The sequence below is a fragment of the Nostoc sp. genome (genome assembly GCF_036916985.1).
Lineage (GTDB): Bacteria > Cyanobacteriota > Cyanobacteriia > Cyanobacteriales > Nostocaceae > Nostoc.
In genome coordinates this window covers 1-57,671 of the sequence record NZ_JBALFD010000003.1, presented here as the reverse complement: position 1 = coordinate 57,671, position 57,671 = coordinate 1, and the positions used below count along the sequence as shown (strand labels likewise).

33 protein-coding genes (1 of these 33 running past the window's edge) are annotated in these 57,671 nt (G+C 41.8%); 13 read left to right on the top strand and 20 right to left on the bottom strand.

Annotated features, from left to right (window positions below; genetic code table 11):
* Positions 1-204, top strand: the 3' end of a protein-coding gene (locus tag V7L07_RS00400; RefSeq protein WP_335054016.1) for a GNAT family N-acetyltransferase. The gene continues 324 nt to the left of window position 1, outside the view; the window shows 204 of its 528 coding nt (coding positions 325-528); its start codon lies beyond the left edge, outside the window; its stop codon occupies positions 202-204.
* A 173-nt stretch (positions 205-377) separates the two neighbouring features.
* Here the strand turns inward: V7L07_RS00400 and V7L07_RS00395 are convergent, their stop codons facing one another.
* Entirely contained in the window at positions 378-2,249 is a 1,872-nt protein-coding gene (locus V7L07_RS00395; protein WP_335054014.1) for a DUF1565 domain-containing protein, read from the bottom strand.
* A 422-nt stretch (positions 2,250-2,671) separates the two neighbouring features.
* On the opposite strand from V7L07_RS00395, the gene V7L07_RS00390 reads away from it, so the two are divergent.
* The gene (locus tag V7L07_RS00390) at positions 2,672-3,787 is read left to right on the top strand and encodes a thiamine phosphate synthase (protein WP_335054012.1); all 1,116 of its coding nucleotides are present in this window, start codon (positions 2,672-2,674) and stop codon (positions 3,785-3,787) included.
* A 96-nt stretch (positions 3,788-3,883) separates the two neighbouring features.
* Positions 3,884-4,096 carry a sulfur carrier protein ThiS gene (gene thiS / locus V7L07_RS00385; protein ID WP_335054022.1) on the top strand — a complete coding sequence of 71 codons (213 nt, stop codon included), beginning with the start codon at positions 3,884-3,886 and terminating at the stop codon, positions 4,094-4,096.
* Here thiS and blaOXA read toward each other — a convergent pair.
* Complete coding sequence (gene blaOXA, locus V7L07_RS00380; RefSeq protein WP_335054010.1) at positions 4,093-4,947, bottom strand: class D beta-lactamase; 855 nt, start codon at positions 4,945-4,947, stop codon at positions 4,093-4,095. The two genes, thiS and blaOXA, sit on opposite strands and share 4 nt — an antisense overlap.
* A 353-nt stretch (positions 4,948-5,300) precedes the next feature.
* Between blaOXA and V7L07_RS00375 the strand changes: the two genes are divergently transcribed.
* Entirely contained in the window at positions 5,301-5,732 is a 432-nt protein-coding gene (locus tag V7L07_RS00375) for a hypothetical protein (RefSeq protein ID WP_335054008.1), read from the top strand.
* A gap of 325 nt (positions 5,733-6,057) precedes the next feature.
* Here V7L07_RS00375 and V7L07_RS00370 read toward each other — a convergent pair whose 3' ends face one another.
* The 6 genes from V7L07_RS00370 to petB all read right to left on the bottom strand — a co-directional run bounded on the left by V7L07_RS00370 (position 6,058) and on the right by petB (position 11,283).
* Positions 6,058-6,429 (bottom strand): hypothetical protein, encoded by a 372-nt coding sequence (locus tag V7L07_RS00370; protein WP_335054006.1) that lies wholly within the window; start codon positions 6,427-6,429, stop codon positions 6,058-6,060.
* A 26-nt stretch (positions 6,430-6,455) separates the two neighbouring features.
* Positions 6,456-7,658: a glycosyltransferase family 4 protein gene (locus tag V7L07_RS00365; RefSeq protein ID WP_335054004.1), complete on the bottom strand. Its 1,203-nt coding sequence runs from the start codon at positions 7,656-7,658 to the stop codon at positions 6,456-6,458.
* Positions 7,659-7,668: 10 nt separating this feature from the next.
* Positions 7,669-8,658, bottom strand: a complete 990-nt coding sequence (locus tag V7L07_RS00360; RefSeq protein WP_335054002.1) for a GDP-mannose 4,6-dehydratase — start codon at positions 8,656-8,658, stop codon at positions 7,669-7,671.
* Between the two features lie 332 nt (positions 8,659-8,990).
* A complete protein-coding gene (locus V7L07_RS00355) occupies positions 8,991-9,434 on the bottom strand; it encodes an ATP-binding protein (RefSeq protein ID WP_335054000.1) in 444 nt (147 codons plus the stop codon).
* A gap of 460 nt (positions 9,435-9,894) precedes the next feature.
* The gene (gene petD / locus V7L07_RS00350; protein WP_334778892.1) at positions 9,895-10,377 is read right to left on the bottom strand and encodes a cytochrome b6-f complex subunit IV; all 483 of its coding nucleotides are present in this window, start codon (positions 10,375-10,377) and stop codon (positions 9,895-9,897) included.
* A 258-nt stretch (positions 10,378-10,635) separates the two neighbouring features.
* Positions 10,636-11,283: a cytochrome b6 gene (gene petB / locus V7L07_RS00345; RefSeq protein WP_179064867.1), complete on the bottom strand. Its 648-nt coding sequence runs from the start codon at positions 11,281-11,283 to the stop codon at positions 10,636-10,638.
* Between the two features lie 405 nt (positions 11,284-11,688).
* Between petB and ctpA the strand changes: the two genes are divergently transcribed.
* The 3 genes from ctpA to aroQ all read left to right on the top strand — a co-directional run bounded on the left by ctpA (position 11,689) and on the right by aroQ (position 14,232).
* Complete coding sequence (ctpA, locus tag V7L07_RS00340; RefSeq protein WP_335053998.1) at positions 11,689-12,933, top strand: carboxyl-terminal processing protease CtpA; 1,245 nt, start codon at positions 11,689-11,691, stop codon at positions 12,931-12,933.
* 393 nt (positions 12,934-13,326) lie between these two features.
* Positions 13,327-13,458: a hypothetical protein gene (locus V7L07_RS00335; protein WP_335053996.1), complete on the top strand. Its 132-nt coding sequence runs from the start codon at positions 13,327-13,329 to the stop codon at positions 13,456-13,458.
* A 93-nt stretch (positions 13,459-13,551) separates the two neighbouring features.
* Positions 13,552-14,232 carry a gamma subclass chorismate mutase AroQ gene (gene aroQ / locus V7L07_RS00330; protein WP_335053994.1) on the top strand — a complete coding sequence of 227 codons (681 nt, stop codon included), beginning with the start codon at positions 13,552-13,554 and terminating at the stop codon, positions 14,230-14,232.
* Positions 14,233-14,466: 234 nt separating this feature from the next.
* Here the strand turns inward: aroQ and V7L07_RS00325 are convergent, their stop codons facing one another.
* The 5 genes from V7L07_RS00325 to V7L07_RS00305 all read right to left on the bottom strand — a co-directional run bounded on the left by V7L07_RS00325 (position 14,467) and on the right by V7L07_RS00305 (position 39,345).
* Positions 14,467-20,001, bottom strand: coding sequence for an AAA family ATPase (locus tag V7L07_RS00325; protein WP_335053992.1), 5,535 nt, complete (start codon positions 19,999-20,001; stop codon positions 14,467-14,469).
* A gap of 74 nt (positions 20,002-20,075) precedes the next feature.
* On the bottom strand, positions 20,076-25,922 hold the full coding sequence (locus V7L07_RS00320) for a trifunctional serine/threonine-protein kinase/ATP-binding protein/sensor histidine kinase (protein ID WP_335053990.1): 5,847 nt from the start codon (positions 25,920-25,922) through the stop codon (positions 20,076-20,078).
* Positions 25,923-25,996: 74 nt separating this feature from the next.
* Positions 25,997-31,990 (bottom strand): trifunctional serine/threonine-protein kinase/ATP-binding protein/sensor histidine kinase, encoded by a 5,994-nt coding sequence (locus V7L07_RS00315; RefSeq protein ID WP_335053988.1) that lies wholly within the window; start codon positions 31,988-31,990, stop codon positions 25,997-25,999.
* A gap of 74 nt (positions 31,991-32,064) precedes the next feature.
* Positions 32,065-38,358 carry an ATP-binding sensor histidine kinase gene (locus V7L07_RS00310; RefSeq protein ID WP_335053986.1) on the bottom strand — a complete coding sequence of 2,098 codons (6,294 nt, stop codon included), beginning with the start codon at positions 38,356-38,358 and terminating at the stop codon, positions 32,065-32,067.
* 255 nt (positions 38,359-38,613) lie between these two features.
* Positions 38,614-39,345 carry an MBL fold metallo-hydrolase gene (locus V7L07_RS00305; RefSeq protein ID WP_335053984.1) on the bottom strand — a complete coding sequence of 244 codons (732 nt, stop codon included), beginning with the start codon at positions 39,343-39,345 and terminating at the stop codon, positions 38,614-38,616.
* Positions 39,346-39,663: 318 nt separating this feature from the next.
* On the opposite strand from V7L07_RS00305, the gene V7L07_RS00300 reads away from it, so the two are divergent.
* Complete coding sequence (locus tag V7L07_RS00300) at positions 39,664-41,184, top strand: site-2 protease family protein (protein WP_335054021.1); 1,521 nt, start codon at positions 39,664-39,666, stop codon at positions 41,182-41,184.
* A gap of 54 nt (positions 41,185-41,238) precedes the next feature.
* Here V7L07_RS00300 and V7L07_RS00295 read toward each other — a convergent pair whose 3' ends face one another.
* The 4 genes from V7L07_RS00295 to V7L07_RS00275 all read right to left on the bottom strand — a co-directional run bounded on the left by V7L07_RS00295 (position 41,239) and on the right by V7L07_RS00275 (position 48,690).
* Positions 41,239-43,113: an iron uptake porin gene (locus V7L07_RS00295; RefSeq protein ID WP_335053982.1), complete on the bottom strand. Its 1,875-nt coding sequence runs from the start codon at positions 43,111-43,113 to the stop codon at positions 41,239-41,241.
* A gap of 987 nt (positions 43,114-44,100) precedes the next feature.
* Complete coding sequence (locus V7L07_RS00285) at positions 44,101-46,275, bottom strand: DEAD/DEAH box helicase (protein ID WP_335053980.1); 2,175 nt, start codon at positions 46,273-46,275, stop codon at positions 44,101-44,103.
* A 263-nt stretch (positions 46,276-46,538) separates the two neighbouring features.
* On the bottom strand, positions 46,539-47,135 hold the full coding sequence (locus V7L07_RS00280; protein ID WP_335053978.1) for a hypothetical protein: 597 nt from the start codon (positions 47,133-47,135) through the stop codon (positions 46,539-46,541).
* Between the two features lie 202 nt (positions 47,136-47,337).
* Positions 47,338-48,690 (bottom strand): helix-hairpin-helix domain-containing protein, encoded by a 1,353-nt coding sequence (locus V7L07_RS00275; protein ID WP_335053976.1) that lies wholly within the window; start codon positions 48,688-48,690, stop codon positions 47,338-47,340.
* Positions 48,691-49,206: 516 nt separating this feature from the next.
* Here V7L07_RS00275 and gatA point away from each other — a divergent pair.
* The gene (gene gatA / locus V7L07_RS00270) at positions 49,207-50,676 is read left to right on the top strand and encodes an Asp-tRNA(Asn)/Glu-tRNA(Gln) amidotransferase subunit GatA (RefSeq protein ID WP_335053974.1); all 1,470 of its coding nucleotides are present in this window, start codon (positions 49,207-49,209) and stop codon (positions 50,674-50,676) included.
* Positions 50,677-50,775: 99 nt separating this feature from the next.
* On the opposite strand, the gene V7L07_RS00265 is transcribed toward gatA, so the two are convergent.
* On the bottom strand, positions 50,776-51,240 hold the full coding sequence (locus tag V7L07_RS00265; RefSeq protein WP_335053972.1) for a helix-turn-helix domain-containing protein: 465 nt from the start codon (positions 51,238-51,240) through the stop codon (positions 50,776-50,778).
* 193 nt (positions 51,241-51,433) lie between these two features.
* Here V7L07_RS00265 and V7L07_RS00260 point away from each other — a divergent pair, with 193 nt between their 5' ends.
* Both V7L07_RS00260 and V7L07_RS00255 read left to right on the top strand, forming a co-directional pair.
* Positions 51,434-52,342: an alpha/beta hydrolase gene (locus V7L07_RS00260; protein WP_335053970.1), complete on the top strand. Its 909-nt coding sequence runs from the start codon at positions 51,434-51,436 to the stop codon at positions 52,340-52,342.
* A 187-nt stretch (positions 52,343-52,529) separates the two neighbouring features.
* Positions 52,530-53,156 (top strand): PadR family transcriptional regulator, encoded by a 627-nt coding sequence (locus V7L07_RS00255; protein WP_335053968.1) that lies wholly within the window; start codon positions 52,530-52,532, stop codon positions 53,154-53,156.
* A gap of 361 nt (positions 53,157-53,517) precedes the next feature.
* On the opposite strand, the gene V7L07_RS00250 is transcribed toward V7L07_RS00255, so the two are convergent.
* Positions 53,518-54,516 (bottom strand): aldo/keto reductase, encoded by a 999-nt coding sequence (locus V7L07_RS00250; protein WP_335053966.1) that lies wholly within the window; start codon positions 54,514-54,516, stop codon positions 53,518-53,520.
* 154 nt (positions 54,517-54,670) lie between these two features.
* Positions 54,671-55,357, bottom strand: coding sequence for an HAD family hydrolase (locus V7L07_RS00245; RefSeq protein ID WP_335053964.1), 687 nt, complete (start codon positions 55,355-55,357; stop codon positions 54,671-54,673).
* A 198-nt stretch (positions 55,358-55,555) separates the two neighbouring features.
* Here V7L07_RS00245 and V7L07_RS00240 point away from each other — a divergent pair, with 198 nt between their 5' ends.
* Both V7L07_RS00240 and V7L07_RS00235 read left to right on the top strand, forming a co-directional pair.
* Entirely contained in the window at positions 55,556-56,329 is a 774-nt protein-coding gene (locus V7L07_RS00240; protein WP_335053962.1) for a glucosamine-6-phosphate deaminase, read from the top strand.
* A gap of 282 nt (positions 56,330-56,611) precedes the next feature.
* Positions 56,612-57,671, top strand: a 1,060-nt coding sequence (locus V7L07_RS00235) for a CBS domain-containing protein (protein ID WP_335053960.1), incomplete at its 3' end; no start/stop codon positions are given.

The window sequence follows — 57,671 nt, the reverse complement described above, 5'->3', positions numbered from 1 at the left end:
TTAGCACAGGCAGTTGCTCTAAGGCTCCATCTATTGGGCATCAATTCCATGCTGGTATGGGTTTTGGGCGATAATCCCGCGTGTCAATTTTATGCTGCACTTGGAGGCAGTCCAGTTTATGAAAAAGAGCTTGAAATTGGTGGAAAACCTTTAATTGAAGTGGCTTATGGTTGGATGGATACCAAAAGTCTCAGATGCACTTGAGCAACCCAACAATCGCGTTGCACACCGACCGTATCAAGTTACACGATTGGGCTATAAGGCAATACGGTTCAGTTAAGGCTAGCACTCTTTGTCAAAGTCGTTTTTATTTAACGTAGATGCTGAGGTAATGCTGAAATGCCTCCTCATCCTGGGGGTTTGATATCGTTGTCTAATTAATTCAATGGCTCCATAATGGCTCTTAAACCATTGCTAGAGAGTGTTTTGAGCATTTCTTTGGCGTTATATTCACTGCTAAATACTCCTGCCTGCATAACTTTTTGACCTTCCCAAACTGTGGGAAATGCACCAGGAACAAGCGATCGCACTAAATCTTTATCCCTATCAGTTGCTAGTGGCACTACTACGCGATAACGTACACCAACTTGTGTTGCAGAGTTACCACGATATGGAATACTTGCAGAACTTGTTTGCAGATTGCGAGTATTAGCAATGGGGATATTGTTGTTAGGAAGTGGTAAAAGTGCAGAAGCATCTGGGACAGCAGTTTCCAGTATTGGTGATGGCTGCTGTATTTGATTCCTCATACTTGGTACTGGTGACTGTGCAACTGAATTAGATGGATACTCAGGGGCAGTAAACTCAATCATATTAGGATCAATCCGCACATAATTTAACTGTGGTGTATTAGGTGGCTGTGCAACTTGAGTGTTAGTTGGCAGTCTACCTGACAAGCTGCTAGGAGTAGGAAATCCGGCGACTTTTGAGGTGGGTGGTTGTTGATTGGATCTAGGGGTGGAAAGTGATAGATTAGCTGGCACTAATGGCAGTAGTTGACTATTTAATTGTGTAGAAACAGGATTATTTGCCGAAATGTTGTTGCTGTTTTGCCTATTAGTAGTTTCAGAGATTTCGGGAGCCGAAAAGCTGATTTCATTGGTTGCTGGTATTTCTCGTAAGACATTATTGGCAGCAGGTTGAGAATTTTGGGTTGCTAGTGCTGTTGTACCGTTAATATCCACCTTGCCACTGATGCGATCGCTCACAAGGTTGTTACCAGCAGCAGAAATTACCTGTTTAGCAGCGCTGGCGTTAATGTCGTAGCGGCCGTTATTTTGAAATGTATTACCCCCTGGTTCCGATGCACTACCCAAATCTGGCATTGCTTGAGCGATCGCAACTAAACCATCTTCTTTATTATCTTGAATAGAATTATTCCGCAAAATCGGGCGGGCATTTGCCTGTACTACAATCCCCGATCTATTATTCTGAATTTGATTGCCAATAACTACAGGAGCAGAATTTTGGGCAATATTAATCCCAAAACCTGTTTGGTGAAAGACATTTTCTTTCACTTGGGGACTGGAGTTACCAGCAATTGTGATGCCATTGGCTCCATTGCGATCGAAGTAATTCTTACTAATGGTGGGTGTAGCATTACCACTGACAGAAATCCCATCTTGAGTACTGCCAGTAAATGTATTTTCTGCAACTACCGGATTGCTAGATTCAATCCATAAACCGTAACCCCGGCGATTGGGGTTCGTCACTGTCACCCCAGTGAGCAAGACTTGGTTTGCCCCGACAATTGTGACATTTTGACCGGCAAAGCTCCGACTCAGATAATCACCGCCTCCTTGAATAATAATGTCCTTACCTTGATTGCTAGGGTTGCCTTGAATTGAAACACCCGGTTTCAGAATTAAGGGAAATTCCTCTCCTGTCTCGGCGCTATAAGTACCCGTGGAAAGCATAATTACAGTATTGGCATTAGCTAATCGCAAGGCTTGGGTAATAGTTTTTACAGGAGCGGATTCGCTGCCATTGCCTGCCTTGTCATCTCCGATGCTAGGGTTGACAAACAGCACGTTATGGGAAAGTGTTTTGTCACCTAGAGGTGCTGAATCTGGTGTCAATGGAATTGCGAGCGCGCAACTCAGGAACGCCAAACTTGCTGCTCCCAGACTGACGGTAAATAATAATACTAAAAAACTAAAGAATAAAAGCCTTGCTGATTTCAGAAACCTCAGCTTTGCAATTAGAACATCTACTCTACGGTACTTATCAAACACATAAGGGAGAATCATATTTAACACGACTCCTTAGAAGTAATCATAAATTCTTATACTCTTATAGAGTATTATGTCGATAATATTACTCATATATTGACCAATTGGCGATATTTCATACATAGTAATAAATGCTCATCAGATATCTCCAAAAATTAATTAAGTATTACCCAAAATTTTTTGTAGGCACAATTCATGAATTGTGCCTACATTCTTTTTCACTCAATATATCTATTGTGGATTTTCTGGTGTATACCTCTTCCCGGTTCTTTGTAAGCTTGTCGGTAAAATACTTGACTAAACTTAGTGCAAAACTGTAGCCTCAAACTACCGTTATCACTGTCTATAGGAACATGGGATAATTTACCATAACCCTCACTACTACGTTGTTTTGCGTAGATTCAGCAAAAATCTAGTAAAAAAAAGCAAATTAATTAACTATGGTTACTAGGGCTTATGATAATTCACACTTTGATGAAAGCACTAATGGGGTTGTTGTAATGGTCGAGCCATACAGCCAAAAAGAGCAAATACAGCAAGTTGTTTACCGCATTTTAGATGCCAATTTAGACCGCGCTCGTGAGGGCTTGCGAATTATTGAGGAATGGTGTCGGTTTGGGTTGAATAATGCCCAGTTAGCTCTTGAATGCAAGCGCTTGCGACAAGAGGTAGCCAAGTGGCATACCTCCGAACTACGGGCAGCGCGAGATACACCAGGCGATCTGGGGACTGAGTTAACCCATCCTCAGGAAGAACAACGAGCTAGTATCAAATCGGTATTGCAAGCTAACTTTTGTCGGATAGAAGAAGCATTGAGGGTGTTGGAAGAATACAGCAAGCTTTATCAGCCAAATATGGCTAAAGCTTGTAAGCAGATGCGCTATCAAGTTTATACCCTAGAAAGTAGTTTAATGGGTCATCAGCGCCATCAATTGCTATGGCGATCGCATTTGTATCTTGTTACTTCCCCTAGTGAAAGTTTGTTGAACAATGTCGAGGCTGCACTCAAAGGCGGATTAACGCTTCTACAGTACCGCGACAAAACCGCCGATGATTCTTTGCGTCTGGAACAGGCGAGAAAATTACGGCAGTTATGCCACATCTACGGCGCTTTGTTCATTGTTAACGATCGCGTTGATCTAGCTTTAGCTGTCGATGCCGATGGAGTGCATCTGGGACAACAAGATATGCCTATTACCATTGCTCGGCAATTACTGGGTTCGCAACGTTTGATAGGTCGCTCTACCACAAACAAAGAAGAAATGCAAGCAGCAATTGCTGAAGGCGTAGATTATATTGGCGTGGGGCCAGTTTATGAAACTCCCACAAAAGTAGGTAAGGCAGCAACAGGGCTAGAATATGTCAGTTATGCCGCCAAAAATTGCTCAATTCCCTGGTTTGCGATTGGGGGAATAGATGCCAATAATATCAATGATGTGATCGATGCTGGAGCTGAACGTGTAGCGGTAGTGCGATCGCTCATGCAGGCTGAACAGCCTACCCTCGTGACACAATATTTACTCTCCCAACTCAATCGCATTAAACCAGAACTTTAAAAGAGTCATTGGTCATTTGTCATTTGTCATTTGCCCAAAGTGAGTAACCAATACCCAATTTTCAATGCCCAATGCCCAATGCCCCACACATACATTATGTCTAATGAGATTACGATTCAGATAAATGGGGAAACCCATACCTGTTCGTTTCAAACTTCTTTACCCGACTTACTCCAACAGTTGGGTTTTAATCCCCGTTTGGTGGCTGTGGAGTATAACGGCGAAATTTTACACCGCCAGTTTTGGACACAAACAAAAGTGCAACCAGGCGATCGCTTAGAAGTGGTAACTATTGTTGGGGGTGGTTAGTTGATTTGAGCCAGCAAACCCAAATCCTTAAGGCTACGTCGTGTAATCTCGATGCGGGCAGGTGCATCTTCTGATTTTTGCATATCAAGGGTTGTGGCGAAAAAGTAGACGTTTTTGTTTTGCTCTAAATAACCCACGAACCAACCAACATTTGGTTTAGTACTTGTTAACCATCCTGTCTTTCCTCGCAGTATGTAGTCTGGAGTTTGTTCGCGTATCATAATGTCTTTGACAAGATTTATTGTCCGTTGAGAGAAAGGCAAATCGCCTTGATACAACCGTTGCAAAAACTTAATTTGCTCTTTGGGTGTAATTTGCAATAGCTGCTGTTGTAGCCAAAAACGATCAATGTCTGCGGCGCTGCCAATTTGACGGTTCCCGTAACCTACTTTATTAATAAATTGCTGCATCCTTTCATATCCAGCTCTACGTGCCAGTACTTGGTAGAACCAAACAGTTGAATCTTTAAAGGCTTGACGTAAATTTGTATCATGATTCCAGGCATCAATTTCTCGGTGAATTCCATCCCAAGTGAGAACCGCTACATCATCAAGGACTACACCTGTTTCTAGCGCTACCAACGCGTTAAAAATTTTGAATGTCGAAGCTGGAGTGAGCGCAGTTGCATTACGTTGAGGATTGTGTTCATAGATGCGGTTGTTTTTTGAGTCGTAAATCAAGATTGAGCCTTCACGCCCGATTTCTTGAAAGTGTCGCCCGAAATTTGGCGCTTTAACAGCAGGACGTTCAGATGAGGTTGGAGCCGGTTGAGCCAGAACATACATTGCCCCAAAGGTAGTCACACTCAATACAGCAACACATCCAATGACCATAAACACAAGAGATTGCATTCGACACTTTGCATAATGCCAAAGGAATTACTTTATGTTGAACCAGATATTTTTCATTGCACATTTAATCACATTACAAGCGAGATTGTACAACTTAGACCATCAATCAAATACATCCCACATCTAGTCTGTTGATCGCAAACTCATCTTGTTATTTTCCAGACATTAATTAATTGTAGAAACTTTGCAATGCAACGTCTCTATAAAGACATACATCAAATCTTCATAAATAAATCTTAACTGAATGGTATTACTTTATACGGCAGCTTTTGGAACTAAGACATATTGCTATCGTCTACTAGATTAATATAACAATATTGATTGCTCTAAAAAAATCTAGAGCATTAATTAAAATGAAAACCCTTAGGCTACTTGCAATTATTCCTACAGCTTTGGCGATGAGTTTGGTTTTCACTGAGGCTAATTTGGCACAGACACCAACAATCCAAATTAATCGGAATCTCCAACCAGATCCACTGGTTTTGAATGGAAAGTCTGGGGGAACTGTCAAAAGTAATTGTGGCAATATTACCACTGAACCTAATCAAGTTATCCAAGTTACAGAGTCACTACCTTATTTGCGATTAACAGCGGAAAGTCAAGGAAAGGCAACGCTGCTGATCGACGGGCCAGGGGGACGCTTTTGTGTGCTGCCAGATAGTTACTCTGGAGGTAAGTCAGAACTTTCTGGTTACTGGCAGACAGGAAAATACTTGCTATATGTAGGTGAACTATCCCAACGAGAGTATAACTACACTCTCTCAATCTCGCAAAAAAAGAAATAGTCATTAGTCATTGGTCAATAGCATTATTGGCAGGTTAAACTCATATACAATTTTTTTGGTCGAAAACGGGGGTAGAAAACACAATTTTTGGTGAGGCGATGCTTACGGTGGACTACGCCTACGCTTTGTCTTGAAATGCATCCCTGACTATTCCCCGATTCCCAAAAAAAGTTACTAAAAAAGTTATTTTAATACTTTATTTCGAGTTTGTTATCAGCATAAATACTAATTGACAAAAGTCACTTTATCTTTATAAATAAGCAATTAGTCACTAGTAACTTGACTAATGACTAATAACTAATGACCAATGACTAATGACTAATAACTAATCTTCCAGTGATTTGGCTGGAACTTCAACAGCAGTGACATCAATCGTGCCTTCTGGTGTGAAGCGTTGAAAGTGACTATCTCGTACTAACAGTAACTCCCCACAGTTAGGACATTGCAACTGACTGTTATTTAAACCTGTAAATTCATATTCACAGATGGGACACTGATCGGCAACCAAGTTGCGTTGCAGCCACCAACGAAAGCCAAAAAAAGCCACAATAGGTGCCAACAATAGCAACCCGAAAATAATTAGCAATGAATTGACCAACCAACCCAAGCCCACTGATGCTAGCAACCAAACAATTGCCAGCAGGGTGAGCCAAGGGCGGAGATTTAAAAGATTCAATTGAAATGACTTAAAGCTCATTTTTTAAATTTCGTCCTGCTCTCCTTCTAGGATAGCGATTTTAGTCGTTTGTCATTAGTAATTACTGATAATAGAAGTATTTTTTGCAAGTGTTGTTGGAAAGCATCTATGCCAAACAGAGCGATCGCCTGTTCTCTTAGCCAATCTCCATCACATCGCTGGTCATTCCCTTGCAGCATTTCTATACAAGCTGTTGCTACGGCATTAGGACTGCGGTGTGGTACTCGCCATCCTAGTTTACCATCCTGTAAAGGATCAGCAGACCCATCGTCGTCACCGGATAATACAGGTACTCCACAAGCCATTGCTTCCAGATAAACAATGCCAAAGCCTTCTTGTGAAGGCATAATATAGGCATCAGCAAGGCGGTAATGTTCCATTAATTCTTCTGTGGCAACGAAACCAGCAAATATAACGCGATCGCTTACACCTAAGTCTTTTGCTAGCTGTGCTAGTCGTGGTTGGTCATCACCGCGACCAATTACTAAATATTTCACTTCTGGGAAAACTTGAGTGATTTGTGGTAATGCCCGAATCGTGACATCTACACCCTTGTAAATATCTCCTGACCATAACCGCGCTACTGTCATTAAGACTTTAGCACCAGTTAAACTATACTTTTGGATTAATTCTGGCTGCTTGGAACCAGGAGTAAATTTGTCCCCATCAATTGCACAAGGCATCATCTGTACCATTTTCGGGTTTAGACTATTAGCAGCACAAGCGCGATCGCGGCTGTAGCGACTAATTGTCCAAATTCCAACTGCTGATGTCAGGGCGCGACGTTCTTGATTTTTCAGTGGTTCCCAGACTTCTTTACCGTAAGTAAGTACGGTATAAGGAATCCCCAACGGCTGGCAAAGAGTTTGTACTAATACTGCTAAGTTGATATGACCGCAAAAAACTTGCTGTGGACGGCTTTGTAGTAGACACTTCAGTAAAGCTGCTGCCATTTGCAATCTCCCCAAATAGGGGGACTGGTTTTTAAAGTAATGAAATTTTAAGTTCTCGTCTTCAAACGGATTTAAGCTATCAGGACTATCTCGCAGCAAAAATACTTCTGCCTTGTAGGTTTGGCTCAATCCCAAATAGGCACGAAAAATATCTTTTATATATGATTGAATACCACCTTCGTGGGCAAAAATTTCTAAGAACACGAAGACATGGTTAGTTTTTTTGTTAATTTTATCGCCTAACTTGAGGTTTTCTGTCACTGTAGTGATCTGCATGTTAGGTTATTTACACTCGCGGTAAGGGCGCGATTGCACCACTTTGTAACCTTTCTAAATCTGTTTTAACCATTTTTTCTAAAAGTTCCTCAAAACTGACTTGGGGTTCCCAGCCGAGGTTTCTTTTAGCTTTACTGGGGTTAGCTACTAGTTGAAAATGCTCATCTTGTCGCAACAAACTAGTATTTAATACTATATGCTGTGTCCAATCCAATCCGACAGACTCAAAGGCTGTAGCAACTAAATCTCTAACACTGTGTAGTTTACCAGTGCCAATCACATATTCTTCTGGCTCGTCAACTTGCAACATTAGCCACATTGCTTCTGCGTAATCTCCCGCAAATCCCCAATCGCGTTTGGCATCCAGATTACCCATTTCTAAGGTGTCAGTTAAACCCAATTTAATTGATGCAGCCGCTAGAGAAACTTTGCGTGTAACAAACTGAGGTGCGCGTAGAGGAGACTCGTGATTATATAAAATTCCACTACAGGCAAATAGTCCATAGCGCTGTCTGTGATGCACCATCGTCCAGTGGGCGTGCATCTTAGCCGCAGCATAGGGATTTTTGGGACGAAAAGGAGTTTCTTCGTCTTGAGGCGAAATAAATACATCGCCAAACATTTCTGAACTACTAGCTTGATAAAATCTAGTAGACAAACCAACCTTTCGTACTGCTTCCAAGAGTCTGGTAGCTGTACCAGTGATCAAATCCAAGGTTCCCAATGGATCGTTCCAGGAGTCGGGTACAAAACTGGGAGCCGCCAAATTGTAAATTTCTTGGGGACGTAGTTGTTCAACTGCGGTCAACAGTGCCGCACCATCCCGCAAATCAACTGTAAAAATTTCTACCTGATTTGCCAGTGTTCCCAGTTTTGTCAAATTAGGTTGTCGATGCGGGGGTACTAATCCGACAACTCGATAACCACGATTAAGGAGCAAATGGCTGAGATAGTAGCCATCTTGACCAGTAATTCCTGTAATTAGGGCTGTCTTAGTCATATTTTGTCCCCTATTCTCATCTATCTCTTTAAGCACTAAATGGCATTTGTTGGAGAACAAAATTAAGACTCTCAACACTGCTGACAAATCCTAACAAAGAAGCTAGTGTAACTCGAATGCTGTCTTTACTGTCTTCACTAATTCTTTTTATACAAATATATCACTTGGAATTTTAAAAAGAATATAGCAACTAAGTGATTTTACGTAAAAAATATATTATTTATTCAAATTAAAAAAGGAGTATGATTTTGTCAATCAAATAACCATGTATTTGATCTAGAGACTAGAAGCCTACACTGATGTTTTCTGCGGAATGGTGCAGCGTAAGTAGTTTACTTTTGTGCTTCTACAGAGTATTTGACGATGAGCAGGCAATTTCTACCATCTAGACCACGTTCATATACAACACGGTCAGCCAAACGCCTCAGGAGAAACCATCCATACCCACCTACTTGTAGAGTACCTGGGGCTGGTTCTGCGATCGCATCAGGATCGAAAGGTTTTCCATAATCCCAAATTCTAATCTCTAATCGGTCAATCCACAGATAAACTTTAATCTCAATAGTTGTTTCTGGGGGTAAAGCATGATGAGCGTGACGAACAGCGTTGGTAAAGCCTTCTGCTAATGCTAAATTGAGGCGATCAAGTTGGGTTTTTGACCAGCCAAGTTGAGATAAGTGTTGCAGACAAAATTTCTCAAACCATTCTTGCACCTGGTTTAAGAGCCTGAGTTCGCTCTTAACCATCAGATGCTCTTGCTGCACTATGCTAAACATTAACTGTGACTTGAATGTAAGTAAACCCAAGCTGCTAGTTATTAAATTTTGCGCTATCCGCAAAATTTCTCTGACATAAAAAAATCTAAATTTATATATGATATTTACCAAAATACAAAACATGAAAGATTTTGGCATTCTGAGGGTTGTAACTAGAAACTTATTTTAAGTTAATTCTTTTTGAAAAAGGGATTGGGGATTAGGGACTGGGGACTGAGAAAATTGTTCGCGGATTCAGACCACTACCCAAGTTTTGTTCGCGGAGCGTTCGCACCAGAAGAAAACTCTTCCCAGTCCCCAGTCCCCAGTCCCGAAGCGCCATTCCTAAGAGACTTGCTGCGCCGAAGTCGAGGAATTCTGGCGCGACTTGTTAAAATTGACGCCTGTTGATTGTTTTCAAAAGCACATCTGCATCTGCTATTGAAACTCACAGGCGTCAAAGCACTTTGAGGTGACTAATTTAGAATAGTCCCAAAGTCAAAGATTTATCCAATGGCAAAGCAGCACCAATACCCAGCCAGAGGGTGACAAAGGTACCAACGAGGAATACTGTGGTTGCAACTGGACGGCGGAAGGGATTTTGGAACTTATTCACGTTCTCAATAAAGGGAACGAGGATTAGCCCTACTGGTACGGAACCCATTGCTAACACTCCTAAAAGCTTGTTAGGAAGCGATCGCAAAATCTGGAAGACTGGATACAAGTACCACTCTGGTAAAATTTCCAATGGTGTAGCGAAAGGATTTGCTGGTTCGCCTGTCATTGCAGGATCTAGCACAGCTAGAGCCACAATTGCAGCAAAGGAACCCATGATCACAATTGGAAAGACGTAAAGTAGGTCATTAGGCCAAGCGGGTTCACCATAGTAGTTGTGACCCATGCCTTTAGCGAGTTTGGCTCTTAACTGAGGATCGCTCAGGTCAGGTTTTTTTTGTGTTGCCATTTTGAAATTTGCTCTCCTGCTTAAGTTAAATTAAAGCATTTGTGAAAGCTATCAGCTACTAGGCAACCAGCAGGTGGCAAACAGTGTTTGTCTATCTACAGTCAGCCACCTGGAGGTTTTTACAGCTTTCGGCCCCAGATACAAGTATTTGTTTTTTAGAACTTATGTGCCATTAATTTCTTGTGTTTCATAAGTTTAAAACAAACAACTTCATCTGAAAACCGACTGACAAATGTTGCCTTTCGCTAATAACTGAGATTACAAAGGCCCGGAAATGCCTTGCTTGCGAATCATCAAGAAGTGAAACAGCATGAAGACTGCAATCAACCAAGGCAGTACAAAGGTGTGTGCGCTGTAGTAACGGGTTAGTGTTGCTTGACCAACACTAGAACCGCCGCGCAGCAAGTCGGAGATCAGAACACCAACCACGGGAATTGCTTCTGGTACACCGCTAACGATTTTCACAGCCCAATAGCCAACTTGATCCCAAGGTAGGGAATAGCCAGTGACTCCAAAGGAAACGGTAATCACAGCGAGGATCACACCACTTACCCAGGTCAATTCACGGGGCTTTTTAAAACCACCTGTGAGATAAACCCGGAAGACGTGCAAAATCATCATCAACACCATCATGCTGGCAGACCAGCGATGGATGGAGCGAATTAGCCAACCAAAGTTTACTTCAGTCATGATGTACTGTACTGAGGAGAAAGCTTCGGTGACTGTTGGTCTGTAGTAGAATGTCATGGCAAATCCAGTGGCAAACTGGATGAGAAAGCAAACCAGGGTAATTCCACCCAGACAGTAAAAGATATTGACGTGGGGAGGGACATACTTGCTAGTGACATCTTCGGCGAGTGCCTGAATCTCCAGGCGTTCCTCAAACCAGTCGTAAACGTTGGCCATACAATCTCAAGTTCCTAAAAGTCGGTTGCGGTTGATAAATCCCGAAGTTCTGAATCGGCAGAAGCCTTTGTTCAGACTTCTCTCCCAATTAGCAATTTTGGGATTTTCGTAAAGGGGAGTTTTTTGTTTGCTTTTCAGCTTTTGGCGTGCTAAGAGACTTCAGAAACTTTACATTCTGTAAAGATGGAATATATTGCGATCTCTTTACGCCCCTACACACAAAATGGTGGACACAAAGTAGATTTTATCCTTTGGTGAGTGGATACGATGCATCAGTTGACTGAACAACTTGATGAGAAAAATGCACCACTTCTATAAAAAAAGTAACATAATCGAGAGATAGATTTCATCAACAACAGGGGAAGTGGGCATTTCTAGGCAATTTGGGTTGAGGTGGAATTGATAATGGGGTTCATGAATAAACAAGTCTTTCGGGTTGGATTTTCATTGTTAATGGCGTTTTGCTTGGCGTTGGGTACGCTTACTCAGCCGGCAATGGCTTTGACGACGGAACAAAAGCTGGTTTCGGAAGTTTGGCGAATTGTTAATCGCACTTATCTAGATGAGACATTTAATCATCAAAACTGGGCGGCTGTGCGGCAAAAGGTTCTGGAGAAGCCACTGGCAGACTCAAATGCCAGTTATGAGGCGATTGGGAAGATGCTCAAGAGCCTTGACGATCCTTTTACCCGCTTTTTAGATCCAGAACAATACCGCAGCTTGCAGGTCAATACTTCTGGGGAACTGACTGGGGTGGGATTGCAAATTGCCTTGAATCCTGAGACTGGGAAGTTAGAAGTAGTGGCTCCCATTGCCGGTTCACCGGCAGATAAAGCGGGGATTCGACCACGCGATCGCATTCTCAAAATTGAGGGCGTTTCTACAAAAAATCTCACTCTTGATGAAGCTGCTACCAGAATGCGCGGGCCGAGTGGTAGCCTTGTCACTCTCCTGATCGAACGGGACGGAGAGGCAGAAACAGAAATTAGACTAACGCGCGATCGCATTGCTCTAAACCCTGTGGTTTCAGAATTGCGTGTTTCTGCTGAGGGTACACCCATTGGCTACCTACGTCTTACACAATTTAATGCCAACGCTTCAACGGAATTGGCACACGCTATTTCTAGTCTAGAAAAAAAAGGCGCTGCCGCCTACATTCTAGATTTACGAAATAATCCTGGGGGGTTATTGCAATCAGGAATTGAAATTGCCCGTCTATGGTTAGACTCTGGCACTATCGTTTACACTGTTAACCGACAAGGCATTCAGGGAAGTTTTGAAGCCCTTGGCCCAGCCCTGACGAAAGATCCTCTGGTGATTTTGGTGAATCAAGGAACTGCTAGTGCTAGTGAGATTCTCGCCGGCGCACTCCAAGATAACGATCGCGCCCAGTTGGTAGGCGAAACCACTTTTGGTAAGGGCTTAATTCAATCCTTATTTGAATTATCAGATGGTTCGGGCTTGGCAGTCACAATTGCCAAGTATGAAACTCCCCAACATCGAGATATTAACAAACTAGGTATTAAGCCAGATAAGGTTATTTCCCAACCAGCCATTAACCGCGAACAGATTGGTAGCGAAGCGGATCTGCAATATCAAGCAGCTGTGGAACTTTTGGTTAAAAACTCGGTGGTGGCCAGAAAGGCTTAAAGGAGAGACGCGATTAATCGTGTCTGTACAAGAGTTAGGAGTTTGTTTTGTTCCGAATCTCTGACTAGGAATGACCAAATAAATATTGTTATCCGATAGTATTTGAACGTGCAGATGCCTATAAGCGCCAGCAAATTTAGTAGGTGCTTTTAGGCAAGCTGTATGGGAACATCTCACTTTCGTAAAAATATATCTAGATATATCTAGCCCTGGCGAATAGAATTCGCGGCTATACAGACAAAACCCACCTCCGTGGGTTTCCAATTTCTTAAGTCCGCGCAGGGGGACTTGGTTTGTGTAGCCGCGATTTCTAATCGCCAGGTATATTTGCAAAGTTGAGATGCTCCCAGCTGTATTTTAGTGCGATACCTATGTGAGAAGGGGGTTTCCTTCATGAGTAACTGGCGCGCAAATTTCATTGCCAGGGCAGGTAAGCTGCTACTCAGTCTGATAAATCACCCTCAGAACCAGAATCTTCCAGCAAATGCAACAGCTTTTTGTGCTGAACTTGCTTTTTGTCAGTAACTATGAGATATTCTGTCTAAGATTCAAAATACTGTATTCCTATCATAATACTGTAAATTATTGATAGGTAACAGAGTTTATAAACTTTTTGATATGAATTTAAGTTTTTTCAGAAAGCATCCACTGTTATTTGTCATCATAATTTTCTTTGGGCTTTTTTTCAGTAGTACAGTAGTTGCAGCCAACTTAAAATTATATTTTGCTACTCATAACTCTCGGTTAGTAAAATCAGCAAACTATCAAAATATTGCGATCGCAGATCAGCAGCTACCTGTAGATAAATTACTAAAATTGATCCAGCAACGATTACTAATTGCACATGATGTAGCTCGGTGGAAATGGAATCACAAACGTCCTATTGAGGATCTCAAGCGCGAACAAGAGTTATTATTAAAGGTTAAACAACAAGCAAAAACTCATAACCTAGAACCCGATAGAGTTGCAGAATTTTTTCAAGCACAAATAGATGCAGGAAAACTCATCCAAACATCTGATTTTAAAAACTGGCAAAAGCAAGATATCAAATCTTTTCCTAACGTCCCAGACTTAAACCAAATATTACGACCATCGTTAGACAAATTAAACACAGAGTTTTTCTTGGCTTTAACAGAACTGACTCCTGTTTTAGGTTGTCCGCAGATAGGGGAATTAATTCAGTCACGTTCTCAGGTGATTATTCAGGGAGATGGTATTGATCAGCAAGTGCAAAGCCTAGCAATTTCACCTCTGCTGAAATTTAAAAGCGCTTCTTGCAAAGCAGTTTCTTTTCCTTAATTACCGTTCTTCAATGAAGCAATTATCAAATGCCAAAGCAAGGAATCAATACTCTCGATACCCTCGATAAAACAGGGTTATCGAACCATTGTAGAGTAAATCATAGATAGCGAGCGATATCCGGGAATATTGACAAGGGTGCTAACCATACAGCTAAATCTGTGAAACTTCCAGATTTAGTATTCACAAAAAAGATCCCGACTTCTTTAAGAAGTCGGGGATATAAACCCTAAACTAGACCGGAATTTCAATGAAAAATTCTGTTCCCTCTCCTAGTTTGGAAATGCAGTTTAACTGACCTCCATGTTTTTCTACTACAATTGAATAGCTAGTCGATAATCCCAAACCTGTAGCACTACCAATCGGCTTTGTAGTAAAAAATGGATTAAACATCTTATTTTGCACGGACTCGCTCATCCCTACACCGTTATCTGCAATGCGGATTAGTACTTTTTTGGATTCTGAAAATTCCGTCCGAATTATAATAGTAGGTGTGCGATTTACCTTTAATTCTTGTAAAGCATCAATGGCATTATTTATCAGATGTATAAATACCTGATTTAAAGCCGAAGCATAACAATTGACTAAAGGCAGATTTGCATATTCTCGAATAACTGTAATCTCGGAATGTTTGCTATTGTTTTTGAGTCGATGTTGCAAAATTAACAGCGTGCTATCAATACCAGAGTGAATATCTACTTGTTTGATTTCTGATTCATCCAAACGGGAAAAATTTCGCAGTGACAGCACAATTTGACGGATACGATCTGCTCCTACCCTCATCGACGAGAGTAGCTTTTGTAAATCATTCACCAGAAATTCTAATTCTATCTCGGTGATTTTTGCGGCAATCTCTGGCAATGGTTGGGGATAGTATTTCTGATATAAATTATTTAATTCAATTAAGGAAACAACATATTCACTGGCTGGTTCTAAATTGCCATAGATGAAATTAATCGGATTATTAATTTCATGAGCAATTCCGGCAACTAGCTGTCCCAAACCGGACATTTTTTCAGCTTGAATTAGTTTGGCTTGAGTCGAGTATAGTTTTTCTAATGTTGATTCTAGCTGAGTGTAAGAACGTGTGATTTCCTGGGTGCGTTCTTCGACTTTTTGCTCCAGAGTATGGGAATATTCCTCTAATTGGCGATAAAGTTGGGCATTTTCTAGAGATATCGCTGCTTGAGTCGTGAGGAGTTTGAGAACTTGTAGGCGATCGCTCGTAAACGCTCCCACCGTCAGGTTATTTTCTAGGTACAAAATGCCAATCAATTTGCCTTGGTTGAGAATTGGCGCACAGAGAATACTCTTAGGTGAATGGCGAATAATATAAGGGTCAGCCGCTAGGGTTGGCTCAACTACTGCATTCTCAATTACAGTCAAGGTGAGGGTATTTTTGACCCGATTGATTAGGGTAACGGGTACTATTTGACCATCATCAAAGGGCAGCCTTCGCAAGATAATGCTAGGCTGTTCCAATTGGGATAATGCCTCAATTATCCAGCGTTCGCCTGAAGGCATCAGCAACGCGCATTTATCCGCTCCCGCACTTTCCAGTATCACCTCAAGTAGGGTTGAGAGTAATTTATCCAACTCAATTTCACTCGACAGAGATTGAGAAGCTTTGAGAATGGTCGCCAGATCCAGGGCTTCAGAGAGGCTAGCATTATTGAAGCTGGAAGTCTGAATTGTGTGAGAAGAGATCGCAATCATCGTTTCCGTAGATGTAAAAGATGGTTGCTGTTTTTGCCAAATTGTGGCGAGTAGTTGAGGATAGCGGGTTTCTAAATCAACAACTTTAGCTTTTGCTCCCCAACGGGTGTAACAATAATAAGCTTCAGTCATGTAGGTTTGAGCGATTTTTTCTTTGCCCCAATCCAGATAGAATTTAGCGGCTAGTTCGTTGGCTAATGCTTCTTCGTTGGGGTATTGATTTTCTTTTGCAAGGGTAATGGCGCGATCGTACTGCTCCATTGCTTCCAATTTGTTACCGAAAACTCGACACTTTTCGGCCTCCACGAGATGCCATTTATGCTGATGATTCATCGGGGCATTGTGCGCCCACTGGTGCAGAATAGTTTGATAGGTTTTAAACTCGGCGAGAATTACAGAAAGCTCAATTTCTGACTTTCTGGGAACAAGTGCCAAGTACGTCAGGGCTGCATAGAAATGGAAAGTGGGAATATGCACCATTCCCGATGCTGCCATCAAATAGGACTTGCCTTGAGTGATATAGTCGAGGGCAACCTGATAATTGCCAAAGTAGTAGGCAAGCAGCAGTTTGTAAGTAGAAACAAAGGCGATCATTGTGAGATTCTTATCCTCGTGGTGCTTAGGAATCATCACTGTTTCATCGTAGGCAGTGCCTATTAAGCAATAGGGCTGGCTCACCGTTTCTCTAAACTGCTGCACTGTTTGCCGCACCATGCCCAAAATAATCCGCGCTGAATCTTGTTTCAATTGAGCTAGGGCAGCACTATAACCAGTCAATTCTGGTGCCAACGTGTCCAGGTCTACACCTGCAAAAAGCGCAACATAGGCGTAATTTGCTATGCCGTAGCCAGCAAAGAGAAAATCACCTGTTTCCATACCAATGATGTAACTATCTTTTATGGTTGGTAGGGTTGCCAAGAATGATTGCTGGTGATGCTGAATGAAATTCCCAAACAGGTTGAGAGTGCTGCATTTCATGGACTGAGCATTCAACCTCTCCAGCAAGGAGAGTGATAATTTACCAAACTCGTAGCCTGTTTCGACTTCGCCAAGAATTGAACATAGCACCATACCATGAATCACATAGCCGACCGTCGAGGCTTTGTCATTACCAAATTGGAGCGACAACCGCACCATCGTCGCGCTCAACAAGGGCAGTAAACCTGGCATTCCCTGGAACACAGGTGCAACCAACATTCTTAACAATTGCATCGCGGCGATCGCGGTGCGATCGCTCATCACGGGCAGATCAATCAACCCAGCAATCTCTCTGCCGCTTAGTTGCTGGTTAAGTTCTTGTAAGGCTTTGTCAATCAAAGCTTCGTCTACTTCCGTCGGGAAATTCACCCCAAATTGTGCTAAAGCCTCTGTTCCCACTGCCAGCGCCGTTAATATTTGGATCTGAGCCGTCTGTGCCACGATTTGAATTTCGTAGATTTTCACTTTGTCGAAAATGGTCTGTGCTTGTCGCAATACCACTGCGGCTAGCTGTTCCATACCCTCAAAGTCACCATTCAAATACGCAACTTCCGCAGCCGTCACATACAGATTCAGAGTTAGTTCATACTGATGTTGCCAACAATCGACCTCTAGTAAATCAATTCCAGTTTGTAGATACACTTTGGCGGCAGTGTATGCAGTTGAACTTCTGGCTTTACTGCCAGCTTTGAAGTTAAGTTGTGCTAAGGCTTCTCGTTCTTGTTGTTGATTAATTAATTCAATTCCTAAATTCAAATGAAAGGCAATATCAAACAGTTTTTCTTCTCGTTCTATTTCGGAAAAGTTTTGCTGAAGTAACTGTCCAATTTTGACATGAGTTGCTTTTTTTTGGTCATCAGGAATTAGGGAATAAGCTGCTTGTTGAACTCGGTCATGCAAAAACCGATAAGTCGGATTAGCTGCGGCATTAGAAACCGAGGTACTGTCAGATTGAATAAAGAACTTATAGATTTCCGTATTCGGAATAATCAGCCCTTCTTGCAACGCTTTCCATAAATCAGCCGCCGTTGTTTCTAGGGATTGTTCTGACACAATCGCCAGCGTATTCAAATCAAACTGCGCTCCAATACAAGCTGCTAGTTTGAGAACATTCTGAGTTTGATTCGGTAATTTCTGCAATTGCAGTGCCATAAACTCCACCACATCATTAGTAATTGCTAAGGCTCTTACTTGGGCAATATTACACTGCCACCCCCCTTGTCTTCCCCCCTTGCTAAGGGGGGATTGAGGGGGGTCAAAGGTAATTAGATGATCGTCATTTAATGCCTTGAGAAACTGGGTAGCAAAGAAAGGATTACCACGAGTTTTTTGATAGACTAATTTTGTCAAAGGTTGGGCTAGCAATAATTCGCAATTCAGGGTATCTGCTACCAACTGATTCATATCTGGTTCGCTTAACGGTTGCAGGACAATCGTATTGATAACTGCCCCAGTTTTGACGATTTCATCTACAGTAAGGATGAATGGATGAACCGGTGAAACTTCATTATCCCGATATGCACCCAAGATTAATAAATGTCCTGTTTCTGACATCAATAATTGCAGCAATTTCAGCGATGCGGAATCTGCCCATTGCAAATCATCTAAAAACATCACTAAAGGATGTTCAACACTTGTAAAGATTTGCACAAATTTCTGCATCAGCAGATTAAAGCGAGTTTCGGCAGCACTACCTGATAGTTCTATAGCTGGAGGTTGAGTACCAACAATGCGTTCTAGTTCTGGAATTACGTCAATCAAGACTTGTCCATTGTCGCCAACGGCTTCGATAATTTTGGTTTTCCAGGCTTGTAGTTGTGCATCTGATTCTGAAAGCAATTGCCCCATTAAGTCTCGGAATGCTTGCACAAATGCCGAAAAGGGAATATTGCGCTGGAATTGGTCATATTTCCCTTTAATAAAATAACCGCGTTGTCGGACAATAGGTTTATGAACTTCATTGACAACGGCCGTTTTCCCAATCCCAGAAAACCCAGCTACCAACATCATTTCTGTTGTCCCAAGGCTGACTTTTTCAAATGCTTGGAGGAGGGTTAATACTTCGGTTTCTCTGCCGTAGAGTTTTTCTCTGATGAGGAAGCGATCGCTAATATCTCGCTCTCCTAATGTAAAATATTCAATGTTTCCGGTGGCTTGTAATTGACTTAGACAAATTTCTAAATCATGCTTGATTCCCAAGGCACTCTGATAGCGGTCTTCGGCATTCTTCGCCATTAACTTGCTGATGATTTCAGATAAAAATAAGGGAATATTGGGATTGTGATGATGTACGGCAATAGGATTTTTGGCAAGATGACAATGCACCAACTCCATCGGATCGTCTGAGACAAATGGTAATTGTCCTGTGAGTAATTCATAAAATGTAATACCTAATGAGTAGAAGTCACTGCGGTAATCAATTCCCCGGTTCATCCTTCCAGTTTGCTCTGGCGAAAGATAAGCAAGTGTGCCTTCTAGAGCGTTGGCATTTTGAATTTCTTGGGTTTCTCTTGGTAGCAAAGATGCAATACTGAAGTCAATTAATTTAACTTGTTTGGTTTCGGGATTAATTAAAATATTACTGGGTTTAATATCTTTATGAATAATGCGATGACAAATGAGAATATCTAATGTGTTACACAGAGATATAGCAGAGAACAAAAATTCTTTTAGAGACGTTATATCTAACCTCTCTGACTTGAAAGAGTCATTTACTATTTGTCTACCTTGTCCCTCTTTGATGCAAGGCTTTGAAACTTGTTTCATCGGGACTACCTTGGCAAAATCTTTAAGGGATATGCCCCCAAAATCTTCCATCACCAACGCATAGCTATTTTGGTATGGTTCTAGGCTATAAGTTTGAATAATTCCCGGATGGTTAAGATTTTTGGCGATGTTGTATTGATTGCGAAACTGTAACAATTCGCTGAAACTCGGATAAGGATTTTTCAACAGTTTAATCACTACAGGTAACGAGTCAGTTTCTCGATACCCTCGATAAACCAGGGTTCTCGAACCATTGTAGAGTTCTTCAGTGATGCGATATCCGGGAATACTGACTAAAGTGCTAACCATGCTGCTAAATTCTGAATACTTCCAGATTTAGTATTCCCAGATATTTGAAGTTGTTTACCAAAAACCGCAAAAAATTATACCGGAATTTCAATGATAAATTCTGTACCTTCACCCAGAACAGAGTTAAAACTCAATTTACCGCCGTGGGTTTCTTCCACAATTTGACGAGCGATCGCCAACCCCAACCCTGTACCTTTCCCCACAGCTTTTGTAGTAAATAAGTGGTCAAAAATCTTTTGTTTTACTGATTCATTCATCCCTTTACCATTATCCGCGATCGCAATTTTAACTAAATGGTTTTCAACTGAGGTTGTAATGGTAATACGATTAGAATTGGCTTGAACTTCTTCAAAACTGCGCCCATGATTAGATTCATCTAAGGCATCAATTGCATTTGCAATCAGATTCATGAATACCTGATTTAATTGACCGGGGAAGCATTCCACTTGAGGTAAATTCCCGTAGTTGGTGACAACTTCAATTAATGGACGTTGTTCATTGGCTTTGAGACGATGTTTCAAAATTAAAATTGTGCTATCAATGCCATCATGAATGTTAAATGGCACTTTGTAGTCTTTATCAGCACGGGAAAAAGTTCTTAAACTAGTGCTGATATTTTTTAACCTGTCACACGCCATAGACATAGAATCAATCATCTTGGGCAAGTCTGATAAACTATAATCCAAGTCGATTTCTTCGGCGTGGTCTATAATTTCCTCAGTTTTGTTGGGTAAAGCTTCTTGATATAGTCCGAGATGTTCAACAATATCGGTTAAGGTGGGTTTAGCAAGTTTTAGACTGGCAGCAATAAAGCCCAAAGGATTATTCATTTCATGAGCGACACCAGCAACTAAGTTACCCAACGCAGACATTTTCTCACTTTGCACCATTTGTAATTGGGTGTTTTGCAGATTAGTTAGCGCTTGTTCTAAATCAACTGATTTTTGCTGTAAGGCAAGTTCAGCTTTTTTACGATCGCTAATATCCAAAAACAATCCATCCCAAACCATAGACCCATCAGCAAATCTTTGGATTTGAGATTCCCCATTAATCCACTTGATAATTCCTGATGGGGTGATAATTCGCCCTTCCCAGTGCCAGGAAGATTCGGTTTGAATGGTGTGAGTTTGGGACTGCCGATAACTCACGACATCATCTGGATGCACCATATTGATGAAAAACTGCCAATTGGACATAGCTTGTTCTGGGGTAATTTCCAGCAAGTTGTAACAATCGGCACTAATGTAGCTCAACGATATAACCCCATCGGCACTCATGGGATATTGAAAAACTACCCCAGGCACATTGTTTACCAAGCTATGGAAGCGAGAGTTACTCGCACTCAATGAGTTCAGTGATTCCTCTAGCTGTTGGGCATAGTTCTGCGATCGCTCATACAATTGAGCATTTTCCAAAGAAATCGCCGCTTGAGCGCAGAGTAAATTTAGCAGTTCGACGCGATCGCTTGTAAATGCCCCCGTTGCTAAATTGTTTTCTAGATATAAAATCCCCATCAACTTACCCTGATGTAAAATCGGGCTACACAAAATACTCTTGGGCTGCTGACGGATGATATAGGGGTCACAGGCTAAGGTCGGATCGGTTGTTGCATCAATCAACACAGCAGTCTGTCTTTCGTGCAAGACTTTATAAATCAGTTTCAGGGGAATATCTTGGCTCTCCTCAACCGGAATGCGCTGCAATACCACCGGCTCTGAACCTTCAATAATTGACCCTTTAATTAACAGGCGTTCGTCTCGCAACAGCATGAATACGCATTTATTAGCCCCGGCATTTTTGATGACGATTTCAAGCAACGACGAAAGTAGTTTTTCGAGTTCGATTTCGGCAGAAAGGCTTTGAGAGGCTTTGAGAACGGCAGCTAAGTCGAGAGAATGTGAGATGCTGCTACTGTTGGCAGTGAGGGAATTGTTGAATGTGACACTCTCCAAGGCGAAAATAGTTTCGCTAGTGCAAAGAGGAGAACGGGTTTGCTGGAGGATGTGAGCCAGGAGTTGGGGATAACGCTTTTCTAGATCGGTAAGTTTGGCTTTAGCGCCCCAACGGGCATAGCCATAGTAGGCTTCAATTATATAGTCCCCAGCTATCCGCTCTCTACCCCAGTCGAGGTAAAATTTAGCAGCGAGTTCATTGGCGAGGGCTTCTTCTTGGATGTAGCTGTTGGCTTTGGCAAGAGCGATCGCCTTGTCGTACAAATCTGCTGCTAAAATGCGATCGCCACTCAGACAAGCAAGTTCTGCCGAAATCAACTGATATTTGTGCAGAAAATTATCAGGACAGGTTTTAGCCCATTTTTCCAGCAATTGCTGGTGTTCTTGAATTTGTTGATAGTAAACAGCTTGGGTTGCCGCGTCTGCTTTGCCATAAGCAGCAGCCAAACTCAGGGGATAATAAATGTGATAGGCAATGATGGGGAAAAAACCCATGTTTGCAGGCAGCGTGTCTTGTAGCGTCGGAGATATCGCCAAAACCTGGGCGTAATCACCTCTAAAATAAGCACGTTGTAAAACTAAAAAGCCATACCAACTAATGGCAACATCGAAATGGCTTTGCTGCCAAAGTCGGAAAAATGGGTGTTCGAGATAGCCAGTTGCTGTTAACACCCCGCTCTCAATGGTGTTATCCATCAGTTCTTCGACAAACTGTTGCTGAAGTTGGAAAACACACAACATATTCTGGTCATTTACCTGCTGTACACAGCCAAGATATTTTTGAATTTCCTCTTGCACTAAAGGTAGAGGACTACCTTTAAGCAGATGAGACCAGATTAAAAATACAATTGCCCATACCCCAAAGACTAAATCGCCCAATTCCATGCACAGTTCAATCGATTGCTGGTATAAAGCCACATTCTCTGCTAGGGGACGCGAGAAGGGATTGATGATGTGAGCGAAGTGGTTATTATTTTTGGCGATGAACTGAGTGTTGTTGAAAGTGCGATCGAGATCCAAAGCAATCCTGCCAAACTGATAAGCATCTCGATATTCGCCCTCAAGTGCCAACATCATGCCATAGCAGCAATAGGCAAAGCTAGAACTTTCTGCACGTCCAGACTTTAGAGATATATTCACCATCCGCAGAGTTGTCAGCAGATTGAGTAGTTGGTTTCCTGCTATATAGGAAGCTGAATACAAGATTGCCAAGAGCTTCATGCAACTTTGCTGCACTGGTTCGGTCATTGCAGGCAAGTTTAGTAGAGCCTGAGCCGACATTTGAGCAACAGTTTCCTGTACTTGTCGCCGTTCCGCTTCTACCAAAGCTTGTAGCTCATCTCCATCTATTGGCAGCATCATTCCCAAAACAGCTAAACCTTTAATGCCAACTTCAACGCTAGACAGCATATTTGTTCCCTGAGTCATCCGTTGCGTCATGAGAATGCCGTAAATCTGGGCTGCATCCAGAGGATCTTTGACGTGCTTCAAGGTGTAATCAAGTAGGGATTCAGATGCTGCAAACTGACCAACAAGATAGCTACATTCTGCTTTTTCTCGGTGTAAATCAACCATGAGGCGATAGTGAGTTTCCCAAGTAGTTTCAGATAGTCGTTTGAGTCCGATAGTGAAGTAGTTAATGGCAGCTTGGTAAGCAACTGAGAGTTTGGCTTTCATGCCAGCTAAGAGTGCTAATTCTGCTAGCTGAATCGCTGGGACAGCAGATGGATTGGCATCAATACCCAGCGCCAGATGGTTCACAATATCAAAAATTTTGTTTTCTGAGGCGACGAATGATTGATGTGCTAGTAGCAATTGGCCGATTTGGAGGTGGACAGCCTGCTTTTGCTCATCTGCAATCAGGGAATAGGCGGCTTGTTGGACGCGATCGTGTAAAAATTTGTAGGTAACAGTTTCTTGATTTTCTAATGTACGCGCAAGATTTTCTTGACCGAGGTAAAATTTATACACATCACTAATCGGTAAAATTAACCCTTCTTGTAATGCTTTCCACAAAGCAGAAGCCGTATCAATTTGGGATTGTTGCGAAACAATTGCCAAAGTCGCTAAATCAAAAGAGTTGCCAATACAAGCTGCTAACTGCAACACCTGTTGAGTTGATAGCGGTAGTTTTCGTAATTGAAAACCCATAAAAGCCACAACATCGTCTGTAACAGCTTGAGTTGTCACTTGGGCAATGTCACATTGCCAACAGCCTAATTCCAAATCAAATTTAATGAGATTTTCTTGGTGTAATGCTTTGAGAAACTGCGTTACAAAAAACGGATTACCTTGGGTTTTTTGATAAATAAATTGAGAAATAGTCCATGCTAAACTTTCTGTACATTTCAGTGTGTCAGCAACTATTTGATTTACTGTAACTTGATTTAGTGGTGCTAAAGTAATTGTATTAATTGTTGCTTGGTTTTTTTGAATTTCACTCAAAGTCAACATTAATGGATGTCCCGGTTCTACTTCATTATCACGGTATGCACCAATTAATAAAAGATGATTTGTATCAGCCATCAATAGCTGGATTAATTTCAGCGATGCTGAATCTGCCCATTGCAAATCATCAAGGAACATTACTAAGGGATGTTCAAAACTTGTAAAAACTTGAGTGAATTTTTGAAACAATAAATTAAATCTATTTTGTGCCGCCGTTCCTGATAATTCTATGGCGGGTGCTTGTTCACCAATAATTTTTGATAATTCGGGAATGACTTCAATAATTACCTGTCCATTTTCGCCAACTGCTGATAATATTTTATTTTTCCATTGCTGAATTTGAACGTCACTTTCTGTTAGCAATTGCCCCATTAAATCCCGGAAGGCTTGCACAAAGGCAGAAAATGGAATATTCCGTTGAAATTGGTCATATTTACCTTTGATAAAATAGCCCCGTTGCCGCACAATCGGTTTATGAACTTCGTTGACAACAGCTGTTTTACCAATTCCTGAAAACCCAGCTACCAGCATCATTTCTGTTGCACTAAGGCTGACTCTTTCAAATGCTTGGAGTAGAGTTGATACTTCGGTTTCTCGTCCATAAAGTTTGTCGGGGATGATGAAGCGATCGCACAAATCCCGTTTCCCAATCTCAAAGCCTTTAATTATACCATCAACTTGTAGCTGATGTAAACAATTTTCTAAATCAAACTTCAGTCCCAAAGCACTCTGATATCTGTTTTCAGCATTTTTTGCCATCAATTTCATCACAATATCTGAAATCACCTGCGGAATTTCTTCCCTGTTCGGTAAAACTGGTGGAAGTTTAGCAATATGAGAATGTACCAACTCCATTGGATCGTTTGACGCAAATGGTAACTCTCCTGTAAGTAATTCGTAGAAAGTGACACCTAGAGAATAAAAATCAGTCCGGTAATCAATCCCCCGATTCATTCTGCCTGTTTGTTCTGGGGAAATATAAGCAAGTGTCCCTTCTAAGACATTGGGGTTGATGAGTGTCTGCGTTTCCCGTGGTAGTAAAGATGCAATACTAAAGTCAATTAATTTGACTTGTTTGGTTTCGGGATTAATCAGAATATTGGCGGGTTTGATGTCTTTATGAATAATCCGCTCTCTATACAGGATATCTAAGGTATTGCAGAGTGCGATCGCAATCCGTAAAAACTCTTCTAGAGATGCGATATATCGCGTCTGGTTAGAGGTAAAATAATTTTTGAGAGAAATCCCGCCAAAGTCTTCCATCACCAGCGCATAGCCATTTTGGTAGGGTTCTAGGCTATAGGTTTGGACAATCAGAGGTGAGTTGAGATTTTTAGCAATGGTGTACTGGTTGCGAAACGATAAGAGTTCAGAGAAGCTGGGATAAGGATTTTTCAGTAGTTTAATCACTACCGGTATTGAGTCAGTCTCTCGATACCCTCGATAAACTAGAGTTCTGGAACCATTGTAGAGTTCCTCGCTGATGCGATATCCGGGAATATTGACAAGAGTACTAACCATATAACTAAATTCTGAATACTTCCAGATTTAGTATTCCCAGATATCTGAAGTTGTTTACCAAAAATCGCCAAAAATCATACCGAAATTTCAATGATAAATTCTGTTCCTTCACCCAGAACAGAGTTAAAACTCAATTTTCCGCCGTGAGTTTCTTCCACAATTTGCCGAGCGATCGCTAACCCTAATCCTGTACCTTTACCGACAGCTTTCGTCGTAAACAAATGGTCAAATATTTTTAATTTCACCTCTTCACTCATTCCCTTACCATTATCCGCGATCGCAATTCTAACTAGACTATTTTCGACTGAGGTTGTAATTGTAATACAGTTAGGATTGAGTTGAATTTCTTCAAAACTACGTCCCTGATTAGATTCATCTAAAGCATCAATAGCATTTGCTAGAACATTCATAAACACCTGATTTAATTGACCAGGGAAGCATTCAACTTGAGGTAAGTTACCATAATGTGTGACAACTTCAATGGTGGGACGTTGTTCGTTTCCCTTCAGACGATGTTTGAGAATGAGAATGGTGCTATCAATGCCTTGGTGAATATTAAATGGCACTTTATAATCTTTATCAGCACGGGAGAAAGTTCTTAAACTGGTGCTGATGTTTTTTAATCTTTCGCACGCCATAGACATAGAATCAATCATCTTGGGCAAGTCTTCTAAGGTATAATCTAAATCTATTTCCTCTGCATGACCTTGAATTTCCTCACTCGGATTCTGGAAAGTTTCTTGATATAGTTTGAGGTGTTCGGTAATATCAGCGATAGTGGGTTTAGTTTGTTTGAGACTAGCCGCAATAAATCCCAAAGGATTATTCATTTCGTGGGCGACACCAGCAACTAAGTTACCCAGTGCAGACATTTTCTCACTTTGCACCATTTGTAATTGAGTATTTTGCAAATCAGTTAGCGCTTGTTCTAAATCAAATGATTTTTGCTGCAAGGCAAGTTCAGCTTTTTTGCGTTCGCGTAGCGCAGCTTGCTGTTCGCTAATATCCAAAAATAATCCATCCCACACCATAGACCCATCGGCAAATATTTGGATTCGAGATTCCCCATGAATCCACTTGATAATTCCAGAGGGTGTAATAATTCGTCCTGACCATTGCCAGGGAGATAGGGCTTGAATGGCTTGAGTTTGGGACTGTTGATAACTGACAGCATCATCTGGATGCACCATATTGTCGAAAAACTGCCAATTGGCTAAGGCTTGCTGTGGAGTAATTTCTAGCAAGCTGTAACAGTCGGCACTAATGTAGCTCAACGATATAACCCTATCGGCACTCATGCGGTATTGATAAACTACCCCAGGCACATTATTTACTAGATTGTGGAAGCGAGACTGTGCGGCGCTCAACTCATCAAGCGATCGCTCTAGCTGTTGGGCATTTTCTAGCGAAAGCGAGTAAAGTCGGGCATTTTCTAGGGAGATCGCGGCTTGAGTGCAGAGTAAATTCAGCAGTTCGACGCGATCGCTCGTGAACGCCCCCATTGTTAACTTGTTTTCTAAGTACAAAATACCCAGCAATTTCCCTTGATGTGAAATCGGGCTGCACAAGATACTTTTTGGCTGCTGACGAATGATATACGGGTCATTGGCTAAAGTCGGATCGGCCGTCGCATCCAGCAGCACAGCAGTTTGTCTGTTGTTCTTCACTTTGTAAATCAGCTTTCGGGGAATGTCTGGACTCTCCTCAACCAGAAGACGCTGCAACACTACTGGCTCTGAACCCTCAATAATTGACCCTTTAATTACCAGGTGTTCATCTCGTAACAGCATTAACACGCATTTATCAGCCCCCGCATTTTCGATGACGATCGCAAGCAACGATGAGAGCAGTTTTTCTAGTTCGATTTCACCTGAGATACTTTGGGAAGCCTTGAGAATAGCAGCTAAATCGAGAGAATCGGAGACGCTGGAGGAAGAACTAGAAGAACTAGTGGAGGCCACTGTTCCTAATGCGAAAACGGTTTCGTTAACCGAGAGAGCCGTGCGAGTTTTTTGGAGAATCGGAGCCAAGAGTTGGGGATAGCGTCTTTCCAAGTCAGCGACTTTGGCTTTTGCACCCCAACGAGCATAGCCATAGTAAGCCTTCGTCATGTATGACTGGGCAATCTCCTGTTTACCCCAGTCAAGGTAAAATTTTGCAGCTAGTTCATTAGCCAGCGCTTCTTCCTGAATATAATCATTTTCTTTGGCTCCAATGATGGCGCGATCGTAATGTTCAATTGCTTCGGCTTTATTGCCCAAAACCCGATGTTTTTCTGCTTCAACTAAATACCACTTATGGAGGTGATTCATCGGAGCATTTTGCGCCCACTGTTGCAAAGTGGTTTGATGGGTTTCCACCAAGACGAGAAGTTGGCCTTGCTCCGACTCTGGCTGTGTGGGTAAGATTGCCAAATACGTCAGGGCTGTATAGAAATGAAAAATGGGAATGAAAATCATCCCTGATACTGCCATTAAATACTGTTTGACTTGGGTGTTATGGTCTAGGGCAGCCGTGTAGTTACCAAAAAAGTAGGCAAGCATCAGTTTGTAAGTGTAAGCAATAGCGATCGCCGAGAGATCCTTGTCCTGATGGTGCTTAGGAATCATCACCGTTTCATCGTAGGCAGTGCCAATTAAGCAATCCGACAGAATACGGGCTTCCCTCAAGTTCTGCACAATCTGCTGCATCATATCCAAATAAGTCTGGGCAGAATGTTGTTTTACCTGCACTAAGACAGCCCTGTAACCTGCTATTTCGGGTTCCCAAATGTCCAGTTCTACCCCAGCAAAAAGTTTGGTAATGAGGTAATTGAGGGAGTTATAGCCAGCGTTGAGAAAATCACCAGTTTCTATACCAGTTGCATAGCCATCTTTCATCGTCAGCATCGTTGCCCTGAGAGGTTCCTGATGATGTTGAACCCAGGCCGCAAACAGAAGTAGAACTTTACACTTAAATTCCCCGACATTAAATTTATCAAGCAAGTTAATTGCTAATCGCCCAAAGCTATAGCCTGTTTTCACTTCTCCCAAAAAGGCACACAACACCATACTGTGAATCGCATACCCCACCGTTGATCCTGGTGCATTCCCAAACTGAATTGATAAACTCACCATCGTTGCGCTCAGTATGGGCAGTAATCCGGGCATTGCCTGTAGAATCGGTGAAAATAATATTCCTAATAATTGCATAGCTGCCTGAGTCTGGCGTTGCCTGCGGCGGGCGTTCGCACCGCGTCTCGAAGAGAAGCCATCGCTCATTACAGGTAGATTGACTAATTCCTCAATCCCTCTATCACCTTGAAGACTAGCTACAGTCTGTAGCGCTTTAGCAATTTTGGCTTCGTCAGGTGCAGTGGGGAGTTCAACCCCTAATTGCAAGAGTGCATCTCTTCCGACTGCGATCGCTTCTAATATCTTGCCCTGGGCTGTCTGGGCGACGATTTGAATTTGGTATATTTTGATTTTGTCTAAAATCGTCTCAGCTTTTTGTAACACCAGTGCTGCTATTTTTTCCATGCCATCAAAATCAGCATTCAAATAAGCAGCTTCGGTAGCAGCAACATGGAGATTCAGAGTCAATTCATATTGATCTTGCCAGCAGTTGGCTGTCAGTATGTCAATCCCTGTTTGCAAATAAACTCTTGCGGCAGTATAAGCTGTAGAATTTCTCGCCTTCACTCCAGCTTTGAAGTTAAGTTGGGCTAAATCTTCCCGTTCTTGTGGTTGGGTGATTAGCTCAATTCCTTGATTTAAATGCAGGGCAATATCAAACAGTTTTTCTTCCAGTTCTACTTCCGAGGAACTGTGCAGTAATAATTTTCCAATTTTGAGGTGAGTTGCTTGTTTTTGCTCGTCGGGAATCAGAGAATAGGCCGCTTGCTGTACTCGGTCATGTAAAAATCTATATTTGGCTAATTGTTTACTGGCATTCCGATCTGACAGCGCCAATTGTTCGCGTTCTTCTCCTTGATAAAACTTATAAACATCACTAATCGGTAAAATCAACCCTTCTTGCAATGCTTTCCACAAATCTGAAGCCGTTTCGATTTGGGATTGTTCAGAAACAATTGCCAAAGTTTCTAAATCAAACTGGTTGCCAATACTAGCAGCTAACTGTAATACCTGTTGAGTTGATTGTGGTAGTTTTCGCAATTGAAAACTCATAAAAGCCACAACATCATCTGTAACCGCTTGCTGATTTACTTGTACAATGTCACATTGCCACCCTCCTGCTTGGTGGGGGGGGATTGGGGGGCTAAATTCAATTAGCCTATCTTGATGCAATGCTTTGAGAAACTGGGTTGCAAAAAATGGATTACCTTGAGTTTTTTGATAGACTAATTGAGAAAGATTCCATGCCAAACTTTCCTGACATTTCAGTGTATCAGCAACTATTTGATTCACTATGACTTGATTCAGTGGTGCTAAATTAATCGTATTAATCGTTGCTTGATTTTCTTGAATTTCACTCAAAGTCAACATCAATGGATGTGCTGGGTTGACTTCGTTATCACGATACGCACCAATTAACAAAAGATGCTTTGTATCAGCCATCAATAGCTGCATTAACTTCAGTGATGCTGAATCTGCCCATTGCAAGTCATCTAAAAAGATCACTAAGGGATGTTCAGCACTGGTAAAAACTTGGATAAAATTTTGAAACAATAAATTAAATCTATTTTCCGCCGCCGTTCCTGATAATTCTATGGCGGCTGGTTGTTCGCCAATAATTCTTGATAATTCGGGGATAACTTCAATAATTACTTGTCCATTTTCTCCAACTGTCTCTAATATTTGGTTTCTCCATTGCTGGATTTGTGCATCACTTTCAGTTAATAATTGTCCAATTAAATCCCGGAATGCTTGCACAAAGGCACTGAAGGGAATATTTCGTTGAAATTGGTCATATTTACCTTTGATAAAATAACCGCGTTCCCGCACAATTGGTTTATGAACTTCGTTGACAACCGCAGTTTTCCCAATCCCTGAAAACCCAGCTACCAGCATCATTTCTGTTGCACCAAGGCTGACTCTATCAAATGCTTGGATTAGGGTTGATACTTCGGTTTCTCGTCCATAGAGTTTATCAGGGATGATGAAGCGATCGCACACATCCCTCTGTGCAATCTCAAAACCCACTAATTTACCATCAACTTGTAGCTGATGTAAACAGTTTTCTAAATCAAACTTCAAACCCAATGCACTTTGATATCTGTCTTCAGCATTTTTTGCCATCAATTTCATGACAATATCACAGAGTACTTGGGGAATCTCTTCCCTGTTCCCCTTCGGGTTCGCCAGTCCCCCAGACGCTCGTTCGCCCTTGGCGTCTCCCCTTGGGAGAAGACGGGGGCTGGTCTCACCTAATGCCATAGGCATTTTAGCAATATGAGAATGTACCAACTCCATTGGATCGTTTGACGCAAAAGGTAACTTGTCTGCAAGTAACTCGTAAAATGTTATACCTAAAGAATAAAAATCAGTCCGGTAGTCAATCCCCCGATTCATCCTGCCTGTTTGTTCTGGGGAAATGTAAGCTAGTGTGCCTTCTAATATATTGGGATTAATTAGTGTCTGTGTTTCCCGTGGTAGTAAAGATGCAATACTAAAATCGATTAATTTAACTTGTTTAGTTTCGGGATTAATTAAAATATTGGCGGGTTTGATATCTTTGTGAATAATCCGCTCCTGGTAGAGTATATCTAAGGTATTGCACAGTGCGATCGCTATTTCTAAAAACTCCATCAGAGATTCTATGCTTCCCCCTACTCTCCAATCTTTGAGAGAAATCCCCCCAAAGTCTTCCATCACCAACGCATAACCATTTTGGTATGGTTCCAGGCTATAAGTTTGAATGATGAGTGGTGAGTTAAGATTTTTAGCGATGGTGTACTGATTGCGAAACGACAAGAGTTCATTGAAGCTGGGATAAGGGTTTTTCAGCAGTTTAATCACTACAGGTAACGAGTCAGTCTCTCGATACCCTCGATAAACTAGGGTTCTGGAACCAGAGTAGAGTAAATCATAGATGCGATATCCCGGAATATTGACTAAAGTACTAACCATGCTGCTAAATTCTGAATATTTCCAGATTTAGTATTCCCAGATATTTGAAATTGTTTACCAAAAACCGCTAAAAATCATACTGGAATTTCAATGATAAATTCTGTACCCTCACCCAGAACAGAGTTAAAACTCAATTTTCCACCGTGGGTTTCTTCAACAATTTTACGAGCGATCGCTAATCCTAATCCTGTACCTTTACCAACAGGTTTTGTAGTAAATAAATGTCCAAATATTTTTGATTTTGTTTGTTCACTCATCCCATTACCATTATCAACAATTGCAACTTTAACGAGATTTTTTAATACTGAAGTAGTAATTTTAATTCGGTTGTGTTTTGCTTGATTATCTGCCAAACTCCGCCCAAGATTCGACTCATCTAAAGCATCAATTGCATTGGCAATAATATTCATAAATACCTGATTCAATTGTCCAGGGAAACACTCAACTTGAGGTAAATTGCCATACTCAGTGATTACTTCAATTGCTGGACGTTGCTCATTAGCTTTGAGACGATGTTTCAAAATTAAAATCGTGCTGTCGATGCCTTGGTGAATATTAAATGGCACTTTATAATCTCTATCAGCACGGGAAAAAGTGCGGAGACTAGTGCTAATATTTTTCAGGCGATCGCACGCCATAGTCATGGAATCAATTATCTTGGGCAAGTCTTCTAAACTATAATCCAAGTCAATTTCTTCGGCGTGGTTAAGAATTTTGTCATTTTTGTTAGGTAAACTTTCTTGATATAGTGCCAGATGTTCAACAATATCAGCGATGCTAGGTTTTACCTGTTTGAGACTAGCAGCAATAAAACCAAGAGGATTATTCATTTCATGAGCGACACCTGCAACTAAATTGCCCAGTGCAGACATTTTTTCACTCTGCACCATTTGTAATTGGGCGTTTTGCAAATCATTCAATGCTTGTTGTAAATCTTGTGATTTTTGCTGCAAGGCAAGTTCTGCTTTTTTGCGTAAGCGCAGTTCTTCATAGACATCGCTAATATCTCGCATCACAACTACCGCACCGAGTTTGTTACCCGAAGAATCGACGATCGCCTGTCCGCTGGCTAACAAAATTCTCTTAGAACCATGCTTTGGCGCAATTACCATTTCGGCATTTTCGACTATTTCCCCTTGCAAGGCGCGAAACAGAGGGATTTCTGTAGTTGATAGAGGTGTTTTTCCATCAAGTTGATAGAGATCGAAATATTCTGTCCATTGTTCTGGTGGTAATGATTCTACTGGTAAGCCATGAAATTCACGAGTTGCTTTGTTAAATAAAGTCAACTTGCCATTAGCATCACAAACAACAATCCCATCGGTAATATTGTGAATGATGGCATTTAAAAACTCTCGTTCTTTGGCTAGAGATGCTTCGGCTTGTTTGCGATCGCTAATATCAATCATCACCCCATCCCAGATGATTGCACCATCGGCTTGTCGCTCTGGCCGAGCAGTAGATCTAACCCATTTCACGGTTCCTGAAGGCACGATAATGCGACATTCTAGCTCAAACGGTGCGAGATTTTGGGCAGAGTAGGCGATCGCTTGGGCAATAGCTGCGCGATCGTCAGGATGATTCATCGCATAAAGGCTATGCGTCCCTACCATCACCTGCTCTGCTGCTAATCCATACAAGTCCCAACAGCCAGAGCTAACGTAGGGTGTTGAAGTTGAACCGTCGGCCGCCAGACGGAATTGGTACACCATACCAGGAATATTATTCGCCAAATTTTGGAAACTGGTTTGACTAACCTGCAATTTGTCTAGAGATTGGGTTAACTGTTGAGCATGGTTTTGGGAATTTCGATAAAGTCGGGCATTTTCTAGAGAAATCGCCGCTTGAGCGCAAAGAAAGTTGAGCAGTTCGACGCGATCGCTGGTAAAGGCTCCGGTTGCCAAATTGTTTTCTAAATACAATATGCCCAACAACTTACCCTGATGCAAAATCGGGCTGCATAAGATACTTTTGGGCTGTTGTTGCTGAATATACGAGTCATTGATTAATTGCGGATGCACCGTGGCATCAACAATTACCGCAGGTTGTAAGCTGCGTTTGACGGTATTAATTAAGCCAACTGGCACATCAGGTGAGTCTTCAACAGACTGTGGGTTGAACAACATTGGATAAAAATTAACTTTGGCAGTCTGGTTCTGTACACCGCTCAGGGAAAGCTGTGCTAACGCTTGAATTAACAACCGATCTGACTCTAAAAGCATGAATACACATTTATCAGCTCCCGCATTTTCAATGACGATATGCAGCAAAGTTGAAAGCAGTTTTTCGAGTTCAATTTCCCCAGACAGGGTTTGGGAAGCTTTAAGAATGGTGGCTAAATCTAAAGCAACAGAGATGCTGGTACTATTGGAAGTGGCGGAACTGGTGGAGGTGACATTCCCCAAAGTAAAGATAGTTTCGTTAGTTGAGAGGGGAGAACGGGTTTGCTCTAAGATGGGGGCGAGGAGTTGGGGATAGCGTCGTTCCAAGTCGGCGACTTTGGCTTTAGCGCCCCAACGAGCGTAGCCGTAGTAAGCTTCAATTATATATTCCCCAGCTATGTGTTGTTTGCCCCAGTCGAGGTAAAATTTGGCCGCTAGTTCCTTGGCCAATGCTTCTTCCTGGATATAGCCGTGTTCTTTGGCAAGAGCGATGGCGCGATCATAATGTTCAATTGCTTCTGCTTTATTGCCTAAAACCCGTTGCCGTTCTGCCTCAACTAAATACCATTTATGAAGATGATTCATCGGAGCATTTTGCGCCCACTGTTGCAAAGTGGTTTGATGAGTTGACACCAAGGCGAGAATTTCGGCTTGCTCCGGTTCTGGCTGTGTGGGGAAAAGTGCTAAGTGCGTTAGGGCTGCATAGAAATGAAAAATGGGAGTAGCAATCAAGCCTGATACTGCCATTAAATACTGTTTGGCTTGGCTACTATGGTCTATAGCAGCCGGGTAATTGCCAAAAAAGTAGGCCAGGAAAAGTTTGTAGATGTAAGCAAAAGCAATGGGAGTCAGGTCATTATCCTGATGATGTTTAGGAATCATCATCGTTTCATCGTAAGCACTACCAATTAAGCAATCCGAAAGAAAACCGACTTCCCTCAAGTTCTCCACTACCTGCTGCTTCATATCTAAATGAATCTGGGCAGAATATTGCTTTACCTCTGCCATAACATCCCTATAAGCTGTGATTTCGGCTTCCCAAGTAGCCAGTTCTACCCCAGCAAAAAAGTTAGCATCAAAGTAAGAACAAATGCTGTAGCCAGCGTTGAAAAAATCGCCAGCTTCCATACCAATCCCATAGCCATCTTTCAGCGTTGGTATTGTTGCTCTCAGAGATTCCTGACGATGTTGAATAAAGCAGCCAAACAGAAATAGAACTGTGCATTTGAATTCTCGGACAGGAAATCGGTCAAGCAAATCTAGTGCTAATCGCCCAAAACTATAGCCTGTTTCCACATCTTCCAAAAAGTTACAAAGCACTATACCATGAACCACATACCCCACCGTTGATGCGGGTGCATTCCCAAAATCGAGGGATAAACTCACCATCGTCGCACTCAGTATGGGCAGTAATCCCGGCATTCCCTGGAAAATAGTTACATATAATGTTCCTAACAGTTGCATAGCTGCCTGAGTCTGAGGATCGCTCATTACAGGTAGATCGACTAGTTCCTCAATCCTTCTATCACTTTGAAGGCTGGCTACGTTCTGTAGTGCTTTGCTAATTTTGGCTTCGTCAGGTGTAGTGGGGAGTTCAACCCCCAGTTGCCCTAGTGCGTCTCTTGCCACTGTAATGGCTTCTGCCATCTGGCTCTGGGCTGTCTGGGCGACGATTTGAATTTGGTAAATTTTGATTTTGTCTAAAATCGTCTCAGCTTGTTGTAACACAAGTGCTGCCAGAACTTTCATACTGTCAAGATCAGCATTCAAATAGGCAACTTCGGTAGCAGCAATATAGAGATTCCGGGTCAATTCATACTGATGTTGCCAACTGTTGGGTGTCAGTATGTTAATCCCAGTTTGCAAATAGACTCTTGCCGCAATATATGCTACAGAATTTCTGGCTTTCTGTCCAGCTTTGAAGTTAAGTTGGGCTAAGACTTCCCGTTCTTGTGGTTGGGTGATTAACTCAATTCCTTGGTTTAAATGCCTGACAATATAAAACAGTTTTTCTTCTTGTTCTACTTCTGAGGAACTGTGTAATAGTAATTGTCCAATTTTGAGGTGAGTTGCTTGTTTTTGGTGATCGGGAATGAGGAAATAGGCGGCTTGTTGGACACGATCGTGCAAAAACCGATAAGTCGGGTTAGCTGCTGTATGGGAAACCGATGCCGTATCTAATTGTGTAAAAAACTTATAGACTTCCGTTGTCGGAATAATCAAGCCTTCCTGCAAAGATTTCCATAACGCTGTGGCCACAACTTCTGTCGGCTTCTCACTCGCGATCGCCAATGTTGCCAAATCAAACTGATTGCCAATACAGGCTGCCAGTTTCAAAATATCTTGAGTGTCGGGTGGCAATTTCTGAAGCTGTTGTCCCATAAATTCCACCACATCATCTGTTAGGGCAAGCGAGCGCACTTGCGCTACATCACACTGCCAAAAACCTGCCTCCCAATCAAAGGTAATTAGCCCATCTTCATGTAGCGCTTTCAAAAACTGATTTGTGAAAAAGGGATTGCCCTTGGCTTTTTGATCAACTAACTTTGTTAACGGTAATGCCTGTTCTGTTGTAGAACTGAGGGAATCGGCAATTAAATGGTTCACATCCGCTTGACTCAAGGGAGCTAGAGTCAGAGTCTTGACGCAGGAAGATGCCTTTTCAATTTCATCTAGCGTTAACATCAGGGGATGAGCTGCAAACACCTCATTATCGCGGTATGCGCCAATAATCAATAGATAGCCCCGATTGCTCTCGGCCATCAATAGTTTCAGTAAATTGAGTGATGCCAAATCTGCCCACTGCAAATCATCGAGAAACATTACCAAGGGATGCTCAGGCGTAGTGAACACCTGAATAAATTTTTGAAACAGCAGATTGAAACGGTTCTGTGCTGCACTGCCCGATAGTTCAGCAAACGCAGGCTGTTTGCCGATCAGCTGCTCCAGTTCTGGAATCACCTCGATCAGGAGTTGCCCATTATCTCCAACTGCGGCTAAAATCTTAGTCTGCCATTGCTCTAGTTGGCGATCGCTTTCACTAAGCAACTGTCCCATCAAATCACGAAAGGCTTGCACAAAAGCAGACAGAGGAATGTTGCGGTTGAATTGGTCATATTTGCCCTTGATGAAGTAGCCGTTCCACCGGACAATTGGCTTATGCACTTCATTGACGACTGCGGTTTTGCCAATGCCAGAGAAACCTGCCACCAGCATCAGTTGGGAGCCACCATTGGCAACATGACCAAAGGACTCCAGTAACGTCTGTACTTCCGATTCGCGTCCGTAAAGTTTTTCGGGAATGAGAAAGCGATCGCTAATATCTCGCTGTCCCAACTCAAACCAAGTGTGCTTACCTGTTTCTCGCCACTGTTCTAAGCAGGTAACAAGGTCATGTCTAAGTCCCATAGTACTCTGATAGCGGTCTTCGGCGTTCTTCGCCATCAGTTTGCGGACAATCTCGCCCAGCATCAAGGGCAAATCGGGGTTGAAATCGCAGACAATGGGTGGAAGTTTCGCAATGTGACAATGCACTAACTCCATCGGTTCATGGGATTCAAAGGGCAATTTTCCGCTCAGTAGTTCAAAGAAAGTCACGCCTAATGAATAAAAGTCGCTGCGGTAGTCAATGCCCCTGTTCATCCGTCCAGTTTGTTCTGGCGACAGATACGCTAGCGTTCCCTCCAACCCGTTATGACTTTGGATCTCCTGGGTTTCTCGTGGTAAGAGTGAGGCAATACTGAAGTCAATCAGCTTGATTTGTTTCGTATGAGGGTGAATCAAGATGTTGGCTGGTTTAATATCTTTGTGAATGACGCGCTGTTGATGTAACTGGTGTAAGGTGTCTAGCAGTTGCAGAGCAATGGGTAAAAATTGCTCTAATGTCAGTGGTTTTCCTTGAGTAAATTGCCGCAAGGAAACGCCACCAAAGTCCTCCATCACTAGAGCATAGCCATTGTGATAGGCTTCCAGGCTGTAGGGTTTGATAATATTGGCAATATCTAGATTTTTCGCGATCGCATATTGGTTGCGAAACTGTACTAATTCGCTAAAAGTTGGGTATTCTCGTTTTAAGAGCTTGATGACAACTGGTAGGCGATCGCATTCTCGAATTGCCCGATACACTTGGGTACGAGAACCTGAATAAAGTTCTTCTATAGTTTGATACCCAGCGATCTTTAAAGTTCCATCAACTTTTGCGCTCATAAACTTTTATGAAAATTTCTATATGCTAACGTTATAATTCCCAGGACAATAACCTCCCAAACACTCCCGTTGAAGTAAGAAGTAAATCTCTAGACTTGTCTAGATTTATGAAGAAGGGGAAGGGGGAAAGGTAAAAACCTCGCCCGCAAGTGGCGTGAAATAATCCAAATTTTATGAGGAAGGTAAAAACCTCGCCCGCAAGTGGCGCGACCTGCTCATCCCTTTCCCCTTTCCCCTTTAACCTTTTCCCTTTTTTTATATAGCAGTCTGTCGCAGCAAAATTGATAAATCCAAAGAGGCGAGGCGTTGATAAGCTTGATCGATGACTCGCTTGCCTCTGAGAAAGCCTGTATTGGCTCCAGGACAAATGTACCGGAGAGTTTCTGGTGTAAAACTTTTTAACAATAATTGAAGACTTTGAATTTGTCTTGGCCAGTGAAAGGTCTTAGCTGTCCGTAATGGTACTGGTTCACCCTGCTGGTTAGGAACTAAGTGGCGACCAGAAAACAATATACCTCCGAGTTTACGATAGTAGAGACAAGATGAGCCGGGAGAGTGACCTGGTGTCCAAATCACTTGTGTTGCTGCATCAAGAGTAAATTCTTGCCTAAAGGTAGTTACGGTTAAGCCTGGTAATAAATAAGCTTCTTGTTCTTGAATCAGCACCTCGCAGCCAAAGGTTTGCTGAAATTCAGCAGTCTTGCCAATCGCGCCTCGATGGGTGAGAAATAACCAACGCACGCCTCCATGAGTTTGCAAAAAATCTTGATTTGTTTGCTCTAGGGCAGGGCAATCTATGAGGATATTGCCTTCATTTCTTACAATAAGATAAGAGGTTCCCCCTAATGTGTCCCGATTGGGTGGAAAAGCAAAAATGCTCTCTTGTGCGAAGTCCGATTGCAGAGAACTTCCGCTAGGAACTTCCTCAAGGAAGACAGCCCGTGGTGGCTTAGTTGTATGACTTGGTTGTTGAGGTAAAGGGCACATAATCAAAGTAGACAATCTGCTTACAGTGTGGCAATTCTCAAGATTGAACTGGGGATTGGGGACTAGGGATTGGGGATTAGGGACTGGGGACTAGGGACTAGGAATCGGGGAAGATTTGAATGGATATTGGTACGCCAACCAAATCTTAAAAGAATTTCTTTCCCAATACCCAATACCCAGTCCCCAATACCCAGTCCCCAATACCCAGTCCCCTGTTAACCTTTATGAAAAAAATTGGGATTTGAGGTCTACCTTGTAGTTAATGCTATGGTGCTGAAGCTACTGGTGGGGCGTTTTGTCAAAATTACTGAAGATAATATGGCATTTTGGTTTCTGTTTATCCTCCTGCTGGGGTTAGCTACCTATCTAATGGTGCAGCGCAGCGTCGCTCACATCACCCGAACACCAGTATGGTTGTTGTGGCTGGTTTTAATGACACCAGCATTTCTGTTGAGTGGATGGACACTGTTCTACGGTGCGAAACAACCGCCACCGCCAGGGCTGATCATCTGGTCAATATTTGTCTGCACAGTGTTGTACTGGATGTTGTTTCAATGGGGGCGTCAAGTACCAAGAGATACACAGACCGAAGCCCAACCCCAAGCCTCTGAATCGCAGCCAACTATCCAGCCTACCCCAGAACCAATAGTGCGTCCCATTGAACCAATAGAAGAAACCCTACTAAGAAATTGTTTTCCTTGGTCTGTATACTACGTTCAAAATATTGAGTATCGACCCCAATCTGTAATTTGCCGTGGTCAGTTGCGAACTAAAGCCAGCAATGCTTACCAGCAGATTAAGACTAATATTGAAGCACAATTTGGCGATCGCTTTTTGCTAATCTTTCAAGAAGGTCTAAATGATAAACCTTTCTTTGTGCTGGTTCCCAATGTTCAAGCTGCTAAAGAAAGAAATACATCACAACGCGACCAAGAACGCTTAACTCGACCAGGATTAGCACTTCTACTACTAGTAGCTACTTTACTAACTACTACCTTGGTCGGTGTGGAAATTGCTGGTGTTACTCTGCCGCCTATATGGAATATTGGCTCTCTGTTCACAGTTCTATCTAACCCAAATGTCCTATTCAAGGGATTACCTTATGCTTTAGGATTGATGACTATTTTGGGCATTCATGAACTTGGTCATTATTTGACAGCGAGATTTTACAAGATTCGCTCGACCTTGCCTTACTTTATTCCCGTGCCTTTCTTTTTGGGAACTTTTGGTGCATTTATTCAGATGCGTAGTCCCATTCCCAACCGCAAAGCTTTATTTGATATTAGTATCGCTGGGCCATTTGCAGGTTTTGCAGTTACCTTGCCATTACTAATATGGGGCTTGGCTCATTCTGATATAGTTTCCCTGACTGAAAAAACCCCACTTTTGAATCCTGATGCCCTCAATCCCAAGTATTCAATTTTATTGGCGCTACTCTCGAAGTTAGCTTTAGGAAGTCAGTTAACAGCAAAATCAGCCCTTGACTTGCATCCAGTTGCAGTAGCAGGTTTTCTGGGACTAATTGTCACAGCGTTAAATTTAATGCCTGTAGGACAACTAGATGGCGGTCATATTGTTCATGCGATGTTTGGACAAAGAACTGCTCTGGTAATTGGTCAAATTGCTCGGATGTTGTTGCTATTACTGGCTTTAGTACGAGAAGAATTTTTGGTGTGGGCGATTATCTTATTATTTATGCCGTTGATTGATGAACCGGCGCTGAATGATGTCACTGAATTGGATAACCAACGTGATGTTTGGGGATTACTGGCAATGGCTTTGTTGATTGTAATCATTCTGCCATTACCGCAAGCGATCGCTAACTTTTTGCAAATTTAAAAAGTATTAGAATACAGCCAAACAAGGTAAGTTTGTACTACTTTGCTGCTCATGTTAAAACGTAAAAGTAGTACGAAGTACACCTACAGTTGTGGTTTCGTTTCTGCTGTCACCTTCTGGGTTAAATAGAATAAAGGCACCAGGGGTGATGCTGATATTATCGCTGACTTTCACGCGATAATACCCTTCTAAATGGTAAGGAGTAGCTCGATTTTCACCAAGTTGAGCAGAACCACTAGCATCAGTACGGTAAAGGGGTTGACCAAAAATAATCCCCGCATTGTTCCCTGACTTGAATAAATCTTGAAAGTGAACTCCTACCATCCAACTTGTAAAGGTGGTGGAAGCATTGACGCTACTAGAAGAAGCATCAACAAACAGAGCGGCACCATAACCAGACAAGGCTATTTTGGGAGACAATCGCCATGTTACCGTACTCCCAACAGAGTTGAGCGTCACTGGTGTCCCAGCCGCAACCCCTGGTAAAGCACCGATATCATCACTAACTAATCCTGTACCCAAAATATTGATTTCGTGATAGCTGTGGGCATAGTTGAGACCAATATCAAGATCGCGACTTGGCTTCAAGGTTAACTGTGCGGCTACAACACTACTACCACTAAACAAACCTCCACCCAAAGGTGTAGTAGAAACTCCTGGTAGTGCCTCACTTGCAGATTTTTGGGGTAAATTGGCATTTACACTGCCGTATAAAGCTCTAAAATCCAAATTTGGCGAAATGTTAAAAATAAATCCCGCCGCCGATGCTAAACCAGTACCCGAAGTCCCACCAGAAATCCGTACCACAGGGTTCAAGCCGGCAAAACGAGAAATTGACTCTTGTCCTTCACCATAAAAAGGTGTAATTGCTGGGAAAGCATCTGATGTTTCCGCCGCAGTTCCCGCAAATAAGGTTAATTTATTAGCGACGGGAAAGATATACAGTAATTTGTAAATCTGAACACTGTTTGCACCAACACTCGACAAAGTATTGACATTTAACCCCGGAAATTGTGGCTCAAAACTGGTACGTGCGCTACTCGCACTTAAAAGCGGCGCAGCTAACCCTAAACTTTCTTGCAGGCTACCCTGTCCATTGGCTCCACCCAAAAAGTTATAAGCTTGCAATCCAGTAATTAATAAATCTTTACCAGTAAAGCTAGTGGTGAGATTTAACCGCACTCTATTGACTAGTATGAAATTCGGATCGCTCTTGTTGGGAGCGCCACCAGTAGCACCAATACCAGCAATAATTGCCTCACCATTAAGTTTGGTAGTAGTAGAAAACTGATTTGCTTCTAGTTTTACTGCACGTTCTTCTACTGCATCTACTCGACCCCGCAATGTTACCAATTCCGCAGCAAATTGTTCTTGTAGTTTCTGTAACTTGGCTAAATCCTCTTTTTTGACTAAATCAGCAGTTGATGTCGTAATTAGTTCATTGATTCGAGATAAACAAGCATTTAAGCCAGCCGCAAATTCATAGCGAGTCATCGCTCGATTACCGCGATAGGTTTCATTGGGATAACCTGCGATACAACCATAGCGCTCAACTAAAGATTGTAGTGCTTGAAAAGCCCAATCTATCGGCTGTACATCAGACAATTGGGATACGGATGTTACTTGTGCAAGTTTGTCTGATGCTTGAGATGAATTTGCCGATCGCGGTGTGATTGCCTGTAAAAAGTTATGAGCAGAATGTATCTCTAAATTTTTTTGGCTTTCATTAGATATCGGTAATTTATCAGAAATAGCATTAGCTAAATTGCTTTTATTAAAATCAACTTTTTCATGGCTTTCAACATCTTGATAAATTGCTACATTTTTATTTTCAATCTCTAAATTAGGCAAGGCTTGTACTGGTGATAAGCCAGCAATTAACCATAAAAAGCCCACTCCCCCAGCAGAAGCTAGTAGATATTTTGCCATGATAACTCCCAATCTATATATGAAATGGTGACAAGTTTGATTGCGATATTTAAATGATATTGATAAGTAAATTTAAAGTATTCTTAGCAAGATAGTCTTGTTAACTTTAAAATTTGCAAATCAGAAAGTTTCTTCCTGATTGGACTTATCAAAGCATCAGTTTATATCGCAAGTATTAAATTATAGTAAATACTATTTCTGCAAATAATTAACAACTAGTGCTATTGATAGTTCTAATAATTACTATTGACAAAATAATAATTAGACTAGTGTATTTCTATGGTATGGGATATAAGATAAACGGTTATGAACTATAGCAATTTTAAATCATTGGTGAATAAGCAGATACCCGGCTTATTAGAGGATGTTTGAAAAGTCATGATTGATGTTCAAATATTTTTACCCCATCCTAACCCTCCCCTTATAAAGCAGGGCTGTTTCATTCCAAAAGGGCAAGAAGTTTGTCAATCTCATTAGAGAGAAATCTTTGAGCAGTTGTGATGGAAGGATGACCATTTCGACGGAGTATATTAATGGCGATGCCTACGGCGGGCTACGCCTATGCTCTGAGGATTGAGAGGTTTGCTGGAGCATTACCCATACGTATTTTTGAGTGATCCTCCTTCATAACTACGTCTTTAATCCAATGGAGGCGATTTTCGATACCCTAATGCCCGCGAATACCACATGCAAATTCTCGTGCCGTATGAATCAGCCCTGCGAAGGGGTACAGAACAGTTAACTTTTAATATTTTGAAGATTTCCCCAACCTCCCCCTTAAAAAGGTTTGCTTATAGCGTTTAAGCAAACCTGGTATAACCCAATATGCTTGGGTTAAGGGCTACTGGCAACAATTTTGGGTTTTCGAGATGCGATAAATCGCCGTCTCTACAAGTGTTTTGGACTTATCTGAACTGTATTGTGATATAACCACCTTTTACCCACTAAAAAAAAGGGGCGGGAATCTTAAGCGAACTGTATTGGAGCTTATTCTCTCCACAGTGCCACTTGCTGTTTAAGTTCTCTCATATCCAAATAATCGTTAGCAAAAGCTTTCCATAAAAGTGGATGAGGAATAAAAACATCATACTTTTGAAGTTCTGGTGCTTCTGAAGGACTAACTAAATCTTCTGAAGTAATTCTTTGTTCACACAAGGAAGCAATTTCACGATAAAGATATTTAAATTTATCCTTGCCTAATTTAAGTGTCAAATAATAGGGATTTACTCCGCCTATACTTGTAATTTCCAATAATTCCCGACAGTATGAATTAAGTAATCTTTCTAAAGTGCGATAAGCAATTGTACTCATCCAAGGAAAAATACAGCATTTACCTTTTTCTAGTTGTAAAATATTGTGCTTATCTAATCCAACCTGCTGCACCAATTGGCGAACTTGATGTAAACGTTGTAAAGCATTTTTTTGCAAGTAACTATACTCGACATTCTCAAACAATACTTGCTGCATTCGCTGTAAAACTTTGGTATGAATAGTACCACCACCACCACGCCAATAAATGCTAGCTTTACCCTCAGCTTGTTTAACAAAAATAGCCTTCTTTTTAAAGTCAACTTCTACAACTTCCCAAGTTCTGCCAGCTAAAGCAAATTGATTGCCAACAGGAAGCGGCGTGACTATACTACCAATTTCTGTTGCATCTTGCTTAACAATATATTCTTGCTGTTCAGCAAAGACAGCATAAAACTGAAATTTTCTTACTACCTTTTCTCCTGCCAAACCCAGGATTAATTTACCTTGTTCAGTATGCTGAATATGACCAATATCAATTAAATAGCGTAGTAATAGTTGTAAATCTTCTTTAGAAATTGCAGCAAAGGGCGGCAGACTAAAAATTTGTTTAGCTAGGGCATTAGCTGAAATTTCACCTGCTGCTGTTAAAATACTCATTATTTGGTGATAAAGCAGACTCAAAGGATATTTTATTGGTCTAATTGGTTCAATCCATTGTTCCTCTAAATAAAGTTGAATTATTGCAATACACTGTAAAAGTTGCCAGGGAATTTGTTCTGGTAGAGAAGCTTCTGCTAATGGCTTATCTTCAGCACAGACAAAACGCATATCAGCAGCTTCACCTCTTCTACCACTGCGTCCCAAGCGCTGTAAAAAGCTAGCTACTGACAAGGGTGATTCTAACTGAATTACTCGCTCTAAATGACCGATATCTATACCTAATTCTAGAGTCAGAGTGGCGGCAGTAACAGCTGGATTGTTAGGTTCACGCATGGCATTTTCAGCAGCTTGCCGCAAACTAGCAGAGATACTCCCATGATGCACATGATATATATCTGGTAGTCCTTGTTCTGTGGCAATTTTTCGCAAAGATGCAATTACAGATTCGGTTCGTGTACGATTATTAGCAAATATTAGGCATTTACGAGACTTGCTGAGGTTGAAAATATATTGTTCATCAGCTGCTACCTCAGATTCATCTACTTCATCAGTAATATAAAAATGTTCTACAGCTAGTTTTATTTGGCGTTTTATACCATCAATTTTTGGTGTAATCACTGGCTTATCTGTTCCTGAACGCAACCACTCTTCAGCTATTGAATAATCTCCAAGAGTTGCCGATAAACCAATACGGCGCGGTTGTTTTTGCGTCAATTTTGCTAAACGTTGTAATTGGCAAATGATTTGACAACCGCGTTCTGAACCCATAAAGGCATGAATTTCATCAATGATGACAAACCTTAAATCACCAAATAAGCGAAGTAGGTCATTATTTTTATTAATTAACAAACTTTCTAGAGATTCTGGGGTAATTTGGAGAATGCCTTGAGGATTCTTTAAAAGTTTATTTTTTCGAGTTTGCGAAACATCGCCGTGCCAGTGCCAAACTGGAATATCTGCTTCTTTGAGTAAGTCGTTGAGACGCTCAAATTGATCGTTAATTAAAGCTTTGATTGGACTAATATATAATGCGCCAATTGTGGCAGAAGGGTTGGCATGTAATAGAGTCAAAACTGGTAGAAAAGCTGCTTCTGTTTTACCAGCAGCAGTTGCAGCAGTAACTAGCAAGTGAGCATCAGTGTCAAATATAACTTGACAAGCGGCAATTTGCACTGGACGTAATTCAGTCCACTGGTGATGATAAATATATTCTTGGATGAAGGGTGCAAGTCGGCTAAAGGCATCGCTCATATTTTTGATGGATAAAAGTTTTAGTAAAACTACTCCTTGGTATTTTTCTCTGTTTGTATGAAACCACCCTGCTACGGAGATATTGCTACGCGGTACCGTCTCCAAGAGTTGCAAAATAAAGCAATCGCAACATCTGTAGTTTGCGATTGCTTTGCTTCACAGCGTTCCGTACCCTACGGGTTCTCCGAAGGAGTACGCAATGACAAATTATGTTTTTACACATTTGGGATGCTTCCCTGTAAGAACTATATTTGGATCTTGGCTCAACCTTTTGAATTCACTTTTTCCTCAAACTTTGACCCATCTTGATGAGATAAAAATTTATCACTATTGTGATAATTTCTTCGCCATTGTTCTAGCTTGTCTATAGATATTGATTTAGATATGACATTCACACCATTTCCTCGCCAAGCAACTTCTGCATCTGTTGTAAAAACCCCACACTCTAATTGCTCTAGCCTCATATTCCAATATTCGCTAAATCGACCTTTTAAAGTAATAACTTGCTCAAATACCTTGTTTCTGTGTTTATTTCTTCTTTTGCGTTCTGTTGCTCCAGTTGCTTCTGTATCAATAAACTTAGTTTCTATTAAAAACAGACTACCTTTAAAAGTCAGGAAGACAAAATCACACTTCCCTAAATCTGTATAATCTGAAATTGGAGACTTTTCAAATAACAGCAATTCAGCGCACGAGGGAAACAATTCTTTAATATTCAGAAATAAATAAGCTTGCAATAGAAGTTCCTTATCGTAAGGAAATAATATCACTCCTTCAAAAAATTTTTGAATGTCCTCGTGAGTTTGGGGTTGAATTCTTTTACAGTATGAAACAAATTTATGTAGCTCATTTACAGTCATCAAGTTCTAACTCCTTCCCCCGGTCGCAGCCTTAAGGGTATTAGCATAAAAAGATACCACTCCCTCAAGGAATTTATCATCCGCATAAGTAACTAAAAAAACGATCCAAATCCTAGCTACTTAAGGCAATTTACTGTTGACAGTTCAATAAAACTAATTCTTAAGCTACTTTTCAGTATTGGTTGATTTTTCACTGCTAGTTTCAGCTACCAATCAGGGATTTTATATGAGCAGGAAAACTGGCATTTTGTAAAGCTTGAACGGTAATTCTAGAATCTTGTACACAAAATTGCCAACCCAAGCGAACAAGTTTACGAGAAGTTTCAGTTTGAATAATTCCAATCACCGGCATTTTTGCCTTTTCTTTATCTACTGAATGCTCTTGTAAAATTGTTTTCAAGCGATGTAAATCTTCCATATTACCTGCTTGTTGGGGATTTAATTCCACCATTACCATTTGTACAGTTTCCACTGGCTCTGCATCTTCAAGAATAAATTGAGTTTGCTCATCACGCCGATCTACTTTTCCCCAAATAATCAATCTAGTATCGACTTGGAGTAGAGAACTAATGCGTTCATAAGTTTTCGGAAAAACTACGGCTTCTGATTGTGTCGTTAGGTCTTCTATTTGCAATATTGCCATCTGATCGCCTTTTTTCGTCACCACTTTTTTGACGTTATTCAACATCACAACTGCACAAAGCCTTGTATCTTCTCTTTGTTCTCCCAGTTGTGAAAGGTTAATTGGAGTCAAAAGTGGTGCTATTTGCCGTAAGGATTTCAGTGGATGATCTGATACATAAAAGCCTAGTAATTCTTTCTCCATCTGCAACTTTTTCTGTGGGGGCAAATCTGTCACAGGTTTAGATTTGGGAGCAGTTTCAAAGGCATTATTCGCTCTCTTGTTCTGAGCCGAAGAAAATCCATCACCTAATAAATCAAACAGATTCCCTTGACCACTAGCTCTGTCTTTAGCGCGAGATTGTGCCCAATCATACACTAATTCTGAGTCGTTAATTAACTGTTGGCGGTTGGATTCGATTTTGTCAAAGGCTCCACAGTAAATTAGCGACTCTAGGGTGCGGCGGTTAACAGCGCGCAAATCCACGCGATCGCAAAAATCAGCGAGTGTTTTAAACTCTCCTGTCTCATTTCTCGCTTCCAAAATACAAGCGATCGCATTTTGTCCCACGTTACGCACTGCCGAAAATCCAAACAAAATCTTGCCTGCCGTTGGTGTAAAATCAACACCAGAACGATTAATATCTGGCGGGTCTATGGAAATCCCCATATTTGTACAGTTCGTAATATATCGCTGCACCTTATCGGTATCACCACTGTTAGCCGTTAACAGTGCCGCCATATATTCCAATGGGTAATTAGCTTTTAAATATGCTGTTTGATAAGTTACATAACCATAAGCTGTCGAATGAGATTTATTGAAACAATTAGAAGCTATTAAGCCATTTTTAATCGCAAAATTATGGTAGCACTCAACTCCAATGTCATAGACATTTTGTTTACCTAAATATTTGCGTGTGGCTATTTTTATCATCCTACCCTACCCTGAAAAAAATTTGCGAAATTATTGATAAGATTATGAATCTTGTAGTATTGACAGTGTTTATAATACAAAATTATATCACTAGAAAACACTGCTATACTCTTACACGAAAGTAGTTAATATATATCAAATATATCAAAAATATATCAAAAATTTGATCAGATCTTCAATAGATGGTTGATAGCTATGTATTTGCTGTTTTCAAAACCCATTAAACACATTTCAATACATATTAATCCGCTTAGTTAAGATGCATTGTGGGGACTGGGGGAGCAGGGAGAAGAATTTCCCCTCTGCACCCTGCCTCTCTGCCTCTTTTCAATGCCCAATGCCCTTCAGGAGTGCTGAGTGCTGTTAGCGGATAGCTAAGGTTTAGCCCGTGCTGAGTAAAGAAGTGAGATTCCCCACTCAGCACTCGGAACTCGGAACTCGGAACTATTTTGCCCCATACCCAATTTCGACCAATATGTACTAGAATCAATGACTTGAGTCATAAAGAGAGCAATCATGGCATCCATCCGCGAGTTGCACCAACAACTGATTGAAAAAGAACGTTCTGCCGTCGAAATTACCCAAGAAGCTTTAGATCGCATTCAAGCGTTAGAGCCAAAATTACATAGTTTTTTATGTGTTACCGCAGAACGAGCATTAGAGCAGGCAAGTGCTGTGGATGCCAAAATTGCTGCGGGAGAAGAAATTGGCCTGCTAGCAGGGATTCCTATAGGTATCAAAGACAATATGTGTACCAAGGGAGTTCCCACTACCTGCGCCTCCCGGATTTTGGAAAATTTCGTGCCGCCTTATGAATCAACTGCGACCCAAAAACTGGCAGATATTGGGGCGGTAATGGTTGGCAAAACCAACTTAGATGAGTTTGCAATGGGTAGTTCCACAGAAAACTCTGCCTACCAAGTCACGGCTAATCCTTGGGATTTGTCACGAATTCCAGGCGGTTCTTCAGGAGGTTCTGCGGCGGCGGTGTCGTCTCAAGAATGCGTAGTTGCTCTCGGTTCTGATACTGGCGGTTCGATTCGCCAACCTGCATCTTTCTGCGGTGTGGTAGGAATGAAACCAACTTATGGTCTGGTTTCTCGTTATGGCTTGGTGGCTTACGCTTCGTCTTTAGATCAAATTGGGCCATTTGCCAACACCGTAGAAGATGCGGCAATATTATTGAGTGCGATCGCAGGTTACGATCCCAAAGACTCTACCAGCCTGAAAGTTGCCATTCCCAACTACGCTGCTAACTTAAAACCAGACTTCAAACCCAGAGGTCAGCTAAGAATTGGTGTTATTAAAGAAACTTTTGGTGAAGGTTTAGACCCTGTAGTAGAACAAGCTGTTACCAAAGCAGTAGATCAACTACAAAGTTTAGGAGCGGAAATTCATATAATTTCCTGTCCCCGCTTTCGCTACGGCTTACCCACTTACTACATCATCGCCCCATCAGAAGCATCAGCAAACCTGGCTCGTTACGATGGCGTTAAATATGGGTATCGCGCTCCTGATGCAGATAATCTACTATCGATGTACACTCGTACCCGTGCCGCTGGTTTTGGTACAGAAGTCAAACGCCGGATCATGATTGGCACTTATGCCCTCTCCGCTGGCTATTATGACGCTTACTACCTTAAAGCACAAAAAGTCCGCACCTTGATTAAGCAAGACTTTGAAAAGGCTTTTCAAACGGTTGATGTGTTAGTTTGTCCCACATCTCCCACGACAGCATTCAAAGCAGGGGAAAAAACTACTGATCCCCTGAGTATGTACTTAACTGACTTAATGACTATTCCTGTAAATCTTGCTGGTTTACCTAGTTTAAGTTTGCCATGTGGTTTTGACGATCAAGGGCTACCGATAGGATTACAGCTAATTGGCAATGTGCTACGAGAAGACCAGCTTTTTCAGGTAGCTTATGCTTATGAGCAATCCACTAATTGGCATCTGCGTAAACCACAATTAGTCATTGGTCATTAGTCATTGGTCATTGGTTATTAATTCCTCTCCCCAGTCCCCAGTCCCCAGTCCCCAATCCCCAGTCCCCAGTCCCCAATCCCCAATCCCTCTATTTTTTGTTCATTTGTTAGCCTGATTACTGACTATTGACTGTTGATCGTTGTTTTCTGGAGTTGGGGATTCAGCTGTAAGCTGTGGATTAAGTATATGAAGAAGACCAGCTGATGCACCGACCAATAGTAAAATATAGGTCAGAACAAGAGGTATGTATGTATTTCCTTTGTTGTCTGAATTCTTATAAGCATTTTTGGAATCTTCACGGACAACATTGGTTATCAGGCTGTATGATAAAGCATTTCCATCCAAGCCTAAAGCATCTCCATAACGACGGATGAATCCTTGAAGAAAAATCGGCTCAGGTAATTCTTCAAATCGTTCTTCTTCTAAAGCTTGCAAAATACCTGCTCGAATCATTGTTTGAGAGGCTATTTCTTCTATGCGGATGGATTTTTCTTGTCTTGCTTGTCGCAGATGTGTGGTTATTTCCTTTAGTTGCTCTAATTGAGCTTCGTTTAAGAGCGTCACAATCTTTTCCTCTATGGCCTAATTCTACTATTCATTGAGAACACTCCAATTTGCATACGTAAATTTACTGGATATTTGATTTTAGGATAAATTTTTTTGAGAATGGCTTAATCCCGTATTTAAAATGCTACTGCGCCTTAGAGTAAGTATTTTTATTGTTATAATACATACCTTAAAAGTTAAAAGTCAGGGTATGAAAATTAACAATCTGCAATTTATAATACAAGTATTTTCCCAGAGGCTACTCTGGGTTGGGATAATTGCAGCGTTCGCCTACTGTGCCATCTGTCTAGTTCTCTTTATTGGGCAACCTCGGTTCATTTTCTTTCCCTCTGCTGTTATTGAAAAGACACCAGAGTTTTTTAATCTTCCTTACGAAGAGGTTTGGTTGCCTGTACCTGGTAAAACAGGCAAGGTAGAACGCATCCACGGTTGGTGGATAAAAGCCAAGCAACCCAATAACAAGGTATTGCTATATTTACACGGGAATGGTATCAATATTGGCGCAAATATAGCTCATGCCAGCAGGTTTCATCAGTTAGGGTTTTCGGTATTACTGATTGATTATCGTGGTTATGGTCGCAGTGAAGGCAGCTTTCCTAATGAAAAGCGGGTTTATGAAGATGCAGCTACAGCTTGGAATTACTTGGTACAGCAACAAGAGATTCTACCCAGCCAAATTTTTATTTATGGACATTCTCTAGGGGGTGCAATAGCCCTCGATTTGGCAGTGAAATACCCACAAGCCGCTGGTTTAATCGTGGAAAGCTCTTTTACATCCATCCGCGATTTAATTACTTACCGAAATATGTTTTGGATGTTTCCGGTGGATTTAATCTTGACACAGCGGTTTGAATCCATTAAAAAATTGCCAAATTTAAAAATGCCAGTTTTATTCATTCATGGCGCTGCTGATTCGACTGTACCCTCTTTTATGAGCGAAAAACTTTATGCTGCTTCACCCGAACCAAAGCAACTATTGTTGGTTCTAGGAGCAGATCACAACAATACCGCAGTAGTTGCTGGTTCACAATATTTGCAGTTGGTAGAGTCTTTTGTCCAACAAGTGCAGACTCCTCGCTATTTGAACAGCTTCGACTAGCTTGGCTATTCCTTATGGTGTTCGCAGGGTTACTTGTACCATTTTAGATTTTGGATTGGGAATTGCCTTGGCTTAAGAAGTAAAAAGATGGTATTACTTCACAAATCTTCATCAAAATTCTATTCCGATATATCGCGATATATTCTGATATATCGTATATTAGAGAAAGTTGATTAGAGATTTACTTATGTTTAGACATTTTCGGTCACGTTTTGGCGCACCTGCATGGGCAGGAGTTAGCGAAGAGGATTCATGGCTTGTCAGGTCTTGGTTTGGCCATGACAAACATCATGGCAGACATCATGAGAAACACTTTGGCCATGAAATATTTGGTCGTGGTTGGGGAGATGAACACCGGACTCGTCGGGGTGACATCAAGTTCATTCTGCTGGAATTGTTATCAGAGCATCCTAGTCATGGTTATGATCTGATTAAAGAAATGGAAACTCGCTATGGTGGTTTCCGTCGCCTCAGTCCTGGCTCGGTGTATCCAACACTCCAATTACTGGAGGAAGGTGGTTATCTTAAGAGCGCACAGGAAGGCGGTAAGCGGATTTACACGATTACGGATGAGGGTAGACAATTATTAGCAGAACGTACCCAGCAAGAACCTTCAGACTCTCCTTGGGATACCTTCAAAGGTTTTGTTACAGGTAAGCCCCAAGAGTTTATTGAGTTGCGGAATGCTGCCACAGAATTAGCTGCTGCGGTGGTGCAGGTTGCTCGTAGTGGCAATATCGAGCGGATAAATCGGGTGCGTGAGCTTTTAGAGCAAGTTAAACGGGAAATTTACGCGATTCTGGCTGAGAAATAAGTTAGAGAGACGCGATAAAGCAGAGACGGGATAAATCAAAGACGCGATAAATCGCCGTCTCTACAAGGAATTTCTCATTATTTATTGACAGGCTTGTAGTCAGGATTTTAGTCCTATTTTCTCAGTCCTAAACTGCTTACTACAAACTCTCAAGTCTTTGTTTGCGCTGTTAATAAGTAGTAGTGCAAAATTAAATATACATTTATTATTGCGAATGAAGCAAAGCAAAATGAAGCAATCGCAAGGGTTTGGGATTGCTTTGCTACATTTCATTTCGTACCCTTCTCTACGAGAGGCTACGCCAACGGGAACGCCAAGGGCGAACGCAATGACATAAATAATTTTGCGTAACCACTTAGCATTAGCGTTCGCTGTCTAGCATCTTCATTTGATGTTCATCATAACGAGTGCCTGCGATCGCTGATGCGGGAATTGCTGCTTCGATGTGGGTTAAGTCTTCTGGGGATAGGTTCACATCTAGAGCCGCCAACGATTCGGCAAGTTGGGTGCGCTTGCGTGCGCCGATAACTGGCACAATATTTTTGCCTTTTGCAAGTACCCAGGCAATAGCCAACTGTGAAGGGAGAATTCCTTTCTGGGCGGCAATTTTCTTTAGTTCTTCGATTAGGCGTTGGTTTTGGGCAAGGTTTTCTTTGCTGAAGCGTGGCAAGTAGGCACGGAAGTCTCCTTGGGTGGCTGGAGTGGAACCACTCAGCAGTCCTCGCGAAAGCACGCCGTATGCAGTTACGCCAATGCCAAGTTCTTCCAGTACAGGAAAAATCTCCCTCTCAGGATTACGGTCAATCAGGGAGTATTCGATTTGCAAGTCAGTGATGGGGTGGATGGCGTGGGCACGGCGAATAGTGTCTACTCCCACCTCCGATAACCCAATGTATCGGATATAACCAGCTTTAACTAGCTCGGCGATCGCACCGATGGTGTCTTCAATGGGAACTTGTGGGTCTAATCGAGCCGGGCGGTAGATGTCAATGTGGTCTACTCCCAATCGGTTAAGACTATAAGCTACAAAGTTTTTCACTGAAGCGGGACGGGTATCTATACCAATCCATCCGCCATCAGGAGTGCGTAAAGCGCCGAATTTTACAGAAACCAGTGCTTGATCTCGACGATCCTTGATTGCTCGACCAATTAACATTTCATTCTGCCCACTGGCATAGAAATCGCCAGTATCCAACAATGTAATCCCGTCGTCGAGAGCTGCTTGGATAGTTGCAATGCTTTCGTTCTCGTCTGCTGCACCATATATACCGGACATACCCATACATCCAAGAGCTATGGGGAAAACAGTTAGTCCTGTAGAACCAAGTTGGCGAGGTTGAATTTGATTTTGTGTAGTCATATTTGAACCTAAAAAGTGGAGTTTAAGGGCATGAGCAGAAATAAATTCAAAATTCAAAAATGAGGCTCTTTACGTTCGCGCAGCCTGTAGCAAACAGACGCTAAAAGCGAACGCGCTACCGCTACGCTATCCTACCTCCTCTTTCCCAATGCCCTTAAAAATTAGAAGCGATCGCACTTGAATCTGTCTCAATGAGTGAGTTCAGGAATGTCCACAACTGTAAATCAGTAAAATCTGGAATTGCCATAAATGCGCCGAATGACTGCAAAACTTGCGGATCGTGAGTGGAAGCGATGCCAATGGTACGGATATCTGCGCTCACTGCTGAACGAATACCAGAGGGAGAGTCTTCTAAAGCGATCGCTTCTCCTGCTTGAATACCCAACTTGTTTAAGGCAACTTGGTAGGGTGCAGGGTCGGGTTTACCTGCAATACAATCATCCGCCAAAACAATTGTATGAAAGGCTTCTTTGATTCCCAAAACCTCTAGCATAAATTCTGCATTTAATCTAGGGGCGTTAGTAACTAATGCTCGTTTTAACTGATGTGTATCTGTCCATTCTAGTAATTCCGAAAATCCACTCAGCGGTTTCAGATGTGAGGCGAGTTTGCGGAAAAGCGCCTCTTTTTCATCTGCAAATTTTTGCCCTTCTGCTGCTGATAATTGTGGCAGAATGTCCTTAACAATTTCTGGATTTAGCCCACCACTAATTCTAGATTTATAAAATGTTTCGTCAATTTCTATGCTGTAATTTAACAGCATTTCCTGCCAAGCTCGGTAGTGTATGGGGTCAGTGTTGACAATAGTGCCGTCTAGGTCAAAGAGAATTGCAGCCAGCATGATTTTTTGCTAAAATGTAAATAATTGTTAACTTAATTTAAATAGTTTACATTGTTTTTTGTCTTTGTTCCTTACAAGAAAAAAGTCGCGAATTAATCTGCTAAATCCGAAAATTTATACTGAATAGGGCATGTAAGGACAGACAGGTAGAGCATCTCAAAAAACTGCCGTATAATTGATCACCTTATGTGTAAGCAAATGCTAGCCGCGACAAACTTTTTTCGTGTTGATGATTTACTGGTGCAGATTTACAACACTGAAGTCGAAATGGCCAAAGATGTTGCCGAAATTGCCCAAAAGCATTTACAGCAAGTTCTTAAGCAACAAGATACGGCTGCTGTATTGTTAGCAACAGGTAATTCCCAACTCAAATTTCTCGATGCGTTGATTGCGTTGGGTGGTGTGGATTGGTCACGGATTATCATGTTCCATCTAGATGAATATTTGGGAATTACTGCTGACCATTCTGCCAGCTTTCGGCGCTATATGCGAGAACGTGTAGAGAAGCGGGTTGCTCCTAAGGAATTTCACTATTTAGAAGGTGATACCTTGCAACCAGTGGCAGAGTGCGATCGCTACACCAAACTACTGCAAGCACAACCAATTGACTTATGCTGTCTTGGTATTGGCGAAAATGGACATTTGGCTTTTAACGATCCAACAGTAGCAAATTTTCAAGATCCCTACAGTGTGAAACTGGTGAAACTGGATAAAGTCAACCGTCAGCAACAAGTAAGTACAGGTCACTTTCCGAATCTAGAAACTGTTCCACAATATGCTTTTACTGTCACCATCCCGACGATTTGTTCAGCTAAAAAAATTATCTGTCTTGCTCCAGAAAAACGTAAAGCAAATGTGGTAAAAGAGATGTTGCAAGGAGCTATAAGTACAGATTGTCCGGCTTCTATACTCCGTCAACAATCCCAAGCAACGTTATTTTTAGATGTTAATTCTGCTAGTTTGCTTTTTTGAAAAGGGATTAGGGCAGAATAACATCATATCTTGAATATGACAAACCTCGACTTTCAAGCTATCCATTATATAGCGGTTCCTATTCAGATGCGGTACAACATTAGATCGCGAGGTGTAGGGGCACGTTGGTGTCCGTGACCCTACCGATGTAACTCACTAGATCAAGAAACGCTATATTGAGCCTGCTACTTCCTTGAACTATTGCCTGATTTTAGAGAATTTGTATAGCTTGGGTGTTGCTAATGGGAACAATCAAGAATAAATCCCTTTGCCAATACATAAATGTTTAACCGTCTCAACCCATCAGAACTGCAATCTGCGATCGTCCGTCATCCCCTGATAGTTAAACCGGATACAACGGTGATGGACGCGATCGCTCAAATGAGTGGCGTGCGGACTCTTTGTGAGACAACTAAAACTGTGGATGGGCAACTGGATGAGCTTTATCTGGAGGCACGCTCAAGCTGTATATTAGTAGTGGAAGAAGGGAAGTTACTAGGTATCCTCACGGAACGGGATATGGTGCGCCTGTCTGCCCAAGAGTGTTATTTCGAGAATTTGGCAATTCGGGAGGTGATGACCCATCCAGTCGTCACCATGCACGAGTCTGATTTTACCGATTTATTTTTTACTTTTAATTTGCTCCAACAGCAGCGCATTCGCCACTTACCGATCCTGGACGATCGGGAGCGAGTAGTGGGGCTGGTAACTAATGAAAGTCTACGGCAGTCTTCTCGCCCTGTGGATCTGTTGCGATTGCGACTGGTGTTTGAGGTGATGACTAGTGAGGTAATTTGTGCTGCGCTAGATAGTTCGATGCTGGCGATCGCTCAACTGATGGCAAAACACCGCCTTAGTTCGATCATGATTGTACAACCAGGTGGTAGCCAAACTGAACCTCTGCAAATTCCTGTGGGAATTATCACCGAGCGCGATATTGTGCAATTTCAAGCATTGGGCTTGAACTTAAAAACTTGTCTAGCAGAGGCGGTAATGAGTACCCCAATTTTTGCCGTGAAACCTGACGATTCGCTGTGGGTGGTACAGCAGATTATGGAACACCGCTTGATTCGCAGGTTGGCGGTGACGGGGGAACAGGGCGAACTATTGGGAATTGTCACTCAGACTAGTTTGCTACAAGCCCTCAACCCGTTGGAGCTATACAATTTGGCGGAAGTGTTGCAAAAAAAGTCAGTGCGGTTAGAAGCAGAGAAAATCGAAATCTTAGAAACCCGCAACGTTGAACTAGAACAACAAGTTGAAGCCCGAATGATGCTCCTAATAGCTAAAGCTGAACGGGAGAGATTGGTGCTAGCGATCGCCTTACAAATCCGCTCATCCC

Excerpts from the sequence above, each read along its gene's own strand:
- V7L07_RS00305 (WP_335053984.1), bottom strand. The coding sequence starts at position 39,345 with ATGTGCCCTTTACCTCAACAACCAAGTCATACAACTAAGCCACCACGG.
- thiS (WP_335054022.1), top strand. The coding sequence starts at position 3,884 with ATGTCTAATGAGATTACGATTCAGATAAATGGGGAAACCCATACCTGT.
- V7L07_RS00360 (WP_335054002.1), bottom strand. The coding sequence starts at position 8,658 with ATGACTAAGACAGCCCTAATTACAGGAATTACTGGTCAAGATGGCTAC.
- V7L07_RS00280 (WP_335053978.1), bottom strand. The coding sequence starts at position 47,135 with ATGACTGTAAATGAGCTACATAAATTTGTTTCATACTGTAAAAGAATT.
- V7L07_RS00295 (WP_335053982.1), bottom strand. The coding sequence starts at position 43,113 with ATGGCAAAATATCTACTAGCTTCTGCTGGGGGAGTGGGCTTTTTATGG.
- V7L07_RS00375 (WP_335054008.1), top strand. The coding sequence starts at position 5,301 with ATGAAAACCCTTAGGCTACTTGCAATTATTCCTACAGCTTTGGCGATG.
- V7L07_RS00315 (WP_335053988.1), bottom strand. The coding sequence starts at position 31,990 with ATGGTTAGTACTTTAGTCAATATTCCGGGATATCGCATCTATGATTTA.
- V7L07_RS00245 (WP_335053964.1), bottom strand. The coding sequence starts at position 55,357 with ATGCTGGCTGCAATTCTCTTTGACCTAGACGGCACTATTGTCAACACT.
- V7L07_RS00260 (WP_335053970.1), top strand. The coding sequence starts at position 51,434 with ATGAAAATTAACAATCTGCAATTTATAATACAAGTATTTTCCCAGAGG.
- V7L07_RS00250 (WP_335053966.1), bottom strand. The coding sequence starts at position 54,516 with ATGACTACACAAAATCAAATTCAACCTCGCCAACTTGGTTCTACAGGA.
- V7L07_RS00335 (WP_335053996.1), top strand. The coding sequence starts at position 13,327 with ATGAGTAACTGGCGCGCAAATTTCATTGCCAGGGCAGGTAAGCTGCTA.
- V7L07_RS00275 (WP_335053976.1), bottom strand. The coding sequence starts at position 48,690 with ATGATAAAAATAGCCACACGCAAATATTTAGGTAAACAAAATGTCTAT.
- V7L07_RS00240 (WP_335053962.1), top strand. The coding sequence starts at position 55,556 with ATGCTAGCCGCGACAAACTTTTTTCGTGTTGATGATTTACTGGTGCAG.
- V7L07_RS00370 (WP_335054006.1), bottom strand. The coding sequence starts at position 6,429 with ATGAGCTTTAAGTCATTTCAATTGAATCTTTTAAATCTCCGCCCTTGG.
- V7L07_RS00365 (WP_335054004.1), bottom strand. The coding sequence starts at position 7,658 with ATGCAGATCACTACAGTGACAGAAAACCTCAAGTTAGGCGATAAAATT.
- V7L07_RS00390 (WP_335054012.1), top strand. The coding sequence starts at position 2,672 with ATGGTTACTAGGGCTTATGATAATTCACACTTTGATGAAAGCACTAAT.
- gatA (WP_335053974.1), top strand. The coding sequence starts at position 49,207 with ATGGCATCCATCCGCGAGTTGCACCAACAACTGATTGAAAAAGAACGT.
- aroQ (WP_335053994.1), top strand. The coding sequence starts at position 13,552 with ATGAATTTAAGTTTTTTCAGAAAGCATCCACTGTTATTTGTCATCATA.
- V7L07_RS00300 (WP_335054021.1), top strand. The coding sequence starts at position 39,664 with ATGGCATTTTGGTTTCTGTTTATCCTCCTGCTGGGGTTAGCTACCTAT.
- V7L07_RS00395 (WP_335054014.1), bottom strand. The coding sequence starts at position 2,249 with ATGATTCTCCCTTATGTGTTTGATAAGTACCGTAGAGTAGATGTTCTA.
- blaOXA (WP_335054010.1), bottom strand. The coding sequence starts at position 4,947 with ATGCAATCTCTTGTGTTTATGGTCATTGGATGTGTTGCTGTATTGAGT.
- V7L07_RS00355 (WP_335054000.1), bottom strand. The coding sequence starts at position 9,434 with ATGTTTAGCATAGTGCAGCAAGAGCATCTGATGGTTAAGAGCGAACTC.
- petD (WP_334778892.1), bottom strand. The coding sequence starts at position 10,377 with ATGGCAACACAAAAAAAACCTGACCTGAGCGATCCTCAGTTAAGAGCC.
- ctpA (WP_335053998.1), top strand. The coding sequence starts at position 11,689 with ATGGGGTTCATGAATAAACAAGTCTTTCGGGTTGGATTTTCATTGTTA.
- V7L07_RS00325 (WP_335053992.1), bottom strand. The coding sequence starts at position 20,001 with ATGGTTAGCACTTTAGTCAGTATTCCCGGATATCGCATCACTGAAGAA.
- V7L07_RS00255 (WP_335053968.1), top strand. The coding sequence starts at position 52,530 with ATGTTTAGACATTTTCGGTCACGTTTTGGCGCACCTGCATGGGCAGGA.
- V7L07_RS00310 (WP_335053986.1), bottom strand. The coding sequence starts at position 38,358 with ATGAGCGCAAAAGTTGATGGAACTTTAAAGATCGCTGGGTATCAAACT.
- V7L07_RS00320 (WP_335053990.1), bottom strand. The coding sequence starts at position 25,922 with ATGGTTAGTACTCTTGTCAATATTCCCGGATATCGCATCAGCGAGGAA.
- petB (WP_179064867.1), bottom strand. The coding sequence starts at position 11,283 with ATGGCCAACGTTTACGACTGGTTTGAGGAACGCCTGGAGATTCAGGCA.
- V7L07_RS00285 (WP_335053980.1), bottom strand. The coding sequence starts at position 46,275 with ATGAGCGATGCCTTTAGCCGACTTGCACCCTTCATCCAAGAATATATT.